The sequence below is a fragment of the Paenibacillus sp. sgz302164 genome (assembly GCF_056120505.1).
In genome coordinates this window covers 1-44397 of sequence record NZ_JBVYOL010000043.1, presented here as the reverse complement: position 1 = coordinate 44397, position 44397 = coordinate 1, and the positions used below count along the sequence as shown (strand labels likewise).

3 protein-coding genes and 3 pseudogenes are annotated in these 44397 nt (G+C 51.9%); all 6 read left to right on the top strand.

The window, feature by feature from the left end:
- Positions 1 to 141: 141 nt before the first annotated feature.
- Positions 142 to 315 carry a KR domain-containing protein gene (locus AC0LWT_RS36750; RefSeq protein ID WP_474686774.1) on the top strand — a complete coding sequence of 58 codons (174 nt, stop codon included), beginning with the start codon at positions 142 to 144 and terminating at the stop codon, positions 313 to 315.
- A complete protein-coding gene (locus tag AC0LWT_RS36745) occupies positions 309 to 11225 on the top strand; it encodes a PfaD family polyunsaturated fatty acid/polyketide biosynthesis protein (protein ID WP_474686773.1) in 10917 nt (3638 codons plus the stop codon). Before AC0LWT_RS36750 ends, AC0LWT_RS36745 begins: the two co-directional genes overlap by 7 nt.
- Before the next feature lie 283 nt (positions 11226 to 11508).
- A pseudogene (locus tag AC0LWT_RS36740) lies at positions 11509 to 17895 on the top strand (SDR family NAD(P)-dependent oxidoreductase); the annotation flags it as partial.
- 298 nt (positions 17896 to 18193) lie between these two features.
- Positions 18194 to 22766: pseudogene (locus AC0LWT_RS36735) on the top strand (SDR family NAD(P)-dependent oxidoreductase); the annotation flags it as partial.
- Positions 22767 to 23242: 476 nt separating this feature from the next.
- Positions 23243 to 40903 (top strand): annotated as a pseudogene (locus tag AC0LWT_RS36730) (SDR family NAD(P)-dependent oxidoreductase); the annotation flags it as partial.
- A gap of 105 nt (positions 40904 to 41008) precedes the next feature.
- Positions 41009 to 44397, top strand: a 3389-nt coding sequence (locus AC0LWT_RS36725; RefSeq protein WP_474686772.1) for a beta-ketoacyl synthase N-terminal-like domain-containing protein, incomplete at its 3' end; no start/stop codon positions are given.

The following is a 44397-nucleotide window of genomic DNA, read 5'->3' as shown; positions in this document are numbered from 1 at the left end:
CCTGACGTTCAGGCGGCCTGCATCTATGGCGAGGAAGCCGCTGGAGTCGAAGCGGACCTGAGCGCGTGGACGCAGCGGCTGTGGGCGGAGCTGCAGGAGCCGAAGACGCAGAGCGCGCGTTATCAAGCGGGCAAGCGTTATGTGTGCGAAGTGAAGCCGGCGGAGCTGCCGGCGGCGGACCGGCCGTTCCGAGCGGGCGGCACGTATGTGATCACGGGAGGCCTGGGAGGTCTGGGTCTGCTGTTCGCGGAGCATTTGTTGAAGCGGCAGCCCGCGAACCTGATTCTGACGGGAAGAAGCCGANGCATTTGTTGAAGCGGCAGCCCGTGAACCTGATTCTGACGGGAAGAAGCCGATTGGATGCGGAGAAAGGCTCCCGAATTCGGGAGCTGGAGGCGGCGGGCGGGCGCGTGATGTATCTGCAAGCCGATGTATGTGATCGGGAAGGGATGGAAGCGGGGCTGAGACAGGTCCGGGACCGTTTTGGCGCCATCCATGGTGTGATTCATGCGGCGGGACTGCTCAGCAGCCAGACGATCCTGAGCACAACGGCAGCGGAATTCCAGCGCATCCTCGATCCGAAAATCGAGGGCGCCCTTGTGCTGGATGAGCTATTGAGGGAGGAAGCGCTGGATTTCGTCTGCTATTTTTCCTCCTCGTCGGCGATTCTGGGCGACTTTGGCTCCTGTGACTACGCGATGGGCAACCGGTTCTTGATGGCGCATGCGAATTACCGGAACGAGCTTAGCCGGTGCGGGCAAAGGCAGGGCAAAACGGTAGCGATCAACTGGCCGTTATGGAAAGGCGGAGGGATGGGAGCCGGCGACGGCGAGCATGCGAAGATGTATTTGCAGGCGAGCGGTCAGCGTTATTTGGAAGCGGAAGAAGGCTTCGCGGTCTTTGAACGATTGGTGAGCGGAAGCAGCGCTCACACGCTGGTGCTTGTCGGACAGCCAAGCCGTATACGGCGGTTTCTGGGATTGAACGGGGCTTCGGTAGAAGCGAAGCCTCAAGGTGATTCGCTGTCGCCAGCCGTTGCCGCTGCCCGTCCGTCAGGGCAAGGAAGACGCCCTGAGATGAGGGGCTGGAGCGTGGAGCAGTGCTTGGAGCGGGAACTGAAAGAGCTGGTCAGCCAACTGCTGAAAATATCCCGCGAGCGGGTTGACCGAACGTCGAATCTGGCGGAATTCGGGTTTGATTCTTTAAGTCTCGCCCAATTCGCGGCAGCGTTAACGAGCTGCTTTGGCATCGAGACGTCACCTTCTGTGTTTTATGGGTACCCGACGCTAGGGCGCTTGGTCCATTATTTTCTGGGTAATCATGAAGCCGTTATTCAAGCTCATTATCAGGAGCACGAGGAGAGCTCCCAGTCAATGAGCGCGCTGAAGACAGCTGCAAAAGAGGTTGCCCGGAAACCGCAGAACCCGAGCGCCAATGACCGCATGTCACGTATTGCCCCGTTAGACGAGAATGGGGGAGATGCATCCCGGCAGTCCAGTGAGAAGATTGCGATCATTGGCATGAGCGGCCGCTTCCCGGATGCTCGCAATATCGACGAGCTCTGGCGTGTTTTGGCAAACGGAAGAAGTGTTGTAACCGAATATCCGTCTGAGCGTTTGGCAGGAAGGGCTGCCCGGACAGCTTCAGTGAAAGGCGGTTGGGTGCCTGGCGTTGACGAGTTTGATCCTGCCTTTTTTGAAATATCTCCACGCGAAGCGGAAAGTATGGACCCTCGGCAGCGGCTTCTTTTGCAGGAATCGTGGAGAGCGCTGGAAGATGCCGGATACGGGAACATGCAGATCGAAAAGAGCAAAATCGGCATATTTGTCGGCGTGGAGCAGGGTGACTACCTTATTTTAGATAGAGACACAAGCAATATTACGGCGAATCATAATGCGATTTTATCAGCCAGGCTTGCCTATTTCCTTAACTTGGAAGGCCCGGTCATGTCGATTGATACCGCATGTTCGTCGGGATTAGTAGCTGTGCATCAGGCTTGCGCCAGCCTGCGGAATGATGAATGCGATACAGCGGTGGCAGCAGGTGTCAGTTTGATTCTGTCTGATGAAACGATAGCCGGCATGGAACAAGCCGGCATGCTGTCCGAGGACGGTGCCTGCTATGCGTTCGATAAGCGGGCCAATGGGATGGTTCCCGCGGAAGCGGTGGCTGTAGTTGTACTCAAAAGGTTATCCCAAGCCGTGGCCGACGGTGATCCGATCTATGCGGTTATCAAAGGGAGCGGGATCAATTACGATGGCAAAACAAACGGGATAACCGCGCCGAACGGCGTCGCGCAGACCCGCTTGCTGAACGCGGTTTACGATAAATGCAAGGTGGACCCTGAGCAAATCGACTATATCGTGACACATGGGACTGGAACCAAATTGGGAGATCCGGTTGAAATCAATGCGCTGTACGACATGTTTAAAAGCCGTACCTCCAAGCAAGGCTACTGCGCGTTGACGTCAGTGAAAAGCAACATCGGGCATACGCTTGCCGCGTCCGGAATCGTCAGTCTCATCAGTCTCGTGCAGGCGCTGCGGCAAGAAGTGATTCCTGCCAGTCTTCACTGTGAGACGGAGAATGATTATATCAATTGGAAAGATAGCCCTTTTTATGTGAACAAAGCAGCCCGTCCCTGGCTGAAAAAGCAAGGGCAAAGCCGGATAGGCGCAGTGAGTGCTTTCGGCATGAGCGGAACGAACGCCCACCTGGTTATAGAAAGCTACGAAGAGAACAGCTTGAAACCAAGTAAAGGCCGCGCTCCTTATTATATGCTGGCATTTACAGCAAAGACGGAGAGCATTCTGCAAGAAAAGATCAAAGATATGGTCGCTTTCTTACGGGATGGAGAAGATGAACAGCTTCATTTGTCGAATATCAGCTATACCTTGCTGAAAGGGCGGCACCATTTTCAATACCGCTGTGCTGTCGTGGTTCAAGATAAGGAAGATGCCATTCATGTCTTAACTCAGGCTGTGCGTAAAGAACAATCGCCGTCTTTGTTTACAGGCACTGTTTCCCGTGATTTTACGGGGCAGAAAACGATTGAATGGTTTGTCCGGAGCCTGTTAGGGCAAAGCGAGTCGCTGCAAACAGATAAGCAGAAGTATCAGGAAATGCTGAAAGCTTTGGCCGAATTTTATTGTCAGGGTTATGACATGGATTGGGAACCGTTATTTGGCGAAGCGGCAGCAGCGCGCATCCATCTCCCTGCTTATCCATTTGCCAGAGAGCACTATTGGGTTCGGAAAGCTGTATCTCCTGCCCTTTCGTTACCTGTTCTACAAGCTGAAAATAACGGATGGACAACTGGGAACCCGGATAAACCAAGTAAAATCTCGTTGGTATCGTTAAGCGAAAGTTTGCCGTCTGCCCTGCAATCGGAGCAACCCGTTCCTCGCCGCATTAAACTCTCAACGCAGGACGGCACAAGGCCACTGGAGCTTGTTGAGCCTATTCGGGCAAAGTCTGCACCGTTGGCTGATCCGACGCCGGAACAGATCCGTTCCTTGCAGGAAGATTTGAAGTCCGGCCTGGCGGATGTTTTATATATGAAGCGTCATGAGGTTGATTTGGACAAAAATTTCGTGGAGATGGGACTCGATTCGATTATCGGCGTGGAATGGATGAAAGCGATCAATCACCAATTCGGAACATCGATTACCGCAACCAAAGTGTATGATTATCCAACGATTCGAGAGTTTGCAGCTTATTTAGCCGACCAGGTGAAGCTGAAGCTCTCCTCTCAGACTTATGCGGGCGCAAGCCAGAAAACGGCATTGAATGCCGGAGCGGAATTGGCCGCATCGCCTTCGCCTTCGCAAGAAAGCGAACGCTTGACAAAGCTGAATCAGGAACCTTCAATCGCGGCTTTGCAAGCGGAGCTTGCGGCCAGCTTAGCCCGCATTCTTTACATGAAACCAGGCGATGTGCATGCGGACAAGAAGTTTATCGAGATGGGACTTGATTCCATCTTGGGTGTGGAATGGATCAAAGATATAAACAAGCAGTACGGCATGTCAATTACAACAACCAAGGTATATGACTATCCGACGATTGAGGCATTCGCAGTTTTCCTTAGCGAGCAAATCAGGAGGGGCGGTCAAAACCGGCCTTTACAAGAGTCGCCTGCCCGCCCTGAGCAATGGGGAAATTCGGTCTTTCAGTCGCGATACCGTTCCAAATGGAGTTATTATGCAGGTTCAATGGGACGCGGTGTTGCTTCGGAGTCCTTAGTCGTAGCTATGGGCAAGGCCAAATTGTTAAGTATTTTTGGGAGTGCGGGTTTTAGAACGGAGCAAATCGAAGGGCATATCCAAAAAATCCAAGCTCAATTGAGCGCGGATGAGCCTTATGGCATGTGTCTGATCTCCAATTTTCACGATCCTGAAGAAGAGCGGCGGCAGGTTGAGCTGTTTCTTGCATACAATGTGCCTGTGATTGAGGTTTCGGCCTTCGCGGGAATGACCGAGCCGTTAGTTTACGGCAGAATTAAGGGAATTAGCCGGCAGCAAGGCCGGATTATGCTGCCCCGCCGAATGATTGCCAAGTGCTCGCGGCTGGAAGTAGCACGTCTGTTTCTGTCGCCGCCACCCATCGATCTTGTAGAAAGTTTGCTGCGCAAAGGATGGATTAATGAAGAGGAAGCGAGATTATCGCAATGCATTCCGATGGCCGATGATCTTGCCGTAGAGGCCGATTCAGGCGGGCATACGGATCAGGGTGTGGCTTTTTCTTTGATTCCTTCCGTGATTGCTCTGAAAAAGCGGTTGCATCAGCATTACGCTTACGAGGAAGAAATTATGATTGGCTGCGGCGGAGGAATCGGATCGCCTGAAGCGGTTGCATCAGCTTTTTCGTTGGGAGCAGACTTTATTTTCACTGGCTCCATTAATCAATGCACTGTGGAAAGCGGCGCTCACGAGGCGGTCAAGGATATTTTGAAAACGGTATCCATCCATGATACGGCGATCACGATTGCGGGAGACATGTTTGAGGCAGGCGCCAAGGTTCAAGTCGTCAAAAAGAACAGTCGCTATTATGCGCGCGCCCAGTCATTATTTCAATGGTATGCCCATTATAATGCCATCGATGAACTGCCTGCGTATATAAAGAACGAAATTGAAACAACCATTTTTAAGAAGACATTTACTGAAGTGTGGGAGCTTGTTTGCAATTATAAAAATCGCTGGAATCCGGAAGAAATCAGGGAAGCGGAGCATAATCCCCGCTTGAAAATGGCACTGATTTTCAAGTGGTATTTTGCCCATTGCGGCCAGATTACGCGCGACGGCGACGTATCTGAAGCGGACAATTTTCAGATTTTTTGCGGCCCGGCTATGGGGTCGTGCAACGAATGGTTGAAAGGAACGCGCTATGAGGATTGGAGAAACCGCCATGTGCATGAAGTGGCCGAATGGTTGATGGTTCAGGCATGTGCACGCAGACAACCCGTGCCGCCGGCTCCAGAGAAGCAGGAAGAACAGGGCCAGGCAAAGGGATATACGAAGATACAGGCTGACGATACGGCGATTGCTGTCCTTGGTATGTCGGGACAATTCCCCAAATCCCCGAACTTGGCGGAGTATTGGAACAATCTGGCGCAAAAAAGGGATTGCATTTCCGAAATTCCGGCGTCACGCTGGCCTTTTGCAGCTTATTATGATCCGAATCCAGAGAGTCCTGGCAAAACCATCAGCAAATGGATGGGTGTGCTGGAGGATGTGGATTTATTCGATCCCTTATTCTTTCATATCACTCCGGTTGAAGCTGAACTCATGGACCCGCAGCAGCGATTGTTTCTGGAGCACTGCTGGACTTCTATAGAAGATGCCGGGTTGCTGCCGTCCTCCCTGTCCGGCAGCCGATGCGGCGTATTTGTCGGCTGCGCTGCAGGCGATTACGGCAAGCGCGTCAGCCGGCAAGAGCTTAATGCGCTCGGGCTGATGGGTGAAACCCCCTCGATCCTGGCGGCGCGGATTTCGTATCTGCTGAATCTTAAGGGTCCGAGTATGGCGATTGACACAGCTTGCTCGTCGTCGCTTGTCGCCATCGCAGAGGCGTGCAACAGCTTGCTGCTGCGCAATACCGATCTGGCTTTGGCCGGCGGAGTCAATGTGATGGAAGGCCCGTCGCTTCATATTATGACGAGTAAGGCAGGCATGCTTTCTGAAGACGGACGGTGCTACTCGTTTGACAACCGGGCCAACGGATTTGTTCCCGGGGAAGGTGTCGGTGTTGTCCTGTTGAAACGGTTAGCCGATGCGGTCAGAGATCAGGATCAGATTCAGGCGGTGATTCGAGGCTGGGGCGTGAATCAGGACGGAAAGACCAACGGCATTACGGCTCCCAGTGCAAAGTCGCAGCGAGAGCTTTTACAGGATGAGGTATATGAACGCTTTGGAATTGACCCCTCGACTATTACATTAATTGAAGCTCACGGAACGGGGACGAAGCTGGGCGATCCCATTGAAGTGGAAGCCCTTACTGAAGCTTTTCAAGTCTATTCAACTCAACAAAATTATTGTGCATTAGGATCTGTGAAAAGCAATATCGGTCATCTGCTGCCAGCGGCGGGCATAGCGGGAGTATTGAAGGTGATACTTGCCTTGAAACAACAAATGTTGCCGCCTACGATCCATGTTGAAAAGGTGAATGAGCATATTGCGTTAAACGACAGCCCTTTTTACATCAATACGGAATTGCGGAAATGGGAGCTTGCTCCGGGAATACCGCGGCGTGCGGGTGTCAGCTCCTTTGGATTTAGCGGAACAAATGCTCATTTGGTGATTGAGGAGTATGTCAAAGTCTCTGCCGACTGGGATCGTAACGATTTGGCTGATCCACAGGCTCCAGTACTGTTTACCTTGTCAGCCAAAAGTGAAAAGCAGCTCATTGCCTATGTGGAGTCGTTCAAAAGGTTTGTTCAAGCTCATGGGCAGCTTGATATCGCGAACATGGCTTACACGCTTCAGACGGGAAGGGAAGCGATGAACTATCGCATGGCGTTCGCGGCCGGTTCACGGGCCGATGTGCTGCATACGCTGGAAGCATTTATCCGGGGAGAAGCCACACCGGCAACGGCAATTGGACAGGTGAAAGCGAATAACTCCGATGGGGATACGCAAGCCTTGCTCCGGACAACGTTGCGGGAGCGAAATCTGCGGCGGCTTGCAGAGTATTGGGTAAGCGGTCTGGAGCTTGACTGGAGCTTGCTGTACGGCGAACGATTCCCTCAACGGATCAGTTTGCCAACCTACCCGTTTGCTAAACGGCGTTATTGGGTAGAGCACAAGCATACGGGCGCAGACGGGGCAGAAGGAATACACAAGCAAGCCGATGCTGAAAGTTTCGACTCTGCGGCCGCAATGACGGAAACCGCTAATCCGGGTCGAATAGTCTTGCTGCCATTAACCGAATCTCAGCCGATCGCTGGTTCCCAAAGAGAGCCGTTCGCTGCCGCTGTTACGTTGGCGCCGTTAAGCTCTAAATTGGGCTCGGAACAGTCGCTTTCGAGAGAAACGGAAAGCGCTGCTTTGCTGAAAGAGCTGGCTGCCTGCCTGGCTGAGGCCTTATATCTTGATCATGACGACGTTGAAGCGGATACGAAATTGGTAGACATGGGTGTAGATTCCATCGTCGGTGTGGAATGGATTCAAACGATTAACAAGAAGTATGGGACATCTTTCCCGGCGACGATCATTTATGAGTATGCAACGCTGCGCGAACTTGCTCCTCTGGTGCAAAAAGAGGGAAGCCGGCGTGATTTGCTTCATCCCAATGGGATGTCGGCATCAACGGATGAGCGGCAACTTCCTTCTGCGGCAAGCGCCAAGGTTGATATAGAGCCGCAATCTGTGGTATCTCTTCGGGACGAACAGAGTATCTCTGTTTCCAATCAATCGGAGATTGCCATAACGGTTTTACTGGAAGAGTTGGCGGCAAGTTTGGCTGAGGCGCTGTATCTGGAGCCTTCCGATATTGATGTGGATGCCAGATTCGCGGATATCGGGCTGGATTCGATTGTGGGCGTAGAGTGGATCAGGGCGATAAACAAAAAGTATGGAACTTCATTTGGGGCTGCGATCATTTATGAGTATTCCTGCATCCGGGAGTTCGGACAATTTTTGAAAAGCGACTTTCATTCACAGGTAAGCCGGACTGCTGCAATTTCGAAAACCATTTCCCAATCAACGACGGGAACCGTATCGGAAATCATAACGCAATCTGCGCCGCAAGCTCCGTCAGAAGTCATGACGGAAACTACGCCGCATGCAGCGTCCCAAACGGGCGGGGAGCCGTCTGCTTCCAGCGAATATATAGAGGGGATTGCCATCGTTGGGATGTCGGGAACCTATCCGGATGCTAAGGATCTTGATCAGTTCTGGGACAACCTGGCTCTCGGCAAAAACTCGGTTCGCGAGATTACTGAGGATCGTTGGGATGTCAACGCCTATTATGATTCGCGTCCTTTCCAAGAAGGCAAGGTGAACTGCAAATGGCTAGGGATGCTGAACGATATAGATTGTTTCGATCCGCTGTTCTTCCATATTTCTCCCGGCGAAGCCGAAGCGATGGACCCGCAGCAGCGGCTGTTTTTGCAGGAAGCTTACAAAGCTTTTGAGCATGCGGGGTATAGTCCGGGATCACTCAGCAATCAAAAATGCTCGGTTTATCTGGGCATTATGAGTAACGAATATGGAAAGATGGCTGCCCAAAGTCACGCCAGTATTGCGAGTACGACAGGTAACAGCTTTGCTATCGCGGCAGCCCGCATTCCCTATTTTCTCAATTTGAAAGGCGCTGCGATCGCTATTGATACGGCTTGTTCCTCTTCATTGGTGGGGATACATCTGGCATGTCAGGCTTTATTGCAGCACGAAATTCATATCGCTTTGGTCGGCGGAGTTACGCTGTATTTGACCCCAGAAGGGTATGTGGACATGTGCGCGGCGGGAATGCTGTCTCCGGACGGCAAGTGCAAAGCATTTGACAATAATGCCAACGGATTCGTGCCTGGTGAGGGCGTGGGAGCCTTGGTACTGAAGCGATTGAAGGATGCTGAGGCGGACGGTGATACGATCTATGGCGTGATTGTCGGTTCCGGGGTTAACCAGGACGGCAAAACGAATGGGATCACGGCCCCGAATATGAGCAGTCAAATGGAGCTAACCGGGGATATTTATGAAAAATACAAGATTGCTCCGGACAGCATCAGTTATGTTGAAATGCATGGAACAGGAACGAAGCTGGGCGATCCGATCGAACTGGAGGCGCTGTCTCAAGTATTCAAGACTCATACAACGCGCACAAATTTTTGTGCAATCGGGTCGGTCAAAAGCAATATCGGACACACCTCCGCAGCCGCCGGCATAGCAAGTGTACAAAAAATCTTGTTATGTTTGCAGCATAAAAAACTGGTGCCTACACTGCATTTTGAACAGCCGAATCAACATTTTGACTTTGATGATTCGCCATTTTATGTCAATACCGAACTGATTCCCTGGAAAGCAGTATCCAATAAGCCTCGACGGGCCTGTGTGAGCTCCTTTGGCTACAGCGGCACCAACGCCCATCTTGTCATTGAGGAATACAGACCGAAGATGGTTCGGGAACCTGAGTCATTCGAGGGCGAAGATGGGCATTCACCGATGACGGTGGTATTGTCGGCGCAAAGCGAAGATCAGTTGGCGAATTATGCGGAAAAGCTGGGCGCTTGGATAGACAGCCACCCGGATTTCGAGCTGAGCGACCTGACCTATACTCTGCAGACAGGGCGCGATGCGTTGGATTACCGGTTGGCGTTGGTGACTGATTCCAAGCAAGAAACGCGCAGAGCATTGGCCGAATTCGCATCCCATCGGGCAGGCAAGGGCATTTATACAGCTAAAGTCGCCAAAGGGAAAAACGGCATCGGCCTGCTTGAGAACGATGGGGAACTCAGGTCCCGGATGCCCGCCTGGATCAAGGAGCGAAATATGCATGCTATCGCACAAGCTTGGGTGTCCGGTTTCAAAGTCGATTGGAGTATGCTGGAGGTCTCCAAACGTCCGCGTCGGATCGGCTTGCCAACCTACCCGTTCGCTAAGGAAAGATACTGGCTGCCGCTGAAGAAAGCAGCCGTTCTCGAAAGCGCCGGGATGACCTCGCGGACGGCTGTCCTGCATCCTTTACTGCATCAAAATACGTCGATTCTCACCGAACAAAGGTTCCGCACCACACTGACGGGTGAAGAGTTTTTCATAAAGGATCATCAGGTCAAAGGAGAACGGATTTTGCCTGGGGCAGCTTATCTGGAGATGGCTCGGGCCGCCATCGAACGATCAACCGAGCCTGAGAAAGCCGGGCAATTCTCCGTAAGGCTTCAACATATCGTGTGGACGAGCGCCGTTATTGTCAAGGATACGCCTGTAGAGCTTTATATTGGGGTATATGCGGGTGAACAAGGTGAAATCGGCTACGATATCTACAGCATACCGGAAGAGGCCGGAGGCGATCGCAAGATTCATGGTCAAGGTCACGGAGCTCTGGTCGCACAAGAACAAAGCCCTGTTTGCGATCTGCCGGCTTTGCAGGAACAGTGCAAGGATCGTGTGCTTACTGCTGAACAATGTTACGGAGCTTTCAGTGCGATGGGGATCGATTACGGTCCAAGCCATCAGGGGATTGTACACCTCCATACAGGCACCGATCAAGTGTTGGCGAAACTGGCGCTGCCTTCTTGTGCAGCCGATACGCAAAAGCAGTATACCCTGCATCCAAGCATAATGGACGCGGCTTTTCAGGCCTCCCTCGGCTTGCTGATGGATTCAGGCCTTCGCGAGCCCGCCTTGCCTTATGCGTTGGATGAACTTACTGTACATGCTGCCTGCACGTCCGCCATGTGGGCTTGGGTGCGGTACAGCGAAGGAAGTCAGGCCGACGGCAAGATCATGAAGCTGGATATCGAACTGGTTGATGAGAACGGCCGGGTCTGTGTCAGTATGAAAGGCTTCTCGACGCTGATATCTCAAGGGAAGGTTATCGTCAACCGCAAGGATTCGAACTTGCATATGCTTCAGCCAAGCTGGCGTCAGCAGAGCATTGCCCAAACGGCTGCCGTTTCTGATTTTACGGTTCGCCGCGTGCTGGTGTGCGATCCGGACGCGCCATTCTCAGGAAATGGAAATGGAAATGACCAAGCAAAGGGGGGACGCGGATTTGTTGTACGTTCCGAATAACAAGGGCATTGGGGAACGTTTTCAAACCTATGCCATTCAGGTATTTGAAGAGATTCAGCATATGCTTCAGGGTAAGACTAAAGGCAAGATGCTGCTCCAACTGGTGATTCCCTTGCAGCGGGATTTGCCTATCTGCTCGGGGCTTTCCGCTCTGCTAAAAACAGCTCAACTGGAAAATCCGAACTTTAACGGGCAAATCATCGAAGTGGAGACGACGGACAGGAGTCAAGCGGAAATCGAAGCCTTATTGGAAGCAAACAGCCGTTTCCTCGACGATCATTGGATTCGGTATCAGGATGGCGAAAGATACGTCGCCAGTTGGAGCGAGGTGGAATCATCCCAACAGGATTCCGCGATTCCTTGGGTTGACCGCGGCATTTACCTGATTACGGGCGGAGCAGGGGAGTTGGGTCTTCTCTTTGCGAAGGAGATTGCCCGGAAGGTGAAAGAGGGGATCGTGATTCTTGTAGGCCGTTCCCCGCTTAATGAGAAAAAAGAAGCCAGTCTCCGCGAAATTGAACGATTGGGCGTTCGCGTTTCGTATCGGCAGGCCGATGTCGCTGACGAGACAGAGGTCATCCAACTGGTTCAAAGTATTCGTGAAGAATTCGGAGGAATTCATGGAATCATTCACAGCGCAGGCATCATTCGCGACAATTTCATTATCAAGAAGACCAGAGAGCAGTTCATGGAGGTGCTTGCCCCCAAGGTGACGGGATTGCTCAATCTGGATCATGCCACAGCGGCGATGGAGCTTGACTTTTTTATCATTTTTTCCTCGACGGCAGGAATTTTAGGCAACCCGGGCCAAGCGGATTATGCGGCAGCTAATGCTTTTATGGACGCCTACGCCAAATATCGCAATGGTTTGATGGCTCACAACCAACGAAAAGGACGCACAATTTCGATCAACTGGCCGTTGTGGAAAGAAGGCGGCATGCAGATCGACCCTAGATTCGAACAAATGATCGAGCACAGTACAGGGATGCTGGCGATTGACACAGCTTGCGGCATTCATGCTTTTTATCAAAGTGTGGCTTCGGGACAGGAACAGGTAGCGGTGATCAAAGGCGATGCGCGGAAGCTTCAGGGAGCCGCAGGAGCTCCCGAGGCGGATATAGAGGCTCCGAAAGCAGAAGCCGGAAAACAAAGTCCGGCCGACCTGCAGGCAGGAGATCACGAGTTGGAGGAGCAAGCGGCTGTTTATGTGAAAAAGTTGCTTTCCTCCGTCATCAAGCTCCCGCCGGCACGTATCCAGGCCGAGATCCCGTTCGAACAGTACGGAATTGATTCTATTATGGTTATGCAAATGACGAATCAACTGGAGCAGGTATTCGGAACTTTACCGAAAACGCTATTCTATGAATATCCCAATATAGCCGAATTGACGGCGTATTTCTTGCAAGTATATCCGGAACGATTGAAAGACAAGCTCGGGTACGCAGACAAAGCAGCCGCTAAAGAGGCGGCGTGGTCTTCGGTTCCACAGATAAGCCATACGCGGCTTATCGAGTCCAAAGATGAACAGCAGGCCGGAGCGGCGGATATCGCCATTATCGGGTTGGCGGGACGATACCCGGGAGCCGGCCATATCAGGGAGTTTTGGAGGAACTTGAAGGAAGGCAAAGATTCCGTTGCCGAAATCCCCGCAGACCGCTGGGATTATAAGCAGTATACGCACAGCAAATGGGGCGGCTTTGTAGATGGAGTGGATCAATTCGATCCGCTCTTCTTTTCGATTTCGCCTCGCGAGGCGGAATTGATGGATCCGCAGGAACGCTTGTTTTTGCAATGTGTCTATGAGACGTTGGAGGATGCCGGGTATGCGTCCCGTGCTCCGATCGGCGCGAATGGCAGCGCGAGTCCGGATGCTGTCGGTGTATTTGTCGGGGTCATGTACGAAGAGTACCAGTTGTATGGAGCGCAGGAGCAAGCAAAGGGAAGGACCGTTACGCTTTCGGGAAATCCATCTTCGATTGCGAACCGCGTATCGTATTTTTTTGATTTCCACGGACCGAGTATGGCGATAGACACGATGTGCTCATCTTCCTTAACGGCGATCCATTTGGCTTGCCGCAGCATACTATCGGGCGATTGTGAGCTGGCGATTGCCGGAGGCGTGAATGTGTCTGTGCATCCGAATAAATACTTGGCGCTGGAGCAAAGCCATTTTACGTCCAGTAAAGGGCGCTGTGAAAGCTTTGGCGAAGGCGGCGACGGTTATGTGCCTGGCGAAGGCGTAGGTTCTCTCCTGCTTAAGCCGCTTTCAAAGGCCATTGCCGGCGGGGATCACATCTATGGAGTAATTAAAGGAAGCGCAATTAATCATGGCGGAAAAACGAACGGCTATACGGTCCCGAATCCGAACGCGCAGGCCAAAGTAATTGACAAAGCCTTGAAGAAAGCGGGTATTGATCCGCGAACGATCAGCTATATCGAGGCTCACGGCACAGGCACTTCTTTGGGAGACCCCATCGAAATTACAGGTCTGGCTAAAGCGTTCCAAGCGTCTACGCAAGACAAGCAGTACTGTGCTATAGGCTCAGTAAAGTCAAACATCGGACATGGAGAGAGCAGTGCCGGCATCGCTGGACTGACGAAAATCCTTCTGCAAATGAAATATCGGCAGTTGGCGCCTTCTTTGCATTCCAAGGTATTGAATCCTCATATTGATTTTGGCAGTACGCCCTTTATCGTTCAGCAGGAGCTGGCTGAGTGGCAGCGTCCGTTGGTTGAGGTAGACGGGGAAATGAGGGAGTTTCCGAGAATTGCAGGCATTTCCTCTTTTGGAGCGGGAGGTTCCAACGCCCATATACTGGTCGAGGAATATATTCCCGGGCAGCCAGCGGCGGGCTGCTCGGCTTCGGCGGCGGAGAGTACTGTGCTTATTGTGCTTTCCGCCAAAAATGAGGAGCAGCTTCGCGGTCGTGTCGAGCGTATGGTAACCGCGATTCGAGAATGGCCGTTAACGGATGGCGATTTGCTCTCGATGGCATACACCCTCCAGACGGGACGGGAGCCTATGGAAGAACGGCTGGCTGTTAAGGTGGACTCGGTACAGGAGCTTGAGGCCAAATTGCTGGCCTATTTGAATGATCAGGCCTCGCTGGAAGACGTGTTCTTCGGGCAAGCCAAGCTCATTCAAACGGGGCTCGATGGATACGCCAACGATGAAGATATGGAAGAAACAATTGCAGCATGGATTCAAAAAAGGAAGTATAGCAAGCTGCTTAAGCTTTGGGTGAACGGCTTGCATGTGAACTGGAACTTATTATACGGCGATGTGAAGCCCGGTCGCATCTCTTTGCCGACATATCCGTTTGCGAAGGGCCGCTATTGGATCGCCAGGTCAGAAGACAAAATACCTGCAGCCGTAGAGGTGCAGCTGTCAAACCTGCCGGCAGAGGACATAGAGCCGACGACATGTCCGAAGCGTAATTTGCCGCCAGTCGGAATGGCGGGAGAATTTGCTTCGAGCCAGGCCGATAAACCAAGCGGCATTGCTTTGACGCCGGTGGCAAACGAAGCAGAGCTTGCGGCTCCGCAGCGCTCTGCGCCAAGCGTCTTTCCTGCCAAATCCGCCGCAGCGATCCGGAAGGAATTAGCGTCCAGCCTCGCTGCTGCTTTGTATATCGATCCCGGTCAAATCGATCCTGATCAAAAGTTAATCGATATGGGAATGGACTCGATCATAGGCGTGGAATGGGTTCGTATGATTAACAAAGATTACGGAACTTCTTTTGCGGCTACCGTCATCTATGATTATCCGACGATTCGCCAGCTTGCAGGACTGTTGCAAAACGAGCGGATTGAAGAGAAGGTCCCGGAGAAGGTCCCGGAGAACGTCCCGAAAGAAATCGAAGCCGTTCCAGTCAGTCAGGCAGTTCCGGATGCTGTCGGACTTGCGAAAGAAGACAAGCTTGCCGGCGCCGAACATCCTCCTGCTGGCAAGGCTAATCAGCAAGCACACTATACGGAAAACCCAGCTTGCAGAGAAGCTGTGGCGATTGTGGGAATTTCCGGCAGATACCCGGGTGCGGAGGATGTTGATCAATATTGGCAAAACCTCGTTGCCGGCAAAAATTCCGTCAGGGAAATTCCCCCGGATCGTTGGGATATTAACCGTTATTACAAACAGGGGCAGGGTCAAGCCGGTCCTATGTATTGCAAATGGCTCGGGGTACTGAATGAAATCGAATACTTCGACCCATTATTTTTCAATATTTCACCGAGTGAGGCGGAGATGATAGATCCTCAACAGCGCATCTTTTTACAGGAAGCCTATAAAGCCTTCGAGGATGCAGGATACGGTCCTGATGAATTGAACAATCAAAAATGCGGCGTCTACTTGGGCATGATGGGTAACGAGTACGGCCGCAGGACGAGCAGCAGCAAGACTGGCATTTCGAGTACGACAGGCAACAGTGCAGCGATTGCCGCAGCGCGCATTCCGTATTTTTTGAATCTGAAAGGCCCTGCAATCTCGATTGATACAGCCTGCTCATCCTCTTTGGCAGCTGCCCACCTGGCAAGCCAGGCGCTTTTGAACCGGGAAGTGAACATCGCGTTGGTTGGCGGGGTGACGCTGTATTTGTCGCCGGACAGCTATTTGGACATGTGCTCGGCGGGGATGTTGTCTCCGGACGGTCAATGCAAAAGCTTTGATAACAGCGCCAACGGCTTTGTTCCCGGGGAAGGTGTCGGAGCATTGGTGCTGAAAAGGTTGGAGGATGCTGAAGCGGATCATGATCATATCTATGGCGTCATTATCGGATCCGGTATGAATCAGGACGGCAAAACGAATGGGATCACTGCGCCCAGTATGAGCAGCCAAATAGAATTGGTCCGTGACATTTATCAAAAATACGATATTTCTCCGGAATCAATCCGTTATGCGGAAATGCATGGCACGGGCACCAAGCTTGGCGATCCGATCGAACTGGAGGCGCTGTCGAAGGTATTTAAAGAGCATACGGAAGACAAACAGTTTTGTGCGATCGGATCAGTGAAAAGTAATATCGGCCATACGTCCGCTGCTGCCGGAGTCGCCAGTGTGCATAAGGTTTTGTTGTGTCTTAAACATAAAAAGCTGGTACCGACCCTTCATTTTAATGAGCCGAATCAGCATTTCAACTTCAAGAATTCACCTTTTTATGCCAATACGGAAGTGAAACCTTTGCAGGGGAAATCATCGTCTCCTCTTCGCTGCTGTGTAAGCGCCTTTGGATACAGCGGAACGAATGCCCATCTTGTGATTGAGGAATATCGCAAGCCGGACAAGAGGCTGAAACATGCTGACGCCAGAGGCGATCAGCCTGTTCTCATCGTATTATCGGCTCAAAGCCGGGAGCAGTTGATACGTTATGCGCAAGCAATGAAAAGCTGGCTTGAAATTGAAAAAGATGCGGATTTGCAGGATTTCGCCTATACCTTGCAAGTAGGGCGCGGCGGTATGGACTATCGACTGGCATTTGTGGCGTATTTTGTTGAAGATGCGGTGAAGGCGTTCGACGATTTTATTCAGGGTCGTCCTTCCGCCCAAATGTGGAATGCAAAGGTTAGTAAGAGCAATGCGGAAATTTTTGAAACGGAAGAAGAAGCTCAGCTTGCTTTGCAGCATTGGCTTCGCACCGACCGTCTGGACCAGGCTGCGGAAGTATGGGTGAAGGGCCAACCTTTATGTTGGAACTTGTTGTACGGTTCAGAGAAGCCTAACCGCATCAGTCTGCCAACTTATCCGTTCGCGAAGGAACGCTGCTGGATTGCAGATGACTTCGTGCAGACGAGCGGTAATCAGGAGGGGGCTGATTGCTCTTCTTTCATTCACCCGATGCTGCACCGCAACGTGTCGGATTTTTCGGGAACTCAATTCAGCTCCGTTTTTACAGGAAAAGAGTTTTTCCTGGCTGATCATACGGTGCGAGGAGAACGGGTTTTGTCAGGGGCAGCTTGCCTGGAGATGGTTCGAGCGGCTATTCATGAGGCGGCAAACTTATCACGTGCGGATCAGACGATGATTCGGTTGAAGGAAATCGTCTGGCACCGCCCCCTTGCTTTCAGGAATCCGCTGCTTAAGGTTCATATCGGATTAACGCAAACGGGCAAGGGTTCCATGAACTTTGAGATTTACAGCGGATCAGGGGAAGACAACACGGCGAAATCTGCTGTGTACAGCAGCGGAAGTGCCGAGCTTGTTGCAAAATCCGGGAATTTCAACCTGGATATAGAAGCCTTGCTGTCTCAATGCAAATCCGCGGCGCTTACTTCCGGCGACTGCTACGATGCGTTCAAACGGATGGGCATTGAGTATGGCGCAAGCCATCGCGGAATAGACAAAATTTATATAGGAACCGATCAAGTTACAGCAAAGCTTTCACTGACATCCTTGGCGAGTCGTGTACAAGACTCCTGCTTCCTCGATCCCGGTCTGATCGATTCAGCCTTTCAGGCATCAATTGGTCTCGTATACGGATCAGCGAATTTGCAGCTGTCGGTACCCTTTGCGCTGCAAACCGTAGATATCTTGCGGGATACGAACGCTTCCGGCATGTGGGCGTGGATTCGTTACAGCAAGGATGAAAATGCGGATGACAAGTCACGGACAGTGGATATTGATATTTGCGACGAGGAAGGGATTGTATGTGTGCGAATGAAAGGACTTTCGACCTGGGTATTGGAATCGGAATCGTCTATAGATGCCAGTGAAACCGAGTTCTATATCCGGCTTACCAAGCAAATATCCGAGGGTGACTGGTCGGAAGAGGAAGTTGAACAAATCCTGCGGTCTCGCATCGGGGCAGGAGGGGCATATGGCTAACCAACCCAAATTGAAATCCTTGTATCAGCTAATTAAAGAAGGAAAAATAGATCCGGAGGATGCCGTTCAGCAATTCAAGCGTTTGGCCTTGGAGCATGCCGGGCAATCCGGCCCTTCGAATCCCGTGCAAGCGGCTTTTCAGGGCGGCTCACATGCAGTTCACCTATCCATCGATACTTTGAAAATAACTCTGCGGGAAACCATCGCTTCGCTCTTGAAGGTGGGAATAAGCGATGTGGACGATGCAATCCTGTTCGATCAGGGGCTGGACGCGGTCCAGCGGACCGAACTGGCCCGGGTGCTTCAGCGGGAATACGGCTTTGAGCTTGATCCTGCTGTATTCGCCGAGCCTATTGACTTGCAGAGTCTGGCGGCTTCTCTGATAGAGGAGAACCGCCATGCAATCTCGGAGCACGTGACGCCGCCGCAAGCAGCAACTTCCCCAAATTCAGGGGAAGCTTTCTCGGCAGACTTCAACCAATGGCTAAGGGATAAAGCGGAGGGTTATATCAAGCGATTGCTGTCCCCCGTGATTAAGCTTCCGGCGCATCGCATCGAATCGGATGCTCCGATCGAGAGATATGGAATTGATTCCTTAATGGCAGTTCAATTAACGAGTCAATTAGAATCATCGTTCGGGCCGCTGCCCAAAACGTTGTTTTTTGAATATCAGAACCTTCGGGAATTGACGGCTCATTTCTTGGGGAGCTATCGGCAATCGTTTATGGATGTATTGGGAGTCTCTTCTTATATGGAGACAGGAACTGAACACAAGAGCAAACCATCAGCCATTGCCGATATATCAGAGAAAACCGTTCAGGGGTATGCGGAGAGCGGAGCTCTGGATATTGCGGTCATAGGATTAGCCGGGAAATACCCCGGAGCGAACCATATACAAGAGTATTGGCACAATTTACAGCAGGGCATAGATTGCGTAACGGAGATTCCTTTGGACCGCTGGGATCATAGCGAGAACAGGGGCAGCAAATGGGGCGGCTTTCTGGAAGGTGCGGATCGGTTCGATCCCCTCTTCTTCCAAATAGCGCCGAGAGATGCGGAGACCATGGATCCCCAGGAACGTTTATTTCTGCAATGCGCTTATGAAACGCTGGAAGATGCCGGATATACGCGAAAATCTTTTCAGGCAAGCGCAGACGGAGGCTTGGGCGGGAACGTGGGCGTCTTTGTAGGGGTCATGTACCAGGAGTACCAATTGTACGGCGCGCAGGAACAGGTACGGGGCCGCTCGGTGGCACTCTCCGGAAACTCATCGTCCATTGCCAACAGGGTTTCGTATTTTTTTAACTTTCATGGACCAAGCATGGCGATCGACACGATGTGTTCTTCTTCCCTGACAGCGATTTATTTGGCATGCCAAAGCATCAAAAGCAGGGGTTGTGAATTAGCGATTGCCGGAGGGGTCAACCTCTCCATTCATCCGAATAAGTACCTGGCGCTTGAGCACGGAAAATTCGCATCGAGCAAAGGGAGGTGTGAAAGCTTTGGTCAGGGCGGAGACGGTTATGTGCCTGGAGAAGGCGTAGGCGCTGTGCTTTTGAAACCTTTGGATAAGGCCGTTGCTGATGGAGATCACATATACGGTGTCATTAAAGGGGTTTCCATCAACCACGGCGGCAAGACAAATGGTTATACAGTGCCGAACGTCAATGCGCAATCAGCCGTCGTTGCCAGTGCCTTGAAAGAGGCGGGCGTTGATCCGCGGAAGGTCAGTTACGTCGAAGCGCACGGCACGGGGACCTCTCTTGGCGATCCGATCGAAATCTCAGGATTAACGAAGGCATTTCAGGCATATACCCAGGACAAGCAATTCTGCGCAATCGGTTCGGTAAAGTCGAATATCGGGCATGCCGAAAGCGCGGCGGGAATTGCCGGATTGACCAAAATTTTGCTGCAAATGAAACACGGTCAGTTAGTTCCTTCTTTACACGCGGAAGCGCTCAATCCGCATATCGATTTCGACCATACCCCCTTCTTCGTTCAACAGAAGTTGGCGGAATGGCAGCGTCCCGTCATCAGGGATCGAGAGATGACCGGAGAGTATCCGAGAATTGCAGGCTTGTCTTCCTTTGGCGCAGGGGGATCGAATGCTCATATTGTGATTGAAGAATATATACCGGATAGCCGGGAACGGGCGATGCCTCTCATCACGATACAGAACCCGGCTCTTATCGTGTTATCGGCAAAAAATGAACAGCAGCTCCGCCAGCAGGCGGAACGTCTCCGATTGGCTTTAAGTGACGGCGGCTTCTCTGACGGGGATTTGCCGGATATTGCTTATACGCTCCAGATTGGACGGGAGGCTCTGGAAGAAAGATTGGCGCTGACGGCTGTATCGATTCGTGAACTGGAAGCCAAGCTGAATATGTTCCTGGAAGGCCATGAGGAAGCGGAGGATATGTATCGCGGGCATGTTAAGGCGCACAAGGAATTGTTGAGCTTTTTCGGAGACGATGAGGAGTTGAAAGAAGCTGTTGAGAAATGGATCAAGCGTAAGAAATACGGTACGCTGCTTGATTTCTGGGTGAAGGGAATCACGCTGGATTGGAGTCTGTTATATGGCTCGAACAAACATAAACTGCGTCGCATCAGCCTGCCCACGTATCCCTTTGCCAAAGAGCGTTATTGGGTGCCCGAGGGCGCCATTAGGGAACTCGCAGCGGGAGCGGGATTTATTGCTGCGCTTCATCCGTTGGTTCAACAAAACAGCTCTATTTTTGAGGAAATGCGGTACAGCTCCGCCTTTACAGGTCAGGAATTTTTCTTGAAGGATCATGCTGTGCAAGGGCGGGCTGTTATGCCGGGTGTCGTACATCTGGAGATGGCGCGTGCAGCCGTCAAGGCCGCGTTGGATGGCCGCCCGGCTGATCTTGCAACTGCGGATCAATGGGGCATTCGCCTATATAACGTACTTTGGACGCGTCCCTTGGCAGTAGATAAGCCCGTTCAGATTCACATCCGTTTAACACCGGAGGAAGAAGGGGACATAACCTTTGACATATTCAGTGAGCAGGAGGAACAGGAAGGAGAGCCTGTATGGTACAGCCAGGGAAGCGCCGTTTTGCATCAGGTTCATCACCCCCCTTCCCTGGATCTTCTGACCATTCGGGAATCCTGCTCGATAAACCGATATTCCTCTACGGATATTTATGATACGTTTCGTTCGATTGGTATCGAATATGGTCCAAGACAGCGGGCTATTCAGGAATTGTACGCGGGGCATGGCCAAGTTTTGGCTAAGCTTGCGCTGCCCGAATCCTTGAATCAGACATTAAAGCCCTACATTCTTCATCCGAGCTTAATGGATGCGGCACTCCAAAGTATGCTTGGTTTGGGCATGGGAGATGCCGCGAATATCCGACTTTTGTTGCCTAACGCTTTGCAAGAACTGGACATCTTTGGAGCCTGCGGTTCTTCCATGTGGGCCTGGATTCGATATCAGGTTGACAGTGAAACGGATGTGCGGGGCAATAAAGAGACAATCATGGATATTGATTTGTGCGACCAAGAAGGAAAAGTCCTGGTACGGATGAAAGGTATTTCTTGCGCGGAACTTGCTGGAGTCCGGATTCGGGCAGCCAGGGATACGAAGGATACATTGAGGCTTCATGCGGAATGGCGTAATCAGCCGATTACGTTGCAAGCATCATCGGCTGATTACGGGGATCATTGGATTATTTTATGTGATCCCAAGGCTGATTGGGCAGAACAGATTGAGAGCCGGATGAGCGGAGTCCGCTGTCTTGTTTTGAATTCGAAATTGTCAGGCCCGGCCGAAAAATATCAGAGCTATGCGCTTCAGATGTTTGAACACATTCAAGCGCTGTTGAGAACGAGAACTGAACGCAGCGTGTTCATGCAGCTTGTCGTGCCCTTGCGTGCAGAAAGCCGACTGTGCGCGGCGCTCGGCGCTCTGTTGAAAACAGCGCAAGCGGAAAATCCGCGTATCCGCGGACAAGTCCTCGAAGTCGAGGCGGACATTGGCTCCGACGTTTTGGCAGCCATATTGAACGAGAACAGCCAATTGCCTGATGACGAGCGAATTCGCTATGCGGGCTCTCAACGATCTGTATGTTTCTGGAAGGAAACGCCCATTCCAAATGAAGAACAGGCAATCCCTTGGAAAAAGCAAGGGGTCTATATCATAACAGGCGGAGCAGGCGGTTTAGGGTTGATTTTTGCGAAAGATATGGCGGAGCAGGTCGGCAATGGCGTGTTGATTTTGTCTGGCCGATCCCCGCTGAACGCGGAGAAGCGAGCCAAGCTGAAAGAAATCGAAGCGCACGGAACTCAAGTGGTCTATCGACAGATGGATGTGACAGATCCCGCAGCAGTTGAGGAGCTTATACGTGAATCAGTAAGACGGTTCGGCGGCATCGATGGCATTATTCACAGCGCAGGCGTTACACGCGATGCCTATATGATTCAAAAGTCCGCCGAACACTTCAATGAGGTTCTCGCCCCCAAGGTGGCAGGTTTAGTAAATATGGACGAAGCTGCCGGCGCCATGGATCTGGATTTCTTTATGATGTTCTCCTCGATTGCCGGAGCGGTCGGCAATCCGGGTCAGGCAGACTATGCCGCAGCGAATGCTTTTATGGATGCTTATGCGAATTATCGCAGCAGTCTCGTTTCTCAAGGAAAGCGCAAGGGACGGACACTATCGATCAATTGGCCGCTCTGGCATGAAGGCGGGATGCGCGTGGGAGGCGAGATGGAAGCCATGATGGCGAAGCATACAGGCATGACATCTCTGAAGATCCCTGTTGGTCTGCAGGCCTGTTATCAAAGTCTTGCTTCCGATTGGGCGCAGATGCTTGTATTGCACGGCGACCGGGAAAAATTACGGTATTTTATAGGAGGCTTTGAGAGCAATGAAGAAGCAGAGTCTCCTGCCGATGCCTATTTTGTAAGGATTTCGGAAAAAGTTTCCAGCGGCGAATTAACTGAAGAACAATTCAGGGAAATTATCCTTTTGCGGTAAGGTGAGGTGGGAAACAGAATGGATCAAGATGTGAAAGGGTTATACCGTCAAATCAAAAGCGGGAAGATCACCCATGAACGAGCTGCCAGAAAAATTCAGGAGATGGTGCGGAGCAAGCAAATTCCGATTCTTAATTTTGCGGCCGATCCGGACAGTGGAGCCATTTTCGAGTCAGAACCGGCGCTGCAAACTACAGGAGAAGAACAACTGCGCAAGCAAGCGGTCAACTACATGAAGCATCTGCTGTCTTCGGTACTGAGACTGCCGGCAGAGCGTATTGAAGCAGACGCGCCTATGGAGAAGTATGGCATAGATTCAGTCATGATGATGGAATTAACCGAGAAGCTGGAGCAAAAGTTCGGTTCGTTGCCCAAAACGTTGTTTTTTGAGTATCAGACGATTCAGGAATTGACGAATTATATATGGAAAGTATGCAGGAAATCGTTCATCGGCTTGCTGGATATCGAACTGAAAGCGCCAGCCGTCAAGGAGGCGGAACGCATACCCCCAGAAAAGACGTCAACATCTGCAATTTCCGCGCCGGCCGTCACTCAACGCCGCAAGCGGACTCGCTCCGCTGGTTCCGCGAAGAAACTTTTGGCTGATAAAAAGCCGGAAGCGCTGGATATTGCTATTATCGGGCTTGCCGGGCGATATCCGGGGGCTCGTAATGTTCGGCAATTGTGGGAGCAGTTAAGCCAGGGAAAGGACTGTATAACCGAAATACCCGCTGATCGGTGGGATCACGGTCTCTATTTTGACGAAGAGAAAAATAAATCTGGAAAAACTTATAGTAAATGGGGAGGCTTCCTGGAAGGGGTGGATCAGTTTGATCCGCTCTTCTTCCATATCTCGCCGCTTGAAGCGGAAGGGATGGACCCGCAGGAGCGCCTGTTTCTGGAATGTGTATATGAAACGATGGAGGATGCAGGTTACGCCCGGTCTATTGCCGGAAGCAAAGGAACGAATCTCGGCAAGAGCGGCGCAGTTGGCGTGTATGTAGGCGTGATGTACGAAGAATATCAGTTATATGGAGCCCAGGAGCAGACACGGGGACGCAATGTGGCATTGGGTGGAAATTCATCCTCTATCGCGAACCGGGTATCTTATTTTTTTAATTTTCACGGGCCGAGTATAGCTCTGAACACGATGTGTTCTTCTTCTTTAACCGCGATCCATTTAGCTTGCCAAAGCTTGCAAAGAGGCGAATGCAGCGCCGCCATTGCCGGCGGAGTCAATGTATCCGTACATCCGAATAAGTATTTGCTGCTCGGACAGGGAAGCTTTGTCTCAAGCAAAGGGCGCTGTGAAAGCTTCGGCGAAGGGGGCGACGGCTATGTGCCAGGCGAAGGTGTAGGCGCGATATTGCTTAAACCGCTCGATAAAGCTGTTGCTGATGGCGATCACATCTACGGCGTGATTAAAGGAACAGCGATTAATCATGGAGGCAAAACCAACGGGTATACGGTTCCGAATCCGAATGCGCAGGCCGAAGTCATTTGTCAGGCTTTTCAAGGGGCGGGCATTGATCCTCGAACGATTAGCTATATCGAAGCTCACGGCACCGGCACTTCATTAGGCGATCCTATAGAGATTGCGGGTTTGACAAAAGCTTTTGAAGTCTATACGCAAGACAAGCAGTACTGCTCCATCGGCTCGGTCAAGTCGAACATTGGACATTGTGAGAGCGCAGCTGGAATTGCTGGTATTACCAAAATTTTGCTTCAGATGAAGCATCGCCAATTGGCTCCTTCCCTGCATGCCAAGCAGCTCAATAAACATATTGATTTTGCAAACAGTCCCTTTGCCGTTCAGCAGAAGCTGGAAACATGGCAGCGGCCTGTTATCGGGCAGCGTGAGCTTCCGCGGATTGCCGGCATTTCATCATTTGGCGCCGGAGGGGCTAATGCTCATATCGTTATCGAGGAGCATATCGCGAACGGCGACGAGCTTGCCCTTCCTTCGTCTAACCCGGATCAACCGGTTATCATTGTTTTATCCGCCCGGAACGAAGAGCGTCTCAAAGAAAAAGCGCGTCAATTGCTTGCTTTTATTGTCGAGCAAGGTCTGTCTGAGCAGCATTTGGTTTCGATGGCTTACACGCTTCAAGCAGGCCGGGATGAGCTGAAAGAACGCCTGGCCATGACTGCAGGCTCGATCCGTGAGCTTACAAATAAGCTGGAAGCTTATCTCGCTGGCGAGCAGGAGATTGAGAATCTGATGCAGGGTCAAGTCAAACCTATTCACGAGGCGATGGCAATCGGGGAAGATGGGGATATCGAGAAAGTCATCGAAAGTTGGCTTGAGGAAGGATCCTATGCCAGGCTGCTTGAGCTATGGGTCAGCGGAGTATCTATAGACTGGAATAGATGGTACAGCGGCAAAAAAGTAAAGCGAATGAGCCTGCCCACGTATCCTTTTGAACGGAAGCGGTATTGGCTGGAGCAGACAAAGCCGATGCCAGCGGCAATAACGGCAGATGAGCCGAATCAACTGCACCCACTGGTTCACGCAAATACGTCCAATCTGGCTGAGCAGCGGTTTCGTTCCACCTTTACGGGACAGGAATTTTTTGCAGCGGGCCATATTGTGCAGGACCAGCGATTGTTTCCCGGCACAGCTTGTCTGGAAATGATTCGGGCCGCTGTGGAGCAAGCGGCAGAAGGCATCGATCCAAGTGGCAAGGCGCTTCAATTGAAGAATATAACCTGGATGCGTCCTATTAAATTCGAGGATCGCCCGGTTGATATCCAAATCGGAGTATACCCTCAAGATAACGGGGAGATTAATTGTACCATATCCAGTGCAGCGGAACTCCCGGCTGCTGAACTGACCGTACACAGCCAAGGAACTGCAGTGCTGCTTGCGCCCATTGCGGAAGCACCGAGATTGAATCTGCAGGCGCTTCAGGCGGCATGCAGGGGCGGATATGTATCGGCTGATGAATGTTATAGCCTGTACAGAAGGATGGGCGTGCATTACGGAGAAGAGCAGCAGGGGATCGAGTTTATTCATGCTGGCGAAGGCTGCGTGCTGGCTCATTTGAAGCTGCCCGTCTCCGCAGCCGATGGGCTGGATTCCTGGGTGCTGCATCCGGTCCTGATGGACGCTGCCATTCAAGCAGGATTGGGCTTGCGGTTGTCCGGCTTCTCGAATCGGACAAAAAGCGGGGCGGCGTCCCTGGCTATGTTCACTCCGTTTGCTCTGGAGGAGCTTGTCATATATGGGCGCTGTCTGCCTAGTATGTGGGTGTCGATTCGTTACAGTGAAGACGGGTCGAACAGGGATAGAGTGGAGAAGCTTGACCTTGACCTGTGCGATGAGCAGGGAACTGTTTGTGTGCGGATGAAAGGCTTTTCGATGATTCGCAAAGAGGAGAGCACGTCAGCTTCTTCCCAGTCGGATCCTGCCGCTGTAGCTTCTCAGAAGCATTCGGAGGCGCTGCTGCAGCAGCCGGTGTGGGACGTTGTCTCTATAGCGGATTGGGGGACGGCGTCTCCATACCCAACCGATCATGTGCTGTTGATTGGCGGCACTGCCGATCAGCGAAACGCCATCAAACTCAGCTATCCTGGGTTGCAAGAGTTGTTTGTACAGCCTGGCGCGACGATCGAAGAGATCGCCGCTCAGTTAAAAGCACTGCCGGCTATAAAGCACATCATCTGGATCGTTCCTCATTCCGACCTTGTCTCTTACGCTTCCGACGCTGTTATTCAGAGCCAGCAGGAGGGGGTGATTCAACTTTTTCGATGGGTCAAATCGTTGCTGAGCCTGGGATTCGGGTCTAAGGAACTCTACTGGACAATCTTGACAACCGGGACACAGGCGGTTCATCCGCAGGATGCGGTACATCCAACTCATGCAAGTGTTCACGGATTTGCAGGTTCCCTGGCAAAAGAATGGACAGAATGGAAAATTCGCCTGATTGATTTGGAGCCGGATTCAGATATTCCTTACGGCCAAATGACCATGATTCCGCCAGACCCGCAAGGAAATGCGTGGGCTGTGCGCAATCGGCAGTGGTACCGTCAGAAGCTGCTGAAGGTGAACGGTATTCATGCACCTTCGTCCACCGTGTACCGAAAGAATGGGGTGTATGTCGTCATTGGCGGAGCCGGAGGCATCGGTGAAGCCTGGAGCGAATACATGATCCGCACCTACCAGGCCCGAATCGTATGGATCGGCCGACGAGCGCAAGACGACAGCATCAGCGCTAAGCTCGATCGATTGGTCAATTGGGGCCCGGCACCTGTATATCTCGCTGCGGACGCAAGTGACTATCAGGCTCTTCAAGCCGCTTATGAAGATATCAAAGCGAGGTACGCTGTCATTCATGGAGTGATTCACTCGGCCGTCGGTGCACTGGATCAAAGTTTGGCCCAGATGAACGAATCCCGGTTCCAGGCGGGACTGTCTGCGAAAATAGACGTAAGTGTACGAATGGCGCAAGTCTTTGGAAGAGAACCGTTGGATTTTGCCCTGTTTTTTTCATCGATCGGTTCTTTCGGCAAGCCGCTCGGACAAAGCAGTTACACAGCCGGCTGTACGTTCGCGGACGCTTTTGCTCTTCAGCTCAGGAAAGAATGGTCTTCTTCGGTCAAAGTGATGAACTGGGGTTACTGGGGCGACATCGGGATAGGAAGCGCAGTCCCGCGAGCCTTTAAGAACAGGATGGCGCAAAGCGGAATCGGCTTTATCGAGCCGGCTGACGCCATGATCGCTTTGGAAGCGCTGCAGGCAGGACCCATCGATCAATTATCGTTGATCCAATTGGATCAATCACGGGCCCAGCAGTATGCGGATGAGGATGAATGGCTGGAGGTATACCCCGAACAGCGTGCAGTATCCGGTTCGAGTATTCGAAACTTGATGCCGCAGGCGGGGCCGCAAGTGGAACAGTTGATAGCCAATGGGGCTGCCTTAAGAGAAGGGATGGATCGTTTGCTTGGCCGACTGCTTTGGGGCGAGCTGCAGCGAAGCGGGATACTCGCGGATCAAAGTAGACTACTGGATATGTACAAGCGTTGGTTCGAGGAGAGTATGTCGCTTCTGACGAAACATGGAATATTCCCGCAAGCAGGTAATTACGACAGCGCTTACAGGGATTCTTTAAACGAAGGGGATGCAGCTTGGCAGGAACAAAAAGAGCGATGGCGGGAAGAGACGAACTTGAGGGCCCAATTGTCGCTGGTGGAAGCAACGCTGCAAGCACTGTCGGATATTTTAACAGGCAAACGTCCGGCCACTGAGATTATATTTCCGAATTCTTCGATGGAGCGTGTAGAAGGTATCTACAAAAATAATGAGGCAGCCGACCACTTCAATGAAGTGCTTTCCGATACGGTCATTGCCTGTATCCAGGAACAGCTGCGGCATGATCCCGACGCACAGATTAGTATTCTTGAGATTGGAGCTGGAACAGGAGGGACGAGCGCCATTGTTCTGGACAAGCTCAAGCCGTATCGCAACCGCATTCGGGAATATGCGTATACGGATCTTTCCAAAGCCTTTTTGATGCATGCCGAAAAGGAGTATGGTTCCGATCATCCTTATTTGACAACTCATATTGTGAATGCGGAACAATCGCTGTTCGAGCAGCTCGTACCAACCGGCAGCTTTGATATCGTTATAGCGGCTAACGTGCTGCACGCGACCAAAGACATTCGCCAAACGATTCGGAACGTGAAGGCGGCTTTAAAGTCCAATGGCTGGATTGTAATGAATGAGCTTAGCGACCATTCGTTATTTACCCATTTGACTTTCGGCCTTTTGGAAGGCTGGTGGTTGTACGAGGATGCAGAAATAAGAATTCCGGGCGGGCCGGGAGTATCCTCGACAGAATGGAAAAATTTATTGGAACAGGAAGGGTTTAGGGATGTTTTCTTTCCCGCAGCAGATGCGCATGAGTTGGGACAGCAGATTATAGCAGCTTCCAGCGACGGAATGATTCGCATTCGACGCAAGCATGAATCAGGGCAATCTCCCCAGATCGGCGCCGAAGAACGGACCCGCCCCGCTTTGCGCGAAAATAAACTGAATAAGCCGGATGTTTGGCAAGATTTATTGTTGGAGAGAAGCTTGAGCTATTTCAAGAAATTGATCGGCGATACCCTGAAAATACCGACGCAGCAAATTGATCCGTCCGAGCCCTTGGAGAACTACGGCATTGATTCGATTCTGGTTGTTCAGATGACCGACACGCTTCGCAAAGCATTCGGAGAAGTAAGCAGCACCCTGTTTTTCGAATGCCAAACTTTGGATGCGGTGGTTGACCATTTTATCCGGACGAGGAAAGAGAAGCTGGCAGCCCTGCTGGGATTAGAACAGAACGAGCTTGAGGCACACAGCGATGATGCGGCGGCTGGGCCAAGGGCTGTTCCTTCAGCTCCGAAGCTTCTTGGCAAGGAGAACAGACGCTTTATTCAAGTAACAGAGCCGGCGGGCACTGGGCTTTCGCCTTCTCGCGAACCGATCGCAATCATCGGGGTCAGCGGACGATATCCGCAAGCAAACAATCTGGATGCTTATTGGGAGCAGTTGCAGAAGGGGGCCGATTGCATAACGGAGGTTCCCGCCGATCGCTGGGCGATGGACGAACTGTTCGAAGCAGATCCGAAGAAAGCGGCAGAGGCTGGCAAAAGCTATGGCAAATGGGGCGGATTCATAGACGGCTTTGCCGAATTTGATCCCTTGTTTTTCAATATTTCCCCGCGCGAAGCATTAAGTATGGACCCGCAGGAACGGTTGTTTTTAATGTCGTGCTGGGAAGTTATGGAAGACGCCGGGTATACAAGGGAACGTTTGGCCAAACACTTCAATCGCCAGGTCGGCGTTTTCGCAGGCATTACTAAAACGGGATTTGATTTATGCGGGTCGGAAGACTGGAAAAGAGAGGAGCGTATTTATCCTCATACTTCCTTCGGTTCGGTGGCTAATCGGGTCTCCTATCTGTTAAATCTGCAAGGCCCCAGCATGCCGATTGATACGATGTGCTCTTCCTCATTGACCGCTATACACGAAGCTTGTGAGCACCTGCATCGACAGGAATGCGAGATGGCTATTGCGGGCGGGGTGAATCTCTATCTGCATCCGTCCAGCTACATCGCTCTTAGCGCGCAGCAGATGCTTTCCGCAGACGGACAATGCAAAAGCTTCGGTCTGGGCGGCAACGGCTTCGTACCGGGGGAAGGCGTCGGTACCGTGCTGTTGAAGCCGCTGTCGCGGGCGATTGCCGATCAGGATCACATCTATGCCGTTATTCGCACTACAGCGATCAATCATGGGGGCAAAACGAATGGTTACACGGTTCCTAATCCAATGGCACAAGGCGAGCTTATTCGCAAAGCACTGGATAAAGCGGGCATCCATGCTCGTACCGTGAGCTATATGGAGGCGCACGGAACAGGAACCGAACTGGGCGACCCGATCGAGATCGCTGGACTTACGCAGGCGTTCGGAAAAGATACGCAGGAAACCGGATTTTGTTCCATCGGCTCCGTTAAATCGAATATTGGCCATTTAGAAGCAGCTGCTGGCATCGCGGGCTTGACCAAAATTATTTTGCAAATGAAGCATCAAAAGCTTGTTCCTACGCTTCATGCGGAGCAATTGAATCCGAACATTCATTTTGCCAAAACGCCTTTTACCGTGCAGCAGAAGCTTGAAGAGTGGAGAAGACCGTCGGTCATCCTTCATGGAGTTGCACGGGAATATCCGCGCATCGCCGGCATTTCTTCTTTTGGAGCGGGCGGGGCTAATGCGCATGTCGTGATTGAGGAATATATACCGCGAACGGAAGAGCGTCCCTTATTCGCTGTTTCACCGGACCAGCCTGCGCTTATCGTCCTTTCTGCCAAAAATGAAGGGCGCCTTCGGGAACAGGTTCTGCGTTTGAACGCCTATTTGGAGAAGCATCTTCTGCAGGATGCAGCTCTTGCCGATATCGCCTACACCTTGCAAACAGGGCGCGAAGCGATGGATGAACGTTTGGCCTTGATTGTATATTCAATGAAGGAATTGAAGGAGAAGCTGCAAGCTTTTATAGAAGGTCAGGAAAGTACCGAATATGTATATCGCGGACAAGTGAAGCGCAATAAAGAAACGATGGCTCTGTTTGCCGACGATGAGATGCAGGAAGCCGTAACCCGCTGGATCGCGCGAAAGAAATATACGAAGCTGCTGGATCTGTGGGTCAAGGGGCTTTCCCTGGATTGGGATCAATTTTATGGAGATGCTCAGCCTCGCCGCATTCCTTTGCCGACGTATGCATTTGGTAAGGAACGGTATTGGATGCCTGAGGATCAGGCGAACACAAGGAGCAGAGCGTTGGTTCAGGGTGTGGAATCCCGCTTGCATCCGCTGCTTCACCGCAATACTTCCGATTTGGCGGAGCAGCGGTACAGCTCCAGCTTTACAGGTCATGAATTTTTTCTCCGTGATCATCGCGTAAAAGGCAGCCGCGTTTTGCCGGGTGTGGCCTATCTGGAAATGGCCAGAGCTGCAGTCGTTGACGCGCTGGGGAGCAGCGTGCAGGGTTCGATGTTGCAACAGAATCAAATCGAGAGAATGCGGCTCAAGAACATCGTATGGCTGCGGCCCGTCATCGTCGATGAGGAAGAGACCGGCGTTCATATTGCTCTGTGTCCAGAAGATAACGGAGAAATTGCTTTTGAAATTTACAGCCTGCCCCGCGGGAATGAAGCGGAGGCAATTGTTCATTGTCAGGGAGTGGCAGAAGCAGGCGCTCCGGCGATCCAGCCGAAGGCGGATCTGGCAAATCTGATGCATGAATGCAAAAACGGGTTTATTTCTCCTGAGCTGCTCTATGAGGCTTTCCATCAGATGGGGATCGAATATGGACCGGGTCACCGCGCCATTGAATCTTTGTACATGGGAAACGATCTGTTTTTGGCCAGGCTGTCTTTGCCCTTATCGGCATCCGATCAGGATCAGGCTTACGTGCTGCACCCAAGCCTGATGGACGCTGCCTTGCAAGCACCGCTTGGTTATTTCCTCAGTTCCGCAGGCGGAGCAGTGCCTGCCCCGGTGAAGCCTGTGCTGCCTTATGCTCTGCAGGAGCTGGAAGTGATATGCGCATGCACGAGCTCAATGTGGGCATTAATCCGGCACAGTCAAGGAAGCAAACCGGGCGATAAACTGCAGAAGCTCGACATCGATCTGATGGATGAAACGGGTCAAATTTGCGTGCGAATGAGAGGATATACAACTCGCGTTCTGGATGAGGAGGGAGACCGTGCAGATACGGGGGTTCAAACAGCGACTTTGTTGTTTGAGCCGGGTTGGGACGAACAGGCGATTGAACCCGCTGTGCAGGCTTCTTTTGAGCAGCATGTGGTGTTGATTTGCGAGCAGGATAACAATCTGGCGGCTTGGCTTGCACAACATATGAATGAAACAAGCTGCATCCATCTTCATTCGGAAGAGGACAGCCTCGCTGAACGCTTTCAAGCGTATGCGGCTCAGATATTGGCACAGCTGCAGGCGATTCTGAACAACGGTTCCAGCGGCAAAGTGCTGATTCAGCTTGTCGGCTCGTGCAGGAATGAACAGCGGCTGTGGACCGGCCTGTATGGACTGCTGCAAACAGCCCAGATGGAGAATTCCAAAATTGTGAGTCAATTGATTGAAATGGAGCCCGAAGCTGCTTCGGAAGTCTGGAAGCAGAGGCTGCTGGAGAACCGTGTACGTCCAACGGACGGACGGGTTCAATATCGCCAAGGTAAACGCCGTGTAGGCGTTTGGAAGGAGATAGAGGCGTTGGATCATACGCCAAATTATCCCTGGAAGGACCGCGGCATTTATGTCATTACAGGAGGTGCGGGCAATCTCGGGCTTATTTTTGCTGCTGAAATGACCCGGCATGTGGAAGGGGCCGTAGTTTTTTTGACAGGACGGTCGCCGCTTTCCGCAGATATGCAAGCCAAGCTGCAGAATCTGGCGTCTTCCGGCAATCAGGTTCACTACAGGCAGGTGGATGCAGCGGATCAAGAAGCCGTTGTTGCTTTCATCGATAAGATCGTACAGGATTATGGCCGATTGGATGGCATTATCCACAGTGCAGGTCTCATTCGCGATCAGTACTTGCATGTGAAAAGTCAGGAACAGCTGCGCGAGGTTATGGCTCCCAAGGTGAACGGCCTGATCCATATCGATGAGGCCACCCGCGGACTCCCGCTGGACTTTTTTATGATCTTCTCCTCTTTGGCTGCCGTGATGGGGAACTTGGGACAGGGCGATTATGCGGCTGCCAACGCTTTTATGGATGCTTATGCCGGATATCGGGTATCGCTAGCCGAGCAGGGTCAACGCCATGGTCAAACGATTTCGATTAATTGGCCGTTGTGGCAGGAAGGCGGGATGCAGGTGCCTGCCCAGACCGGGCAATGGATGGAGGATAATCTGGGGATCGTACCGCTGCCGACGCCATCGGGCATACGAGCTTTGCTTCAGGGATTCGCCGCAAATAAAAGCCGGATTATCGTTGTGAATGGGCGGCCGGCGCCAATCAGGCAAAAGCTGTTTCCGCCGCGCGTTGCTGCGGCAAAGCCGATTGCCGCAATCGCTTCGTCCATCGGACAAAACGCGGTTGGAGATGCAAAGAGCTTGCCGGACAAGCTGCTGGCCGCTCTAACGGCAGCGATTTCCAAATTGCTTAAAGTGAACGGCGATGATATCGATATCCATACCGGGCTGAGCGAATATGGGTGTGATTCCATTTCGTTCACTCAATTCGCCAACGATCTGAATCGGGATTTCAAGCTTGAATTGGCGCCTACCGTCTTTTTTGAGTATGAAACCTTGGCGAGTCTGGCTGCCTATTTATTGGAGGAACACGGCCCTAGTATTAGGGAAAAGTTTGCCGAATCGATTGGAAGCCCCGGCGTTTTACGGGCTGCGGGGGAAGAGGAGAGCTTGACCGGTTCAACCGGACAGATCAACCAACCCGCGTCTGTTTCTTTCGCAGCCCGCCGCGGCCGCCGATTTGCCAAGCTTCCCGAGGCTTCTTCCGAAAGAAAGGCAGCTGCCGCCGCCGATTCGGATGCCATCGCGATTGTAGGTGTAAGCGCCTGCTTCCCGATGGCCCGGGACATCGATGAGTTCTGGAGCAATCTGGCCGAGGGCAAAGATTGCATTCGTGAAATCCCCGCTGATCGGTGGGATTGGAGAGCTATTTACGGCGATCCGGCGAAAGAAGAAAATAAGACCAATATCAAGTGGAGCGGTTTTATCGACGGTGTGGACGAATTTGATCCTTTGTTTTTCGGGATTTCTCCGCGCGAGGCCGAATTAATGGATCCTCAGCAGCGGCTGTTGATGACCCATGTATGGAAGGTGATCGAAGATGCGGGAATGTCACCGCAAAGTTTATCGGGTACGAAAACGGGGATTTTTGCAGGAACATCTTTCAGCGGCTACAGCAGTCTGATTTCCAAGGCTCAGCTTCCCGTAGACAGCTATTCCTCAACCGGGCTTGTTCCTTCTGTAGGACCTAACCGAATGAGCTTTTTTCTGAATATCCACGGGCCGAGCGAACCGATTGAGACCGCCTGTTCAAGCTCTTTGGTTGCTATTGTGCGTGCGGTGAGCGCGATTGAAAACGGCAGTTGCGAGATGGCAATTGTCGGAGGGGTGAATACGATCGTTACGCCGGACGGGCATATCAGTTTCAACAAAGCAGGTATGCTGGCGCATGACGGCCGTTGTAAAACATTTTCCGATGAAGCTAATGGATATGTCCGCAGCGAAGGCGCAGGCATGCTCTTCTTGAAGAAGCTGAGCGCAGCCGAGCGGGACGGCAATGTGATTTACGGATTGATTCGGGGAGCTGCCGAAAATCACGGCGGCCGGGCGACTTCATTGACGGCTCCGAATCCGAAAGCCCAGGCCGATCTGCTCAAAACAGCCTATACGCAAGCAGGCATTGATCCGAACACGATCACTTATATAGAAACACACGGCACGGGCACGGAGCTTGGAGATCCGATTGAAATTAACGGGCTCAAATCCGCCTTCCAGTCTTTGCATGAAATGGCGGGAAGTTCACCGAGGCCGGAGGCTTACTGCGGCTTGGGCTCCGTCAAATCGAATATTGGACACGCTGAGTTGGCTGCGGGAATTGCCGGAGTAATCAAGGTGCTGCTGCAGCTTAAACATCGGACATTGGTAAAAAGCCTGCACTGTGAGACGATCAATCCATATATCCAATTGAAAGACAGTCCCTTTTACATTGTGCAGGAAAAACAGGCCTGGATGGCCGTGAAGGATAAGGATGGCAATGAGCTGCCCCGGCGAGCGGGCATAAGCTCCTTTGGCTTCGGAGGCGCCAATGCGCATGTGGTGCTTGAGGAATATGTGCCCAAGCATCCTGCTGATCGCCGGACTGCCGCAATCACACCTGACGCCCCCGCGGTTATTGTGCTGTCGGCTAAAAATGAAGATCGCCTTTATGAGCAAGCGAAGCAGTTGTTAGCTTTTTTGCAAAAAAGACAGATCGATGACGCCGCCTTGGCGGATGTCGCTTATACGCTCCAGACAGGGCGTGAAGCGATGGAAGAGCGTCTGGCTATGACGGCTTCCTCCGTCCCTGAATTGGAACAGCATCTCCAAGCATTCATACAAGGCGGCGAAGGCAGCGGATTATTGTATCGAGGGCAGGCTCAACGGATTCAAAAGCTGATTGCCCAGTTCGGCTCGGAGGAGGAGACTAGGAACTCTGTAACGCGATGGATGGAGCAACAAGCTTACGCAAACGTGCTGGAACTGTGGGTCAGAGGACTTTCCGTGAACTGGAGTCAACTGTACAAGGAGGGCAAACCGCGTTTAATCAGCTTGCCGACGTATCCGTTCGCTAAGGAACGCTACTGGGTGCCGGATGCCAAGAAAGAGTATGGCAGCCAATCTAACGGGACTTTGGCGTTCCTGCATCCGCTGCTGCATCGCAACACCTCCGATTTTTCGGAACAACGGTTTGAATCGCTTTTTACAGGACAGGAATTTTTCTTCAAGGATCACCGAGTCAACGGGCAAAAGGTTTTCCCGGGCGCAGCCTATTTGGAAATGACTCGCGCTGCCGCGGAGAGATCGCTTGGCGGACCCAACGAAAGCCCGGGAAGCGATAGGACGGATATCCTGTATTTGAAAAATATCGTCTGGGCAAGAGCGGTTACGATCGCTGAGGAGCCTGCCAGCCTGCATATTGCACTTGTTCCCACGGAAGCCGGCCAAGCGGCTTTTGAAATTTACAGCGCATCGTACGGCAGTAACAACGAACGCATCGTACACAGTAAAGGATTAGCCGCATGGGGCTATGGAGCAGCTGTGGAAAAGCGGGATTTGCCGGCTTTGCAGGCTTCGTGCAGTCATACCGAAATAAGCCGGAGCCGCGTGTATAAAACGTTTAAGGCCATCGGAATCGACTATGGGCCGTCCCATCAAGGCATTGAAACCCTTTATATCGGAAAGGGGCAAATTTTGGCCAAACTGGCTTTGCCAGGACCCTTTGCAGTCGGTTCGCATGAATTTGTGCTCCATCCCGGCATGCTGGATGCGGCCTTGCAGGCAACGATTGGCTTTTTGTTGGGTTCGTATGCTGAAGAGGACATGCCGTTAATCCGTCCCATCGTCCCATTTGCCCTGCAGGAGATCGAAATCAGGGGGGCATGTACGGCTTCGATGTGGGCTTTGATCCGTTACAGTGAGGGCAGCCATCCCGAGAGTTCGCTCCAAAAGCTCGATATCGATATGATGGATGCCGATGGAAGTACGCGGATACGGTTGAAGGGATACACTTCTCGTGCATGGGACAGTGAATTGCAACAGGCTGCGGATAAGAATGGAGCCGAGCCGTCGTTGTTTGCGCCGGCCTGGACAGAGCAGGCGGCCAAGGCCGGGCAAGATGTCGAATATGACGAGCATCTGGTCATGATGTGCGAACCGGAACATCCACTGGAAGACGATTGGAAATCTCGCTTTAACCGTGTTCGCTTTATTGTCCTGCAATCGCAGGAACAGGGCGTTGCTGACCGGTACAAGACGTATGCGGAATGGATACTTGAAGAGATTCAGGCGCTCTTGAGAAAGCCTTCCGCAGGGAAAGTATTGATTCAGCTTGTCTTCTCAACAAAAAAGGAACAGCAGCTTTTCAGCGGTTTGTTCGGGCTTCTGCAAACAGCTGCCTTGGAGAATCCGAGAATAACCGTGCAATGTATTGGCGCGGAGTCGACCGAGGACGTATTTATTTCCAAATTATTGGAAATAAACGCAGGCACTTTGGACATGAGAGTTCGGTATGAAGCGGGTAATCGGTATGTGGGCAACTGGGCAGAAGTGGATCGCCCCGGACAACTGGCAGCCCTGCCATGGAAGGATCGCGGCGTCTATGTCATCACAGGCGGAGCCGGCGGTTTGGGTCTGATCTTTGCCAACGAAATTATCCGCCGGGTGAAAATGCCCGTCCTGCTGCTTGCCGGCAGCACTTCTTTGAAGCCGGAGAAGCGAGACAAGATCAGAGAGATGGAAAAGCTCGGCGCTAAGGTTGCTTACCGGCAAGTCGATATCACGAAGGCTCACAGCGTAAATGAATGGATTCATGAGATACAGCGGGAATATGGCAGAATTGATGGGATCATCCATTGCGCCGGCATCATTCGCGATAATTATTTGTTGAAGAAAACGCAGGATGAGCTGCAGGAAGTTCTCGCTCCGAAGGTTAGCGGTGTGATGCATTTGGATGAAGCGACCAAGGATGAAACGCTCGATTTCTTTATTATGTTTTCTTCCTTGGCGGCAATGGCGGGAAGCGCCGGCCAAGGCGATTATGCCGCCGCGAATGCATTCATGGACGCTTATGCGCACTATCGTTCCCAACTGGCGGCAGAAGGCCGGCGTCAGGGACGCTCCCTATCGATCAATTGGCCGCTGTGGCAGGATGGCGGGATGCAGGTTGATCCCGATCTAGCGAGAATGATGCGTCAGCACACGGGTATCGTCAGTCTGGAGACAGAAGCTGGCCTTCAGTCTTTCTATCGAAGCTGGGCCGCGGAAGGGAGTCAGGTATCGGTAGTGGCTGGCCATCTTCAGCGTCTGCAATCCGCGATGTTCCGGCAGCCCTCGCCGTCTGTGGAGCAAGCACAAGCAGCTTCCAAGCTGTCAGAGGTTGCGGTTCATCCGGACGAATTGCGGGAAAAAGCGGTTCATATGTTGAAGCAACTGCTCGCTGCTGTCATCAAACTGCCTGCGAATCGGATTGATCCCATGATGCCAATGGAGAAATACGGGATTGATTCCTTGATGATCATGCAGTTGAACAACCAATTGGAAGAGACCTTCGGTTCCCTGTCTAAAACACTCTTTTTCGAATATCAGACGTTAGATGCATTGAGCGATTATTTCCTTGAAAACCATCGGGCGCAGCTGCTGAATCTGTTAGAGATTCAACAGCCGCAGCCTGTTTCAGAGGGAGCTGTCACTCACACCGCAGCCTCAGACCCGGTAAGCCGCGAGAAGGTGGAGAGGATCGGCAGTAAGCCTGAGCGATTCGTTCCTTCCCGTCGAGACGAGAAGGAAGCAAGGTCATCCTCTGCATTGGACATCGCGATTATCGGTGTAGCCGGCCGTTATCCCGGCGCAGTCGATATTCAGCAGTTCTGGAGCAATTTGCGGGATGGCAAAGACAGTATCACAGAAATTCCGCAGGAACGCTGGGATTATCGTTTATATTACGATGAAGATAAGACGAAGTTGGGTAAAACGAACAGTAAGTGGGGCGGTTTCATGGAAGGCGTAGATCGTTTCGACCCGCTCTTTTTCCACATCTCGCCTCGAGAAGCGGAAATCATGGACCCGCAGGAGCGTTTATTCCTGCAATGCGCATTTGAAGTATTGGAAGATGCCGGTTATACCCGTGAAGCTTTAAGTAAGCGTTATGGGAATGGCTATGGCGGCAACGTGGGCGTATACGTCGGAGTGATGTATGAAGAATATCAGCTTTACGGAGCGCAGGAGCAGACGCAAGGCCGTTCTATCGCTCTTGCAGGAAGTCCGTCATCAATTGCCAATCGGGTATCGTACTTCTGTAACTTTCACGGTCCGAGTATGGCGATTGATACGATGTGTTCCTCTTCTCTTACGGCGATCCATCTGGCTTGCAATGCGCTCTTGCGCGGCGAATGCGAGCTGGCGCTTGCCGGCGGTGTGAATGTATCGATTCACCCGAATAAGTATTTGAATCTGGGTCAGGGCAAATTCGTTTCGAGCAAGGGCAGATGCGAGAGCTTCGGGGAAGGGGGAGACGGGTATGTCCCGGGGGAAGGAGTGGGCGCATTACTGCTCAAGCCGTTTCATCTGGCGGTCGCTGACGGCGATCAGATTTACGGAGTGATCAAGGGAACTGCGGCTAACCACGGCGGCAAAACGAACGGATATACCGTTCCTAATCCGAATGCCCAAGCTGATGTCATTGCACGAACATTGAAAGAAGCGGGCATTGACCCAAGAACGGTGAGTTATATCGAAGCGCATGGCACGGGAACATCGCTTGGCGATCCGATAGAGATAACAGGATTGTCCAAATCTTTCCAGAGGTACACGAAAGACAAGCAGTTCTGTGCGATTGGCTCGGTGAAGTCTAACATCGGGCATTGCGAGAGCGCAGCGGGGATCGCTGGGGTAACGAAAGTACTACTACAGATGAAGCATAAACAGCTTGTTCCTTCGCTGCACGCAGAGACGTTGAACCCGAACATCGACTTTGGCAAGACACCGTTTGTCGTTCAGCAAAGGCTGGAGGAGTGGGTGCGTCCGCAAATCAGCATAAACGGAGTAATGAAGGAATATCCGCGAAGAGCAGGCGTTTCCGCATTCGGGGCCGGAGGCTCTAACGTCCATATTCTTCTTGAAGAATATGTGCCTCAAAGCCGTCAGCATTCTCCGCAGCCTGCCATGGGGCAGCAGCCTGTACTCATTGTGCTGTCCGCCAAACAACCGGAGCGGCTGCGCGAACAGGCAGATCGATTGCTGCATGTATTGCGGCAACAATCGATTTCTGACAACATGCTCGCTGATATCGCGTACACGCTGCAAGTCGGAAGGGAAGCTATGGAGGAGCGCCTGGGCATTGAGGCTGCTTCATCGGAAGAGCTTAAGATGAAGCTGGAGGCTTTTCTGGAAGGCAACAACGCTGTGGAAGGCCTTTATCCGGGGCATCGAAAACGAGGGCAAGAGGCATTTCTCGCTTCGGCCGACGAGAGCTCGGCTCCTGATATACCCGGATTGCTTCAACAACGTAAATATGGTGAAGTTCTGGCGTTGTGGAGCAATGGGGCATTTGTGGATTGGGAGGATATGTATGGCGGCGGCATACGGCAGCGAGTCAGTTTGCCCACGTATCCTTTTGCCAGGGACCGCTATTGGGTTCCTGCGATGAGTGACAAAGCGGATATGGAGTTTACCGGCCGTACTCTTCCGCTCCATTCCGGCGATCAGAAAGAAACTGAGGCCGAGGAACAGGTTGCGCTGTACCCGGAAACGGTTGCCTCTGTGTTTCAGAACATGAAGCAGCAACTGAAAAGCGCAGTGAAGCCTTTGGATTTGTCTGCTGCTTCCCCGCAAGCGGCAGAGTCGGAGATCGGGGAAGTGCGCTCTCAAGTGCAGGAGGTTCTCGTACGGTACTTATCTGAATTGCTTGAGGTCAGCGACGAGTACTTGGATGTTCATGTGGAGTTGGATGAGTACGGATTCGATCAAATCAAACAGGTCGAACTTATTCAGAGATTAAATCAGACCTACGAACTGGATATGACACCGGCTATTTTCTTGGAGTATCCGACAATCCTTAATCTTGTCCAATATTTGTTAATTACTTACACCGAAAGATTGACAGCCTACTATCAACGGTTAACCGTCAAAGTGTAAGATATTTGCTGCACGTGTACAGGAGGGAAAAGAATGAAGGTAATGGATCGGCATCTCAGCAAGCTGCTGTGGGCGCAATTGCAGGCTGTGGGCATATCGTTCCATGGAAGTAAGGGAACGGACATTGACCTCAAACACACCGGGATCAGCCATGGATATGAGAGATGGTTGGAAACGAGTTTATTGTTGCTGGTTCAAGAACGAATACTTGCCTGCGATGGGCAGTTTTATTATCTGGCCGATGAAGTTCCTGCGAATGTGAACGCCGTATGGGAGGAATGGGAACAGCAGAAGACAGCTTGGTTGAATGAACCCGATCTGAAAGCTCAAGTGAGATTAGTCGACGCAGCGCTTCGTGCGCTGCCCGACATTCTCGCCGGAAAACTGCCCGCTACAGATATTATGTTTCCAGGATCCTCGATGGAATTGGTTGAGGGTATCTATAAGAACAATCGTGTATCGGACTATTTTAACGATGTGCTCGGAAATACGCTGATTTTATTTATAGAAGAAACACTCAAGCATAATCCTTCTGCGCAGATACGAATTTTTGAGATTGGCGCGGGGAGCGGAGGGACGAGCGCAGGGTTGTTCAATAGATTGCAGGCGTACAGGGATCATATCAAGGAATATGGCTATACGGATATTTCGCGAGCCTTTTTGCTGCATGCCGAAAAAGAATACGGCCCGGACAATCCTTATTTGACTTACCGAATTTTCAATACAGAGCAGTCTGTTGCCGGACAAGGCATTATACCGGGTGCCTATGACGTGGTAATTGCCGCTAATGTGCTGCATGCCACGGCCAATATTCAAAAAACCTTGCGCAACGCCAAAGCTCTCTTGAGAAAAAACGGTCTCCTTTTATTGAATGAAATCAGCACACATTCTTTGTTCACCCATCTGACCTTTGGACTGCTGAAAGGATGGTGGCTGTATGAAGATCCGGAGCTGCGCATTCCGGGCTGTCCTGGACTATATCCTAGTGTATGGCAGCAGGTGCTGGAAAGCGAAGGCTTTGGCTCTGTATTCTTCCCGACGGAAGAATCTCATCATTTGGGTCAACAAATTATCGTTGCTGAAAGCGATGGAGTGGTTCGGCAAATACAGGAAAGCAAGCCCGCTCCATTATCTGAAAAGGAAAAAGGCGAGCTGCCTCCGTCCCGTCGGGACAAACCCAATCGTCCGGTGACGAGTGTGCGTGAGGCTTCCTCCAACTCCAGAATCGTCGATTTCGTGAGAGAGAGATTGATCGTAACGATGTCTGAAGCATTGAAGCTGGACAGGGATCTGATCGATCTTGATCAATCGTTTGCCGATTATGGACTTGATTCCATTATTGGCGTCAATTTTGTTCAAGCGGTTTCCGACATACTGAGGATCGATTTGCAAACCACCGACATCTTTGATTTTAGCTCGATTCGCCGCCTAACGGAGTTTATTGTGTCAGAGCACGGAGATGCCATTGCAGCCATGTTGCCGGGAAGCGAGCATTCTTCGGTTCCTCATCAGGAAATAAAGGCAGAGCCGCAGGAGCATAAAAACGCTTTTAGGCAGGTGGGAAATTCACAGAGAAGCACGATCAGAGAAACGGATACTTCTCAACTGACCGATCAAGCAGACTCTGCCGCTTATTATGAACCTATTGCTATCATTGGAATGAGTGGCAGATTCGCCAAGTCCGGCAGTGTGGATGCGCTGTGGGAACATTTGGCTAATGGCGATAATCTGGTAGATCGAATTTCCCGTTGGGACTTGTCCCAATACCATAAAAAGGAAGACTTGTATTGCGATTACGGAAGCTTTTTGGATGGGATCGATCAATTCGATCCGTTATTTTTCAATATATCGGGGATTGAGGCCACTTATATGGACCCGCAGCAGCGTCTTTTTTTAGAGGAGTCATGGAGGGCGCTGGAAAATGCGGGGTACGCAGGAGCCAAAGTTGGGGGAACTCGCTGCGGGGTGTACGTTGGATGTGCGGCAGGGGATTATAACACACTGTTTACCGAAAACCTTCCTCCTCAGGCGTTATGGGGCTCTCTCAATTCAGCGATTGCGGCTCGCATTGCTTATTGTCTGGATCTTCAAGGTCCTGCTATTGCTGTGGATACGGCTTGCTCCAGCTCTCTTGTTTCGATCCATCTCGCCTGCCAGGGATTGTGGTCCGGAGAGACGGACATGGCCTTGGCCGGAGGTATTTATATCCAGGCTACGCCTCAATATCACTTGTTGGCCGATGGAGCGGGGATGCTGTCGCGTACCGGCAAGTGCTACACCTTTGACAACCGGGCTGACGGTATGGTGCCGGGAGAAGCCGTTGGGGCGGTTGTACTCAAACGCCTCCGCGACGCAATCGATGACGGTGACCATATCTACGGCGTCATTCGCGGTTCGGGGATCAATCAGGACGGTACGACCAACGGCATAACGGCGCCCAGCCTCAAGTCGCAAGAACGGCTGGAGCGCGAGGTGTATGAAACGTTTGGCATTGATCCGGCACAGATTCAGATGGTTGAAGCGCATGGAACGGGCACCAGGCTCGGCGACCCGATCGAGTATCAGGCGCTCAGCCGGGCTTTCCGCCATTATACCGATGATGAGCAATTTTGTGCGATCGGTTCGTTGAAAACGAACATTGGGCATACGCAGCTTGCCTCCGGTGTAGCCGGGTTAATCAAAATTCTGCTGTCCTTGCAGCATAAGCAGATACCGCCCTCTCTACACTTCGAGTCGGGCAATTCGAACATTCAGTTTGCGAGCAGTCCCTTTTATGTGAATACAGCATTGAAGGAATGGAACGTGAAACCAGGGGTCAAAAGGCGTGCCGCCATCAGCTCATTCGGCGCTACAGGAACGAATGCGCACATGGTGATCGAAGAAGCTTCGCAGATGGAACGGGTGCACGCCGGGAAGCCGGGTTACCTGATCGTCTTATCGGCGCAAAGCCAGGGGCAGCTGCGTCAGCAGGCTGAACAGCTGGCTGCCTTTTGCACGCAGGAGCCCGGCATCGACTGCGGCAACATCAGCTATACGCTTTTGCTCGGCAGAAAGCACTTCAAGCATCGCTTGGCCTGTGTGGCACGCACGGCCGAAGAGGTGGCAGCCCTCCTTCGCGGCTGGATGCAAAAAGGGAAGCAGCCGCAGGTATATGTCTCCGAGGTTCAGGAGAATGAACGACGCGAGCAGCCATCGCTGAAACGTTATGGCAATGCGTGCATCCGCAGCTGCCGGGAAATCGGGGAAGCTGGCGAGTATATGGAACAATTGTCAGCGATCGCCGATTTATACAGCCTGGGCTACGGCTTGGAGTATGAAGAGCTGTTCGCGGATGGCGGGTATTCGCGGATTCCGCTGCCGACGTATCCGTTTGCGCGGGAGCGTTACTGGGTGCCGGAGAAAACCGCGGCGGCAACCGTGGA